Origin of the sequence: Methylobacterium bullatum (genome assembly GCF_014845095.1) — a bacterium.
In the GTDB taxonomy this organism is placed as follows: Bacteria; Pseudomonadota; Alphaproteobacteria; order Rhizobiales; family Beijerinckiaceae; genus Methylobacterium; species Methylobacterium bullatum.
In genome coordinates this window covers 1-57066 of sequence record NZ_NKUG01000047.1, presented here as the reverse complement: position 1 = coordinate 57066, position 57066 = coordinate 1, and the positions used below count along the sequence as shown (strand labels likewise).

Genomic DNA, 57066 nt, shown 5'->3' with positions numbered 1-57066 from the left:
ACTGACCGGCACGGTAGGGAAGCATGAAGGGCTCCCAATCCATGCAGATGTGGTTGATGCCCATGAAGAAGAGCTTGCGCTCGGGATCGTAGGAATCGTGGCCCTGGTTGTGGTAGCCCATCGCCGAGGGACAGATGTCCTTCGCGAGGTGGTCCATGCGGGTGCCGTATTCGGGATCGCGCACCGGCTGGCCGGTCTTCAGGTCGACCGACTTGAACACGTTGACGGTGTCGTCGATCTTGTTGGCCGAGACGAGCGAGCCGTCCGTCCGGTCGAGCGTGTAGACGATGCCGTTCCGGTCCGGATGGGTCAGGAGCTTGCGGTCCTTGCCGTCCTTGTCCTTCTGGTTCGACAGCATCATCACGTTGACGCCGGCGTAATCCCACTCGTCGTGCGGGGTCTTCTGATAGCCGAACTTGGCCTCACCCGTATCGGCGTCGCGACCGAAGATGGTCATCGTCCACTTGTTGTCGCCGGGACGCATGGTCTCGTTCCACGGCGCCGGGTTGCCGGTGCCGAAGTAGATCAGGTTGGTGCCCGGATCGTAGGCGTACCAGCCCCAGTTGGTGCCGCCGCCGATCTTCCAGGCATCGCCCTCCCAGGTGGAGGTGCCGAGGTTCTTCTGGCCGTAATGGGGGTTCTTGATGTTGAAGTCCGCACCCAGCAGCAGGTCCTTGTCCGGGCCGGTGGCGTAGGCGCGCCAGACCTGGGAACCGGTCTTCACGTCGTAGGCGGTGAGGTAGCCGCGCACGCCGAGCTCGGCGCCCGAGGAGCCGATGATGACCTTGTCCTTCACCACGTAGGGGGCGATGGTCAGGGTGGAGCCGACCTTGATGTCGGAATTCTCGACCTTCCACACCGTCTCGCCGGTCTCGGCGTTGAGCGCCATGACGTTGCCGTCGAGCAGGGTCTTGAGGATCAGCGCCGGGGTCTTTCCGTCGCCGGGCCAGTAGGCCAGACCGCGGTTCACGAGATCGCAGCAGGCGACGGCGCGGGCGGCCGGGTTCTGCTTGGGCTTGTCCTGCCAGAGGATCTTGCCCGGATCGTCGAGGGCGAGGGCGAACGTGTTGTTCGGGAAGGAGGTGTGGATGTACATCTTGTTGTCGACGACGACGGGCGCGCCCTCGTGGCCGTTGAGCAGGCCGGTCGAGAACGTCCAGGAGACCTTGAGGTCCTTCACGTTCGTCGTGTTGATCTGCTTGAGCTTGCTGTAGTTGTCCGAGTCGTAGTTCTTGCCCGGCATCACCCAGTTTTCATCGCTGTTCGACAGATCGATGAGCTTGTCGTTGGCTGAGGCGATCCCTGACAGTCCGATCGGTGCCAGGGCCAAGACGGCCAGCACCGAGACTGAATTCAGTAACCTGTTCATTCTGCGTCTCCTGCCCTTCTGCCGCGTGCTCGACCCCAGGGGATCGGCCGCAGCCATTGCTTTCGCCGGTTCAGCAAACAGTCAGTCGATCAATGTTATGAACGTATTTATAAGAATAACCTAACGCTGGCCGCTCTTATAAAAGACTTATTACTGATCCATCGGCTAGCTATATAATCATTTGCTTTGCCTGATGTCTTTAGCCACTTCAACCTTTTTTTACAGGACGATTTGGCAACTTGAACCATACCTTTGTGCAGCTGTTCCGGGTCGATCCGGAAGGCATCCGTCGATGCGCCACATGCGGGCGGGGCCGGTCTTTCCCTGCGGGTCGAAGGGCTTAGCCGGCTCGGCGATGGCGATCCGCGCGATGGGGCGATCCGGCGTCCGGCAGGGCATCATGCCTGCGCGCAGAGGCCCGGCGGTCATAATGCGCAAGATTTTTGCACCGTTCCGCGTCAGGAAAAGCGTCCTGTGCCCTCGAACCCACGCTTTACTCAATGTGGACCGGCGCTAAACTAAGCCCGGGTAGGAAACAAAAACGAGACATGCCGATGATCAGAAGAACAACTGCGCTGGTGATTTGCCTGATTGTCCTGCCATCCATTGCCAATGCGGCACGGTTGACCATGGATGACAAGGTGTCGCGCTGGCCCCGTGCCTCCACGGACGAGAAGATCGATTTCGCCACGCGCATGGGCAAGGCCTTCTCCAGCCTCAACGCCGAGCTCGACAAGAACTACTTCATCCGCTGCCTGGAAGAGACCGCGAACATCGGCAATCCGGGCGAGATCAAGCTGGAATCGGCGGTGAAGATGTGCGTGTCCGTGAAGAAGGACCCGCCGGAATAGGCGGCCTTGGCGCAGGCCCGTGTTCAAGGCGCGAGGCCACGGATTCCGAACCGCCCTCCTCCCCGGATCGAGCGGCGATGGCGCAGCATCAGCATCGGTTCACATCGCAGATGACCCATGTCGCAGCCGACAGCTCGATCCGCCGGAGGCACCGTGCCCGGTTCCGCCTGACACCCGGAGCGGCCCTGGCCGGCCTCGCGCTCATGGTGGCGGGGGCGGCGTCGGCGGAGGAAGGGCGCATGGCCGCTCTCTATCCGCATGACGGGCGCCGCGACCTGACCGGCGCCGACATCACACGCTATCCCGGCGCGGGCGTCCTCTTCTGCCATCGCCGGCCGGACGGCATCCCCCAGAAGGCGGCGGCGGCCTGGCTCGTGGGGTCGCCGCGTCTCGTGGTGATGAACGCGCACAATTTCCGCAACCGCCGCATGGAGGTGACGCGGGAGGTGGAGGATTGCTTCTTCCAGATCGGCGGGCGGAATTACGGCTTCGTGCCGGCGAGCCTGCGCCTCGGTGCGGCGCCCGACGCCAAGGCCCTGCACATCACCGACGATTGGGCCCTGCTCGATCTCACCGAGGCGGTGGTCGGCGCGCCGCCGCAGCCGGTCCCCGACGCTCCGACCCTCGCCACCGGCATCGCGGAGATCCCGGTGGTGATGGTCTCACCCGGCGGGCACGAGAATTATCGTGGGCCGAGCAGCACCGAGACCTGCGCGATCCACCAGATCGATCCGCCGACGGAGGACGACATCCGCCGCGCCCGGCACAATTGCAACGACGGGTTCGGCGGCTCGGGCTCCGGCCTGTTCGACCTGTCGGGCCGTCTCGTGGCGATGCAGAGCGCCTCGCTCTCGATGAATTCGCGCCGCCCCTTCGACCTCGAGTTCCATTACGGCTCCGCCCTGCTGTTCGAAGGCGCCCTCCTGGCGGCGATCCGGCAGGCCGTGACGGCGGAGGGCGAGGCCGCGAAGACCCGGTGAGGCGCGGGGGCGTCTCACCGCCTGAGTCCGTCGTTTTTCCAGGGCTTTACCTCATCCTGAGGTGCCGCGAAGCGGCCTCGAAGGAGGCTTCCAGGGATCGCTGTGGCGTCTGGAGGGCTCCTTCGAGGCCCGCTGACGCGGGCACCTCAGGATGAGGTGGTCCGCTGGGATGATCGGCTCCGGCATGAGCATCCGATTAAACCGGCGCTCAGTGCACGGTCGGCGCCGGCTCCTCCGGCGCGAGGGTGACGACTTCGGAGAACGGGAATTCGAGAACCGTTTCCCCGGCTTCGTCGGTGACCACCAGGATGGCTCCCATCAGGCGGGCCTGGGCCTCCGATTCGGCCATCGTCGCCTGGATCGTGTCGCGGGCGACCTCCCAGGCATGGTCGGCATCCCGCAATTCGGTGCCGGTGGGATCGGCGATGACCTCCCGGCCGATATGGGTGTGAAAGAAAAATCGGGGCATCGGCGCGTTCGATCCGCTCGAGGAACAGCTGCCATCACCTGTAAGCTGCGGCGCGGCGGCGCAAGGCCTGACGGCCCAACCTATAGGGCGAAACAATCGTCCGCGCCTCCTCAGCCCCGAGCCAATCGCGAATGACGCTGGGAATAGGCGGCATAGATCACCAGGGCGGCGCCGATCCAGATCGCGAAGAGCAGGTAGGTGTCCCGTGGCAGCGCCGCGATGAGCGCGAGGCAGCAGGCGAGGCTCGCGAGGGGCACGAGGGGGTAGAACGGCACGCGAAATCCCCGCGGCAGGTCGGGCCGCGTTCGGCGCAGGATGACGACGCCGAGGGAGACCGCCGAAAAGGCCACGAGGGTGCCCATGCTGGTGAGGTTGGCGAGCACGTCGAGGGGGACGAGGGCCGCCAGCGCGGCGACGAAGAGCGCCACCACCAGCGTGTTGGCGTTCGGGCTTCGGGTCCGCCGGTCCACCCGCTGGAACAGCGTCGGCAGCAGCCCGTCCCGGCTCATGGCGAAGAGGATGCGGGTCTGGCCGTACATCGTCACCAGGGTCACGGAGAAGATGGAGGCCACCGCCCCGATCGACAGGACGAGGGCCGGCCAGGCCGTCCCGGTAACATTGCGCAGGATCACCGCCAGCCCGGCATCCTGCCCGGCAAAGTGCGTCCAGGGCTGGGCTCCGATCCCCGCGAGGGCGACGAGGAGGTAGATCGCGGTGACGATGACCAGGGAGAGGAGGATGCCCAGGGGCAGCGTGCGGGCCGGGTCGCGCACCTCCTCGCTCGCCGTGGAGATCGTATCGAGGCCGATATAGGAGAAGAAGATCGTCGAGGCGGCGGTGCCGATGCCGGCAAGCCCCAGCGGCGCGAAGGGCGTGAGGTTCGCAGGCCGGAACGCCGTGAGGGCGACGACGGCGAAGAACACCAGCACGGCGAGCTTCAGGACCACGAGAACCGCGTTGATCGCGGTGGATTCGGCGGCACCCCGCAGGAGCAGCAGGGTGCACAGGCTGATGAGGACGATGGCCGGCAGGTTGACGTAGCCGCCCCGGCCGGGGGGCTGGCTGATGGCATCCGGCATGGTCCAGCCGATGAGCGCACCGAAGACCTCGTTGAGATACTGGCCCCATCCGACGGCGATGGCGGAGGCGGCGACCGCGTATTCGAGGAGGAGGCAGGCCCCGACGAGGAAGGCCGCGAGTTCGCCCAGCGTCGCATAGGCATAGGAATAGGACGAGCCCGAGAGCGGAAGCGCCGAGGCCAGTTCCGCGTAGCAGAGCGCCGTGAGTCCCGCCGTGACGGCGGCCAGCACGAACGAGACCAGGATGCCGGGGCCGGCCTCGGGCACCGCCGCGCTCAGGATCACGAAGATGCCGGTGCCCACCGTGGCGCCGACCCCGAGCATGACGAGGCGGAACAGGCCGATGGAGCGTTCGAGGGGCCGGGCTCCCGCGTCGGTATCCTGTGCCGTGGGCGAGACGGGTTTCCGCCGCAGCACCGCCCGGCGCCAGTCGCTTCGTCCCTCGTCCGATCCGATCACCGACCCCATCGCTACACGACCTCACAGCGACCGGGACGAGGGGTGCCGATCTTGTTTCTTTGCTAACGGCAGCAAGCGCCATGCCGCCTCCCACGACTCCGAGGGCGTGATCGAACGGATGCCGAGACTGGTCCCGATCCTGCCACGCGACCGTGACCCCTCCTCACACGAGTGTCGTGCGCGGCCCCTATGCTGTCGGCGGACCGGAGAATGAACCCATGGACGAGAAACGCTGCATCCTCATCGGCGTGCCGGTCCAGGAGGGGACGAGCCGGCTGGGCTGCGACATGGGCCCGAGCGCCTACCGGGCCGCCGGTTTGTGCGGCGCCCTCACCGCCCTCGGCCTGGTGGTGGAGGATCGCGGGAACATCGCCCCTCCCCCCGGCGAGGCCGTCGCCCATCCCAATCCGAGCGTGACCAACCTCTCCGACTTCGCGCGCTGGACGTCGGCGCTCAGCGAGGCCGCCTATCGGGCCGGGGGCGAGGGCCTGCCGATCTTCCTCGGCGGCGATCACAGCCTCTCGGCCGGTACGATCTCGGGCATGAGCCGGCGGGCGGCCGAGGAGGGAAGCGAGTTGCACGTGCTCTGGCTCGACGCGCATCCCGATCTCCACACCCTGGAGACGACGACGAGCGGCAATCTCCACGGCGTGCCCATGGCCTATGCTCTCGGCCTCAAGGGGTTCGGCCCCTACCTGCCGCCGCCCGTGGCGCCGGTGAAACCGCGCAACGTCTGCACGATCGGCCTGCGCAGCGTCGATCCGGCGGAGCGGCGGACGATCCGCGAGGCCGGGATCACCGTGCACGACATGCGCGCCATCGACGAGTTCGGCATCGGCATCCTGCTCAAAGCCTTCCTCGAACGGGTGGCCGCCGCCGGCGGATGGCTGCATGTGAGCCTCGACGTGGATTTTCTCGATCCCGGCATCGCGCCGGGCGTCGGCACCACGGTTCCGGGCGGGGCGACCTTCCGCGAGGCGCATCTCGCCATGGAGATGCTGCACGACAGCGGCCTCGTCCGCAGCCTCGACCTCGTGGAGCTCAACCCCTTCCTCGACGAGCGCGGCCGCACCGCGATCCTGATGACGGATCTCGCCGCCAGCCTGATGGGACGCAGCGTCCTCGACCGGCCGACGCGGAGTTTTTGACCGACGGGGTTCACACCACTCCTCGGACAGGCGGAGCGCGTCCCTCTCCCCCTTGTGGGCTACTCGCTCTATCCAACCGGGGTTCGACATGAGGCGCGACGGGCTTCCTCTCCTTCCAGGAGAGGGGACCCGAGGTGCCCGCCAGATGGGTGAATATCGGCGGCCGATTTGGATCGGCGTCGCGCAGGGCGAACGAAACGGCGTTCAGAGCCGGTCGCGGGCGCTGGTCAGGAATGCGCGCAGGTCCTGCGCGGTGGGGAAGTAGATGTCGGCGTCCGTCTCCTTCCACAGCTGCTTCAGCGTCTCGTCGGAGGCTTCGAGGAGGGCGCGGTCGATGAATTGCCGCAGGCGGACGCGCTCCTCGCCGCGGAAGAGGTTGAGAACGAAATCGTACATCTCGTCGAGCGTCGGCGCGCCGCCACCGATGTCCAGCATGAACCAACGGCCGAAGGCCAGGAATTCCGGGGACGCCTGCATGTCAATCTCCGTCGTTGCGCCGGTGTGTCGGTGACATCGCTGCTCCCTGAGATCCTCCATCGCCCGTTTTGGCAATTGCACGACCGGGCGGGCTAGCGCCTCCGGTCTCGATCACGTCCGCGAAGCGCGAACAATGCGCTCAGAGCCGGTCGCGGGCGCCGGTCAGGAATGCGCGCAGATCCTGCGCGGTGGGGAAGTAGATGTCGGCTTCCGTCTTGTTCCAAAGTTGCTCCAACGTCGCGTCGGACGCCTCGCGGAGGGCACGGTCGATGAATTGCCGCAGCCGGACGCGCTCCTCGCCTTGAAAACGTCTGAGACCGAAGTCGTACATCTCCTCAAGCGTCGGCGCGATGCGATCGATGTCCTGTATGTACCAGCGTGCAAAGGTCAGAAATTCCGGGGAGGCCTGCATGTCAATCTCCGTCGTTTCGCGGATAAGCAGTATGGATGCGATATCCGCGGGGACTGCCCGGATCGTGAACGATATACATTCCGACACCGTAGGTCGTACGCAGATACGGCTCGAGCTGCCCCGCCGTATAGGCTTCCCGCCCGGTTCTGTATCCGAAGCGGGATTTTATGAATGCATCGTCCCTTTTACCGGTCGCGACGTCGTCAACCTCCGAAGCATTCTGTTCCAAGGTGCGATTGACGAGATCGTTCGCAGTCTCAATGGATTCGAAAGAACCATCTCGCCGCAAGCCGTAGGTTACAACGGGGAATGTTCGTTTGCTGGCCTGGATGCGAGCTAGCAGTTGTGCATCTGTTTTACCGACATGCTCGCGAAGCGTATGGCCGCCGCGCACCTCTTCTTCGGAGATCTCGACCGTGTACCGACGGTTGAGGTCATCCGAGACGTAGACGATCCGCGCATCGTCACCGGAATCATATCCGTCGCCCGCACCGCCGTCCGTCCATTGGCCGCCGTCCGGATGTCCGGCCGGCACGCGGGGTTGATCGGCGTGCTACGCACGGAGCGACAGACGCAACCGCTGAAACGCGACCTGAACACGGCACGACGTGATCAGCCATCTCGCCCGCAGAAGGGCCGTTGCGCTCGACGACATCGGATTCACCCCCTAGATCAAGCTATTATACCTATAAGGGAATAATAGCTTGATCTTGATCACGAAACAGGGGCGCTGAGACGCGAAACGCCGGAGCCCCTGTCGAGGCCCCGGCGTCGCGCATTGTCCGAAAGGCCGGGCGAGCGCGCCCGGCCGGCCTGCTCTCAGAGCGAGTAGTACATCGTGAATTCGACCGGATGCGGGGTCATCTCGTAGCGCATCACTTCCGTCATCTTCAGTTCGATGAAGGAGTCGATCTGGTCGTCCGAGAACACGCCGCCGGCCTTGAGGAAGGCGCGGTCGCGGTCGAGGTTGGTGAGCGCCTCACGCAGGCTGCCGCAGACGGTGGGGATCTTCTTCAGCTCGCGCGGGGGCAGGTCGTAGAGATCCTTGTCCATGGCCGGGCCCGGATCGATCTTGTTGATGATGCCGTCCAGGCCGGCCATCAGCAGGGCCGAGAAGGCGAGGTAGGGGTTCGCCATCGGGTCGGGGAAGCGGACCTCGACGCGCTTGGCCTTCGGGTTCGTCGTCCACGGAATACGACAGGAGGCCGAGCGGTTGCGGGCCGAGTAGGCCAGCAGCACGGGGGCCTCGTAGCCGGGCACCAGGCGCTTGTAGGAGTTGGTGGACGGGTTGGTGAAGGCGTTCAGCGCCTTGGCGTGCTTGATGATGCCGCCGATGTACCAGAGGCATTCCTGGCTGAGATCGGCATACTTGTCGCCGGCGAAGATCGGCTTGCCGTCCTTCCAGATCGACTGGTGCACGTGCATGCCCGAGCCGTTGTCGCCGAAGACGGGCTTGGGCATGAAGGTCGCGGTCTTGCCGTAGCTCTGGGCCACGTTGTGGATCGCGTATTTGTAGATCTGCATATGGTCGGCGAGCAGGGTCAGCGTGTCGAACTTCATGCCGAGCTCGTGCTGGGCGCTCGCCACCTCGTGGTGGTGCTTCTCGACCTTGACGCCCATGGACTGCATGGCGGCCAGCATCTCGCCGCGCATGTCCTGCGCCGAATCCTGCGGCGGCACCGGGAAATAGCCGCCCTTGGTGGCGACGCGGTGGCCGAGGTTGCCGCCCTCGTAATCGGTGAAGCCGTTGGTGGGCAGTTCCACCGAATCGAGCTGGAAGCCGGTATGGTACGGGTCGGAGCCGAACTTCACGTCGTCGAACACGAAGAACTCGGCCTCGGGGCCGACATAGATCGTGTCGCCGATGCCGGTGGACTTGAGGAACGCCTCGGCGAGCTTGGCGGTGCTGCGCGGATCGCGCGAATACGGCAGGCCGGACGAGGGCTCGAGCACGTCGCAGACGATCGACATGGTGGAGGCCGAGAAGAACGGGTCCATGCAGGCGGTCGCCGGGTCGGGCATCAGCAGCATGTCGGATTCGTTGATCGCCTTCCAGCCGGCGATCGACGAGCCGTCGAACATCGTGCCTTCGGCAAAGATTTCCTCATCGACGAGGGACACGTCGAACGTGACGTGCTGCCACTTGCCCCGGGGATCGGTGAAGCGGAAATCGACGTACTTGACGTCGTTGTCCTTGATGTCCTTGAGGACCTGATCGGCGGTCTTTGCCATCCCTGTGTCTCCTTCGAGGCTCGGCCTGTTTCGGCCGTGGTTTTGCCGCACCACGCGGTGGCGTGCCGCGGATTGGGAAGGGGCGTGCGCGAAGGGACTTAGCTTCTGGTGCGGCGCGAGGCTAGAGCCGTGCGCCACCGTATCGTGACAGGTCGACGCCTTCGCACCCCGTCATGCCGTCGGATCCTTGCCGTCAGATCCTTGCCGCCCGACCATCGCCGCCGGCCGGCCGATGCCGTGCCGGGAGGACGCGTCAGATGGCGTCGGTGCCGGTCTCGCCGGTGCGGATGCGGATCGCTTCCTCGATGGTCGAGACGAAGATCTTGCCGTCGCCGATGCGTCCGGTCTGGGCCGACTTGCGGATGGCTTCCACGGCACCCTCCACCAGGGCGTCGGAGAGGACGATCTCGAGCTTCACCTTGGGCAGGAAGTCGACCACGTATTCGGCGCCGCGATAGAGCTCGGTATGGCCCTTCTGCCGGCCGAACCCCTTGGCTTCGATCACGGTGATGCCCTGAAGGCCGACCTCTTGCAGGGCCTCCTTCACCTCGTCCAGCTTGAATGGCTTGATGATCGCTTCGATCTTCTTCATGCCGAACGGGCCTGACCTGAATGCTGCTCCGGGTCCTTTTCCTACCATCGCGGCTCGGCCTTCGCCACGCCGTTTTCCCGGAGACGGGTGTTAAATTGCCTATTCGGTAGGCATTGAATGCAAATCGTTTCAGCCACGACCGCTTTGCGCCTGAAATAGCGGCGCGGCATGAGCGGTGCGCAGGCATGGTCACACGAGACAAGGCGAAAGTTCGCAATGCCGTCACACCGTCTCATCACCGTCGACGCGATGCGCAGGATGGACGCCGCCGCCATAGCGGCGGGCGTTCCGGGAATCGAGCTGATGCGCCGGGCGGGCGCCGCCGTGGCCGCCAGGGCCGCCGCGATGGTGGCCGCGCCCTCCCGCATCCTCGTCCTCTGCGGACCCGGCAACAACGGTGGGGACGGTCTCGTCGCCGCCCGTCTCCTCGAACGGAACGGCTACGCGGTCGACCTCGTCTGCACCGTGCCGGTGGACAGCCTGACGGGTGATGCCGCCCTGGCGGCGGCGGAATGGCAGGGGGTGGTGCTCACCGAGGCCGATCCGGCGGGCGCCGCCCTCGTCATCGACGCCCTGTTCGGGGCGGGCCTGTCCCGCGACCTCGACGGCGCGGCGAAGGCCATGGTCGAGCGGGTCGCCGCCACAGACGTCCCGGTCCTCGCCGTCGATATTCCGAGCGGGATCGACGGCGATACGGGCGCTTTACGCGGGGTGGCGCTCAGGGCGCGCGAGACGGTCACCTTCGTCGCGCTCAAGCCGGGCCACCTGCTGCAGCCGGGCCGCGCCCATTGCGGCCAACTCCATGTGGCCGATATCGGCATCGGCGATTCCGCCCTCGAACAAGGGCTGGCCGGCATGCCGAGGGTCTGGCGCAACGAGCCGGATCTCTGGGGGCACGACTTCCCGAGGCTCGACGCCGTCAGCCACAAATACACCAGGGGGCATGTGCTGGCCCTGTCCGGTCCCGCCTTCAAGACCGGGGCGATCCGCCTCGCCGCGCGGGCGGCGTTGCGGGTCGGGGCCGGCCTCGTCACCATCGCCTCCCCCACCGCCGCGATGCCCGAGAACGCCGCGCATCTCACCGCGATCATGCTGACCCCGTGCGAGACCGCCGACGACCTCGACGATCTCCTCGTGGACGAGCGCCTCAACGTCATCCTCGCCGGCCCCGGCCTGGGGAGCGGCGAGGCGACCCGCGAGCGTGTCGCCGTGGCGGCCGGAATCGGGCGAAGCCTCGTCCTCGATGCCGACGCGCTCACGAGCTTCAAGGGCCAAGTCGACGAATTGGCGAGCCTCATCGCGGATGGCGGGGGCCAAGCGGTGCTGACCCCGCATTCCGGTGAGTTCGGCCGCCTCTTCGCCGATACGGCCGCTATCGACCCGACGGCGAGCAAACTCGAACGTGCCCTGAGGGCGGCCTCCCTCGCCGGGGCGGTGGTGGTGCTGAAGGGCGCCGACACCATCGTCGCCGCGCCCGACGGACGCGCCGCCATCAACGATCACGCCACCCCCTATCTCGGCACCGCCGGCTCGGGCGACGTCCTCGCCGGCCTCGTCGCCGGCCTGCTGGCGCAGGGCATGCCGCCCTTCGAGGCCGCCTGCGCGGCGGTTTGGCTCCATGGCGATGCCGGGTTGCGGCACGGGCCGGGGCTCATCGCCGAGGATCTGCCGGAGATGATGCCGAGGGTCCTCGCCGGCCTGCTGTGACGGCGGAGCGACTTGGCAAGGGGGGCGATCCCGCTCGTCCGGATCGACGACCCCCTTTGTCCCTCTGCGGACGGACCGCTCGGGGGCGAAAGGGCTTTATCAATGAATCTAAAATAAATAGGGCGGGGGCGCAGCTCTTACCCTTTGGAAATGCCGCATGTCGACCTTTTATTTTACGTATAATGGCGATTATAATCCTCTAGATAAAGTAGATATACTGCAGGATGGGTCTTCCGCGACGGATGGACCAAGCGGCGTTCATGCTTTTGGACCCGAAGATGGATTCAACTTCATCTTCAATAATACTTCTAACCTTGTTAGCGGTGGAAATTTATTTATCGATGCTAACAGAATGAGTGGAGATAGCGTTGGATACGTGATGGGCGGGACCGAATACTCTGTCTCGGCCGATATGTCCAACAACACGGCGTCGGTCTATCTGGAGGGCGGTGATTTCGGCGATATCCTGCGGGCAGGCTCCGACGCCGACACCCTGAAGGGAGGAAATGGCAACGACGTGCTGGAAGGCGGCGCGGGCGCCGATACGATCCGAGGCGGCCTGGGTATCGATACGGCGAGCTACGAGCATGCCACCGGCAGGGTCTACGCCAGCCTGGAAGCGCAGATGGGTTATGAAGGCGATGCCAGCCAGGACACACTCATCGACATCGAAAACCTGACCGGGAGTACCTTCGACGATTCGCTGGTCGGAGACGACAACGACAACACCCTTCGCGGCAATGGCGGCGAGGACGACATCGCCGGTCGGGGTGGTGACGACCGGATCGTCCTGTCTTCGACGCCTCTCTCCATCAGCGGTGGCGACGACAAGGACGTGCTCATCGTAACGGGGGGCGGCACCGTCAGTCTCATCGAGAGAACGTTCTCCGGCATCGAGACCGTGTATGTCCGCAACGACACCCATCTCGATATGACCAACGTGCTGGCCGGGAACAAGATCGTCTCGCAATCGACCTCGGGCCACGCCGTCGAGATCGTCGGCACGTCGGGCAACGACACGATCAAGGGCGGCAAGGGTGGTGACACGATCGACGGCGGCCTAGGCAACGACACGATCAGGGCCGGCACGGGTGGGGACACGATCGACGGTGGTATCGGCAGCGATAAGCTCTTCGCGGGCACGGGTGCCGACAGCTTCCGGTTCCAGGCCGGCTTCGGCCGCGACAACCTCTACGGCCTGGACCTGAACGCCGATCACATCGTCGTCGACATCGCCGGTGTCGATGCCAGAGATATCGTGCTCAGCTCCATGAGCGGCGGCCGCCATACGCTGGTGACGTTCGAGGGCGTGGAGGCCGGCAACAAGATCATCCTGCACGACATGAACGTCGACGATGTCCGTGACGTTCAGAGCGAGCTGTTCATGTTCGGCGCCTGAGGGGCTGTGGATTGGATGTCTCGGCGCGCAGCCGCTCATCCCAGCAGACCACCTCCGGATGAGGTGACGTCTTGGGGAAACCACTCGGACGGGCTCCGAGCAGGTCGGCGGAGGCCGTAAAAAGGCGGCCCTTCGTCCCTCAGGTCACCTCGAAGCTCGTCCACAGCCCGGTGTCGAACCGCTCCAGCACCGTGGAGCCGATGACCCAGCGGCCGGGATTGTCCGCCTTGAAGGCGATCCGGGCCGTGCGTCCCTCGAGCAGCTGGAACGTGTCGAGCCAATAGGGCTCCCAGCCGTCGTCGAGGGGGTGAAGCAGCCGGAAGGCGTGGCCGTGAAGGTGCAGGGCCTGCGGGAAGGCGGTGTCGTTCCGGATGGCGAGCACCACCACCTGGCCGCGCTTCACCGTGAAGGAGGGAGCCACGCCGGAGGCGCCCGTGATGCCGTTGATGGCCCAGACCCGGTTCGGGTCACCCGAATAGGCCGGTTCGGCGTTGGGCTTGTCCTTGTCGAGCTTGGCGCCGCCGGTGATCGCGATGTCGCGGCGGACGGCGTTCTGCAGCTTGACCTCGGCGGGCAGGAGCTTGTTCTCGCCCACCGGCGCGATCGGCGCACGCTTCTCCGTCACCGGCTGGCCCTTGGCGGTGAGGGTCGCCAGGACGAGGCCGTTGCCCACCAGGGCATTGACGGTGACGCTGGCGCCGGCCTCCGCCGGCATGTCGAGCATCAGGTCGTAGCGGGTGCCGGGGGGGAAGGGCAGCGTCGCGCGCAGGGGCTCGAACGTGTCGGTGGGCTGGCCGTCCACCGCCACCACGTAGACCTTGCCGCCCTCGAACCGGATGCGGGTTCCGCGCGCGTTGCAGACATTGCCGAGCCGCAGGCGGATGCGCGATCCCGGACGGGCCTCGATCGCCTCGGGGACCGGCTTGCCGTTGATGGTGACGAGGTTGCCGAGGCGCCCGGAGGCCGCGGCGAAGGCGGCCTGCCCGAACGGCATCAGCGCACCGTTCTCCTCCAGCCGCCAATCCTGCATCAGCAGCGCGAGGTCCTGGTCGAGGGAGGGCGGCGCGGTCTCCTCGACGATCAATGCACCGGCGAGGCCCCGCCCCGAGGGTTCGCTCGAACCGCCCACGACGAGGGGCCGGATCAGGAACGTGCCCGCATCCGGCGGGACGAAGGAGTAGGTGAAGTCCGCCCCCGGAGCGATGGGCGGCTGGGTCACGCCGCCGACGCCGTCCATGGCGTTCTGGTTGCGGACCCCGTGCCAGTGGAGGGAGAGCGGCTTGTCCGTCTTGTTCTCGACGCGCAGGCGGACGGTCTCGCCGAGCTTCGCCCGGATGACGGGGAGGCTCGCCTTGCCGTCGAAGGTCCAGACCGGCGTCTCGGCGGCGGGCTCGGGCTTCAGGCGGTTCGCCCCCGGCCCGGCGACGAGCGCGCGCGGCTCTGCTAACGGTTCCATCGGCTTTGCCGGTGCGGGCGCCGGCTTGGGTGCGGCTTTCCCCGGCCCCGTCTGCGCCTCCGCGACCGTGATGAAAGCCGGTCCGGCAAGGCCGAGGGCCGCCGCCCGGCCGATCAGGGAACGGCGGGACAGGCCGCCGGTCTCCGAGGGGGAACGGCCATTCTTCGGGTCGGAACTCGGCATGTCACCTCGGACGGAAGTCGATGGACGGGCGGTCGCATCCGCCCCGCCGGCATGCTTGTAGACGGCGCTCCCGCGCGGCGCCAACCGCCGCCGCGCGCCCGATGGACGACGTCTTATTTTTTTGCTGCGGACTTGCGCGCGCATGCTATAGGACCGCGCTCTGGCGGCTGAAAAGGCGCGCCGGGCGTTGGCGCTTGCGGGCGTGGCGGAACTGGTAGACGCGCTGGATTTAGGTTCCAGTGTCGCAAGACGTGGGGGTTCGAGCCCCTCCGCCCGCACCAGCCTCCGCCGTCGGGAACGGATTGGCTCACAGCGATGGCCGGCCCGCTCTGCCGCTCGGAGTCGGCCTCCGGTCGGGCGCGCTTCGTCAAACGCCGCCTGTGGTGTCACGCCCTGACGGCGGTGCCACGCGAGAATTTTTGACCGATCACACGGACGACAGCGGGAAGACGACGATGCAGGTGACCGAGACACTCTCCCAGGGTCTGAAGCGCGAGTTCCAGGTGCTTCTGGCCGCCAAGGAGCTCGAAGAGCGCCTGACGACCGAGCTGTCCACCCTCAAGGACAAGGCCCAGATCAAGGGCTTCCGCCCCGGCAAGGTGCCGGTGGCCCATCTGCGCAAGCTCTACGGCCGCTCGGTGATGGCCGACGTGCTGCAGAACGCGGTCAACGAGGCCAACCAGAAGATCGTCACCGACAACAACCTGAAGCTCGCCCTCGAGCCGAAGATCGAATTCCCCGGCGAGGCCTCGATCGTCGACCGGGCGCTCGAAGCCAAGGACGACGTGTCCTTCAACGTCGCCCTCGAAGTGCTGCCGAGCTTCGAGCTCGCCGACCTGTCCGACGTCACCCTGACGAAGCAGGTGGCCAAGCCCAGCGACGAGGAAGTCGACGAGGCCATCACCCGCATGGCCTCCTCCAACCGCGCCTTCACCCCGAAGGACGAGGGCGCCGAGGCTGCCACCGGCGACCGCGTCACCATCGACTTCGTCGGCAAGATCGACGGCGTCGAGTTCGACGGCGGCAAGGGCGAGGGTGTCGATCTGGAACTCGGCTCGGGCTCGTTCATCCCCGGCTTCGAGGACCAGCTGGTCGGCGCCAAGGTCGGCCAGTCCCTGGTCGTGAAGTCCACCTTCCCCGAGGCCTACGGTGCCGAGCACCTGGCCGGCAAGGACGCCGAGTTCGACGTGACCGTCACGGCGATCCAGGCTCCGGGCGAGACCAAGATCGACGACGAGCTCGCCAAGGGCTTCGGCATGGAATCGCTGGAGAAGCTGAAGGAGGCCGTCGCCGGCGCCCTCGGCGGCGATTTCGAGGCCCAGTCGCGCCGCAAGCTCAAGAAGGAGCTCCTCGACGCCCTGGACGGCAAATACGCCTTCGAGCTGCCCCCGAGCCTCGTCCACCAGGAATTCGCCGCCGTGTGGGCACAGGTCGAGCAGGATCTGAAGACCCGCGGCAAGACCTTCGAGGACGAGGGAACCACCGAGGAAAAGGCCACCGCCGAGTACCGCAAGATCGCCGAGCGGCGCGTCCGTCTCGGCTTGGTGCTTGCGCAGGTGGGCGAGACCGCCGATATCAAGGTCAGCGACGACGAGGTGAACCAGGCCCTGATCGCCCGTGTCCGGCAGTATCCCGGGCAGGAGCAGCAGGTCTGGGACTTCTACCGGAAGAACGCACAGGCCCTGGCCGAGCTTCGCGCACCCCTGTTCGAGGAGAAGGTCGTCGACCATGTCCTCGCTCAGGTGAAGCTGGTCGAAGAGCCCGTCTCGAAGGATGCTTTGTTCGCCGATGAGGATGCCGATGCGGCCAGCGCCGAATCGACCGAGTCGAAGGCGGACGAATCCCAGGCTCCTTCGGGCGACGATCTGCCGGCCGTCGCCAAGGTCGATTGAGCTCGAGGCTCCCAAAAGGGCGGCGGGCTTGGATGTAAAGGCGGCGTTCACCGCCGCCGTAGTTCGCTGACACGTCCGGCCCGCGCCCTGATTCGCGCGGCCGGACCCCTTGAAGCCTGGGGCACGAGAATGATGAGAGATCCGGTCGACTATTATAACAGCGCACTCGTTCCCATGGTGGTCGAGCAGTCGAGCCGCGGCGAGCGCGCGTTCGACATCTATTCCCGCCTGCTGCGTGAGCGGATCATCTTCCTCACCGGCCCGGTCGAGGATTACGGCGCCTCGCTGATCGTGGCGCAGCTGCTGTTCCTCGAAGCCGAGAACCCGAAGAAGGAAATTTCCTTCTACATCAACTCGCCCGGTGGCGTGGTGACCTCGGGCCTGTCGATCTACGACACGATGCAGTTCATCCGCTGCCCGGTGACGACCCTCTGCGTCGGCCAGGCCGCCTCGATGGGATCGCTGCTGCTCACCGCCGGCGAGCCCGGCCATCGCTTCGCGCTGCCGAACGCCCGCATCATGGTCCACCAGCCCTCCGGCGGGTTCCAGGGCCAGGCGACGGACATCCTGATCCATGCCCGCGAGATCGAAGCGCTGAAGAAGCGCCTCAACGAGATCTACGTGAAGCATACCGGGCGCGACTACGACACCATCGTCCAGGCGCTCGAGCGCGACAATTTCATGACCGCCGACGCGGCCAAGGAATTCGGCCTGATCGACGAAGTGATCCAGAAGCGTCCCGAGCCGGCCGCCGCCTGATTTCGACCGCGCCGTGGCCGCCTGGCGGCCCCGGCGCGTCCTTTAGAGGCGGGCCGCGCGTGCGGCTTTGCCTTGATCCCGTCGCGGCAGCATGCTTGCATCGCGAGTCTGACCTACCGGCAGAAAGCGCGCAGGTGACTGTTTCTTTAGGCGGGCGCCCTTAGATCTTAAAAGATGCGCGTGCGCCCCGGGGCTGGCGTCGCACCCGCGAACGGAGACCGACATGAGCAAGACTGGCGGCAACGACTCGAAGAGCACGCTGTACTGCTCGTTTTGCGGCAAGAGCCAGCACGAGGTCCGCAAGCTGATCGCGGGCCCGACGGTGTTCATCTGCGACGAGTGTGTCGAACTGTGCATGGACATCATCCGCGAGGAATCGAAGTCCTCCCTGGTGAAATCGCGTGACGGCGTGCCCACGCCGAAGGAGATCCGCCGCGTTCTGGACGATTACGTTATCGGCCAGGATTTCGCGAAGAAGGTTCTCTCCGTCGCGGTCCACAACCATTACAAGCGCCTCGCCCACGCCTCGAAGCACAACGACGTCGAGCTGGCGAAGTCCAACATCATGCTGATCGGGCCGACCGGTTCGGGCAAGACCCTGCTCGCGCAGACCCTGGCCCGCATCCTCGACGTGCCCTTCACCATGGCCGACGCGACGACGCTGACCGAGGCCGGCTATGTCGGCGAGGACGTCGAGAACATCATCCTCAAGCTGCTCCAGGCCTCCGACTACAACGTCGAGCGGGCGCAGCGCGGCATCGTCTACATCGACGAGATCGACAAGATCTCTCGCAAGTCCGACAACCCGTCGATCACCCGCGACGTGTCGGGCGAAGGCGTGCAGCAGGCCCTCCTCAAGATCATGGAAGGCACCGTCGCCTCCGTGCCTCCGCAGGGCGGCCGCAAGCACCCGCAGCAGGAATTCCTGCAGGTCGACACCACCAACATCCTCTTCATCTGCGGCGGCGCCTTCGCCGGCCTGGAGCGGATCATCTCGGCGCGCGGCAAGGGCACCTCGATCGGCTTCGGCGCCACCGTCCAGGCTCCGGACGACCGCCGCACCGGCGAGATCTTCCGCAATGTCGAGCCCGAGGACCTGTTGAAGTTCGGCCTGATCCCGGAATTCGTCGGCCGTCTGCCCGTGCTGGCGACGCTGGAGGACCTCGACGAGACCGCGCTCAAGCGCATCCTGCAGGAGCCCAAGAACGCGCTCGTCAAGCAGTACCAGCGCCTGTTCGAGATGGAGAATGTCGACCTCACCTTCCAGGACGAGGCGCTCTCCATGGTGGCCCGCAAGGCCATCGAGCGGAAGACCGGCGCCCGTGGTCTGCGCTCGATCCTCGAGACCATCCTGCTCGAGACGATGTACGACCTGCCCGGCCTCGAATCCGTGGAGCAGGTGGTGATCGGTCCGGAAGTGGTGGAGGGCAAGTCGCGCCCCCTCTACATCCACGGCGACCGCAACAAGGACGTTCCGGCGAGCGTCAGCGCCTGAGGGTGCGACTCGGCGGCCGAGGTTAGCCGCCGAAACGGTCCGGGGAGAATTCTTGAAAAAGTCCTCCCCGGCTTCCATCTGAATTGTCAGACGCGACGGCCGCACGCTCACCTTCTGAGGTGCGGTGTCCGCCTCCAGCCTCACAGTTCAACGATGTCCCCGACCCCGCGATGCGGCCTGGTCGGCCCGTGGCAGGATGCTTGCTCATTTCGAGGAGCTAGAGCCCGGAGTCCATCAAGAGGAAGTCCGACATGTCCCAATCGAAATCTCGCCAGCCGGTCGTTCCGGGTTCGACGGGCTCCTACGCCGTTCTGCCCTTGCGCGACATCGTCGTCTTCCCGCACATGATCGTGCCGCTCTTCGTCGGCCGCGAGAAGTCGATCCGCGCCCTCGAAGAGGCCGTCCGCACCGACCGCCACATCCTGCTGGCCACCCAGATCAATGCCAGCGACGACGATCCGTCCACCGATGCGATCTACAAGATCGGCACGCTGGCCAGCGTCCTGCAACTGCTGAAGCTGCCCGACGGCACCGTGAAGGTGCTCGTCGAAGGCGCGGGTCGCGCCAGGATCACGAACTTCAACAAATCGGACTCGTTCTACGAGGCCGAGGTCGAGACGCTCACCGACGAGCTCGGAGACCCCGTCGAGGCCGAGGCGCTCGCCCGCTCGGTCATCTCCGAGTTCGAGAACTACGTGAAGCTCAACAAGAAGATCTCGCCCGAGGTCGTCTCCGCTGTCACCCAGATCGACGAGCCCTCGAAGCTCGCCGATACCGTCGGCTCGCATCTCGCGGTCAAGATCGCCGACAAGCAGGCGATCCTCGAAATCCCCACGGTGGCCGAGCGCCTCGAGCGCGTCCTGTCGCTGATGGAGAGCGAGATCTCCGTGCTCCAAGTGGAAAAGCGCATCCGGACCCGCGTGAAGCGGCAGATGGAGAAGACCCAGCGCGAGTACTACCTCAACGAGCAGATGAAGGCGATCCAGAAGGAACTGGGCGATTCCGAGGACGGCAAGGACGAGCTCGCCGAAATCGAGGAGAAGATCGAGAAGACCAAGTTCTCGAAGGAGGCCCGTGAGAAGGCGACGGCCGAGTTGAAGAAGCTCCGCCAGATGTCGCCGATGTCGGCCGAGGCCACCGTCGTGCGCAACTACCTCGACTGGATGCTCGGCATCCCGTGGTCGAAGCGGTCGCGGATCAAGAAGGATCTGCTGGGCGCCCAGACCATGCTCGACCAGGACCATTTCGGTCTTGAGAAGGTCAAGGAGCGCATCGTCGAGTATCTCGCCGTGCAGCAGCGCGCCAACAAGCTCACCGGCCCGATCCTGTGCCTTGTCGGACCTCCCGGCGTCGGCAAGACTTCGCTCGGCAAGTCCATCGCCAAGGCGACCGGCCGCGAATTCGTGCGGATGTCGCTGGGCGGCGTGCGTGACGAGGCCGAGATCCGCGGTCACCGTCGGACCTATATCGGTTCGATGCCCGGCAAGATCGTCCAGTCGATGCGCAAGGCCAAGACCTCGAACCCGCTCATCTTGCTCGACGAGATCGACAAGATGGGCCAGGATTTCCGCGGCGATCCGTCCGCGGCGCTCCTCGAGGTGCTCGACCCGGAGCAGAACGGCACGTTCAACGATCACTACCTCGAGGTCGATTACGACCTCTCGGACGTGATGTTCGTGACCACGGCGAACACGCTCAACATCCCTGCGCCCCTGATGGACCGCATGGAGGTGATCCGTATCGCCGGCTACACCGAGGAAGAGAAACTTCAGATCGCGCGCAAGCACCTCATCCCGGGGGCGGTGAAGAAGCACGGCCTCACGGTCAAGGAATGGGAGATCGACGATTCGGGCGTTCTCATGCTCATCCGCCGTTACACGCGGGAAGCGGGCGTGCGTAACCTGGAGCGCGAGATCTCGAACCTGATCCGTAAGGCGGTGAAGGAGATCCTCATCACCAAGGTGAAGGCCGTCGCCGTCACCGAGGAGAACCTGCCGAATTTCCTCGGTGCGCCGAAGTTCCGCTACGGCGAGATCGACGAGGAGGATCAGGTCGGTGTGGTGACGGGGCTCGCCTGGACCGAGGTCGGCGGCGAGTTGCTGACGATCGAAGGCGTCATGATGCCCGGCAAGGGCAAGATGACGGTCACGGGCAACCTGCGTGACGTGATGAAGGAGTCGATCTCGGCTGCGGCAAGCTATGTCCGCTCCCGGGCCGTCGACTTCGGCATCGAGCCTCCGCTGTTCGAGCGTCGCGACATCCACGTCCACGTTCCCGAAGGGGCGACCCCGAAGGACGGTCCGTCTGCCGGTATCGGCATGGCCACCGCCATCATCTCCACCCTCACCGGCATCCCGGTGAGGAAGGATGTGGCGATGACCGGAGAGGTCACCCTGCGTGGCCGCATCCTGCCAATCGGCGGCCTCAAGGAGAAGTTGCTCGCGGCTCTGCGCGGCGGGATCAAGACCGTCCTCATCCCCGAGGAAAACGCCAAGGACATCGCCGAGGTGCCCGACAGCGTGAAGAACGGGATGGAGATCATCCCGGTCTCGCGGATGGATCAGGTGCTGAAGCACGCCCTCGTGCGGCAGCCGGTGCCGATCGAGTGGGAGGAGCCCCTCCCCTCGCCGCGCCGTCCCGTCGTCGGCGAGGACGAGCCCGCCACCGTGATCGCCCATTAGGCGATAGGGTGCTTTGAAAATGGAAAGGCCCCGGAGTACGCTCCGGGGCCTTTTCTTTGTGGCCCGCTGAGGGTTGCCATCCCGACGATGCTTGGATTAACGATGCGGCGCGCATCGGGCGGTTAGCTCAGTTGGTAGAGCGTCTCCTTTACACGGAGAGGGTCGGCGGTTCGAGCCCGTCACCGCCCACCACGCCTCTTCCCGTTCCCTTGCCCCTCCCCGGCTACAGAGACCAGCGATGACCGCGCGCGGCTTCCCCACACCCTGGCTCGTCGTCGAGAAGGTCGAGAGTTTCTGTATCGAGGATGCGGACGGGGCCGCCGTGGCCTGGACCTACTTTTCCGACGAGGCGGAGAAGCGGGAGGCGACCGGCCTCATGACCCGCGAGGAGGCTTTGCGGATCGCCAGGGCCATCGCGATGATCCCCGAGATGCGCACGATCATCCGCAGCATCCAGGACGGGTTGACCGAGTCGGATCAGCTCACGGATTGAGCCGCGCTGCGAGGACGGATGCGCTTCAGTTTCCTGCGAGGACCAGGGCCCAGAAGCGCTTGTAGCGCGTACCCGGCGCATCGACGCGGGCGATGCCGATCCGCTTCAGCTGAGGCATCAGCATGTTCTTGTTGTGCTCGGACGAATTTTTCCAGCGAGCGAGCACCTCGTCGAAGGTGTTGGAGCCGGCGCTGAGGTTCTCGGCCGCGAAGGAGCGGCCGAATCCCGCCCGCGCCATGCGCGACTCGAAGGTGCCGCCGATCTCGTGGCTGAGCCTGCCGGCCTTGGCATTGGATTCCGCCTGGTAGGAGGCCGCCCTGATCAGGCTGGAATCCAGCACCACCGGGCCGAGGCCGTGCGACGCCCTGTAGCGGGAGATCGCCGCGGCGGCGGCACCCTCGTCCAGGATCACCGGGCTGGTGAGGTTGTCGGCCTCGGGCAGGATCGTCGGCCCGCCGCAGCCGCCGAGCGTCAGTAGGCTCCCCACGAGGACGACGGCGCATAGCCGCGACAGAATGGGAGACATGGAAAAGGGGATCATCGCTCGGTGCCGGTTCGCTGCGCTGCGGTGTCGTCGGCTCCGCCATCCCGGTCCGATGGGGCGAAATCGCGGCGGCGGGACGAACCGGGTCGTTGGACGGGCGGGTGTATCCGATCCGCCACGCGTGGTGTTTGTGCGGATGGATTCAGGCGAAGCTCGAACCCGGCGCCGATCCCGTCAGATCCGCGTTCCGAGCTCCCGGGGCGGCGAACCGCAGCGCCACGCTGTGATACGGTAGTCGGGATGGGTGTCGATCCACCGCGCCAACTGCGGCTGTGCCACGCGGATGCAGCCCCTCGCATCGGCGACATCGAGCGGCAGCCGCTTCGATTCGCAGGTTTCCGGCGCATTCGCCATGCAGGCGGTGAAATACAGGAAGAAGAAGCCTGCCATGGTTCGGACAGCCCATTTCGCGAGTTGCGCTCGGGAAAAGGCTAGGGCGCGAACGTCCCGTGTCGAGTGTATCCCCGGCGCGACCCGTATCGAGGCTGCACGTTCGGTGATTTGGGTTGTGTGAATGGCGCGGGCGACGGGACTCGAACCCGCGACCTCCGGCGTGACAGGCCGGCACTCTAACCAACTGAGCTACGCCCGCGTATCTGGGTAGCTTGGCATTCGGATCGTCCCACATGATGCGGGTCGATGATGGACGTGGCGCGGGCGACGGGACTCGAACCCGCGACCTCCGGCGTGACAGGCCGGCACTCTAACCAACTGAGCTACGCCCGCACGGCGTCCCGCCCCGTTTCCGGCGGTGTCGGGGGTCTAGTTTCCGCACCCCGGCCTGTCAAGCAACCGGACGCCGCATTTCCATGGAAAATCCGGTCACCGTCGTTTCGAGACGGGATCGTGCGGACGGGGAGACGGCTCGACGAGCACGGCCGCCATTGAAACCACGTCTCTTTTCTGTCATACGCCCCCTCGCGTTGAACCGCCCGGCCGATAGGGCTGCCGTGGCGGTTCGTGCTGCTCCATCAGAAGCATCAACCGAGCGCACGCCTTCGACCTGTCCCAGGGTCGGAGGGCATGCGCGTTCAGGAGAGCCAAATGCCCAAGCTGAAAACCAAGTCGGGCGCGAAGAAGCGCTTCAAGATCACCGGCACCGGCAAGGTTATGTATGCCCAGGCCGGCAAGCGCCACGGAATGATCAAGCGGACGACGAAGCAGATCCGCAACCTGCGCGGCACCACCACCCTGTTCGAGGGCGATGCTGCCAACGTGAAGAAGTATTTCCTGCCCAACAGCCGGTAATCCTTCGCCGCAGCCGATACTGTTTTCGTAATCCAGGAGAGAACCCATGGCCCGCGTCAAGCGCGGCGTGACCAGTCACGCAAAGCACAAGAAAGTCCTCAAGGCCGCCCGTGGCTATTACGGCCGGCGCAAGAATACGATCCGGATCGCCAAGCAGGCGGTCGAGAAGGGCATGCAGTATGCCTACCGCGATCGTAAGAACAAGAAGCGCACGTTCCGCGCTCTCTGGATCCAGCGCCTCAACGCCGCTGTCCGCGAGCACGGCCTGACCTATTCGCGCTTCATCAACGGTCTCGCGAAGTCCGGCATCGAGGTGGACCGCAAGGCCCTGTCCGAGCTCGCCATTCACGAGCCGGCCAGCTTCGCGGTGGTGGTGGAGAAGGCCAAGGCCGCTCTCCCGGACCTCGCCAAGGCTGCCTGATCCGTAAGGCTGCCTGAGGCGCGTTCACACGCCCTCTCATTCGTCGATGCGAAAGGCGCGGACCGAAAGGTGCCGCGCCTTCGTTTTTCGCAAAGGATCGTCGGCAGGCGCGCTTGCATTGGCGGCGCTTACCCGCAAAACCGCTCGCGGGGGCCGCACACGATCCGAAGGCCAGATGCCAACCGGTGGTTTGAACCGATGACCGATCTCGAAACCCTCGAAGGCGATCTGCTCGGACAGGTCGGGAGCGCGTCCGACGAGGCCTCCCTCGATGCCGTGCGCGTCGCGGCGCTCGGTAAGAAGGGCTCGATCTCCGACCTGCTGAAGACCCTCGGCAGCATGACGCCGGACGAGCGCAAGGAGCGCGGTCCGCTCATCAACGGCCTGCGCGACAGGGTCCAGGGCGCCATCGCCACGCGGCGCGAGGCACTGGCCGAAGCAGCCCTCGAAGCCCGCCTCGCGGCGGAGCGGATCGACGTGACCCTGCCGGTGCGCGAGGCGCCGGAAGCGCGCGGGCGCATCCATCCGATCAGCCAGGTCATGGACGAGATCACCGCGATCTTCGCCGATATGGGCTTCTCAGTGGCCGAAGGCCCGGACATCGAGACCGACGATTACAACTTCACCGCCCTCAACTTCCCGCCCGGCCATCCGGCGCGCGAGATGCACGACACGTTCTTCCTGGCGCCCGACCGCAACGGCCAGCGCAAGGTGCTGCGCACCCATACGTCTCCGGTCCAGATCCGCACCATGCGGTCCCAGGAGCCGCCGATCCGCGTGATCTGCCCCGGCCGCACCTATCGCCACGATTCCGACCAGACCCACACCCCGATGTTCCATCAGGTCGAGGGGCTGGTGATCGACAAGAGCGCCACCATCGCCAACCTGAAATGGGTGCTGGAGGAGTTCTGCCGCACCTTCTTCGAGGTCGATGCGGTGAAGATGCGGTTCCGGCCGTCCTTCTTCCCCTTCACCGAGCCGTCGGCGGAGGTCGATATCCAGTGTTCGCGCAAAGGCGGCGAGATCCGCTTCGGCGAGGGCACCGACTGGCTCGAAATTCTCGGCTGCGGCATGGTCCATCCGAACGTGCTCAGGAATTGCGGCTACGACCCGGATTTCGTCCAGGGCTTCGCCTTCGGCATGGGCATCGACCGGATCGCGATGCTGAAATACGGCACGCCCGACCTGCGCCCGTTCTTCGAGGCGGATGTGCGATGGCTGGAGCATTACGGCTTCCGCCCGTTGGACATCCCGAGCTTGGTGGCCGGGCTGACGAGTTGATGGGCATGGAGCGATCGATGACCGATCAGGAGATTACCAGACTGGTGTCCGAGGTTCTGCGCGAGCAGGTTCCCGAGGCCGGGTTCCTGGGGGCCGAAGCCGTCTCCAGTTCGGATTTTGACGGAGATCCGGTCATCAAGATCGTCGCTCGTTATCAACGTCGGCCAGATACGAAGCCCGATCCGCTGCTGAATGCCAGCCATATCTTGAGGTCTGCTCTCATCAGCCGAGGAGAGGATCGCTTCATCTTGTTGAAGAACGATGTCGCCAGCGAAAAGCAGACTGAGAGCGATATAGACTGATCCATGGCGTCGATGGTCGATCTCATGTTGGATCAGGCGGAAGCTCTGGTCGAACAGAACCCCCGTAGCGGTGCGGCGAAGCGGCGGGCCGTTAGCTCGGCCTACTATGCGGCTTTCCATGCCCTCATGTGGCTTTGTGCTTCCGAGATGCTGCCCGGCGGCGATACCAACTCCGCTGATTTCGAACGCGTCTATCGCGGCATCGATCATGGCCCGATGAAGAATGCATTCCAGACGAATGGCCCGTTGAAGCAGACGATCGCTCTACGGGACATCGGAACCGACCTGATCCAGCTTCAGGAGGCGCGCATGATTGCGGATTATTCGCCTCCCCGGAGCAACCTGTTCGAGCTGGCCGCGGTCAAGGAACATCTTGATCGGGCAAGAAGTGTCGTCTCGCGCTTAGAGGGTTTGACCGGCCCAGACCGTCAGACCCTAGCCGTTCACCTCCTCTTCCAGGCGAGAAGAAAATGAAATTCACCCTCTCCTGGCTCAAGGAGCACCTCGACACCGACTCGTCTCTGGAGAACATCTCCGAGACGCTGACGCGGATCGGCCTCGAAGTCGAAGGCATCGAGGACAAGGCGGCGGCGCTCGCGCCTTTTGTCGTCGCCCATGTGCTCACGGCCGAACAGCACCCCAACGCCGACCGTTTGCGTGTCTGCACCGTGGATGCCGGCGACGGGCAGCCCGTGCAGGTCGTCTGCGGTGCGCCGAATGCGCGCGCCGGGATGAAGACGGTGTTCGCGCCCCCCGGCACCTACGTGCCCGGTCTCGACAAGACCTTGGCGGTCGGCAACATCCGGGGCGTCGAGAGCCTCGGCATGCTGTGCTCGGGCGCCGAACTCGGCCTCGGCGAGGATTCCAGCGGCATCCTCGATCTTCCAGCGGACGCCCCGACCGGCCAGGCCTACGCGCTCTATGCCGGGCTCGACGATCCGGTCATCGAGATCAACCTCACCCCGAACCGCCCGGATTGTACCTCGATCCACGGCATCGCCCGCGATCTTTCGGCTGCCGGCATCGGCGTGTTGAAGCGCGAGCCGATGCCGCCTGTGCGTGGCGAGGGCGAGTGCCCCGTGCCGGTCGCCCTCGATTTCGAGCCCCTCGATAAGGGATTGTGCCCGTATTTCGCCCTGCGCCTCGTGCGCGGCGTGAAGAACGGCCCCTCCCCCGACTGGATGCAGGCCCGCCTGCGCGCCATCGGCCTCCGCCCGATCAACGCGCTCGTGGACATCACCAATTACCTCACCTTCGATCGCGGACGCCCGCTCCACGTCTTCGACGCGGCCAAGGTGAAGGGCGCTCTCACGGTCCGTCGCGCCCGCGACGGCGAGAGCCTGAAGGCCCTCGACGGCAAGACCTATGCGCTCGATGACGGCATCGTCGTCATCGCCGACGAGAACGGCCCCGAATCCATCGGCGGCATCATCGGCGGCGAGGCCTCCGGCTGCGACGACGGCACCGTGGACGTCATCATCGAATCCGCCCTGTGGGATTCGGCGAACATCGCCCAGAGCGGCCGGCGTCTCGGCATCATCACCGATGCCCGCTACCGCTTCGAGCGCGGCGTCGACCCCGTCTTCGCCCTGCCGGGGCTGGATCTGGCCACCCGCATGGTCGTCGAGATCTGTGGCGGCACGCCGAGCGAGGCGGTGATCGCCGGTGACTTGCCCGAGACCGAGCGTGTCATCGATTTTCCCTGGACCGAGACCCGCCGGCTCGCCGGGATCGAGCTGTCCCGCGCCGAGATGAAGGTGACGCTGGAGACCCTCGGGTTTCACGTGGCCGGCTCGGGCGAGCGGGTGAAGGTTCTCACCCCGTCCTGGCGCCCGGATGTGGAAGGCAAGGCCGATCTCGTGGAGGAGATCATCCGCATCGCCGGCCTCGACCGGATCGAGCCGAAGCCACTGACGCGCGGTGATGCCGCCATCGCCAAGGCGACGCTGACCCCCCTGCAGAAGCGCACGCGTCTCGCCAAGCGGGCGCTGGCCACGCGCGGCCTCGTGGAGGCGGTGACGTGGTCGTTCATCCCGCATGACGACGCCGTCCTGTTCGGCGGCGGCAAGGCGGATCTGGCGCTGGCCAACCCCATCGCCGCCGATCTCTCCGACATGCGCCCGAGCCTGGTGCCCGGCCTGCTCCGGGCGGCCCAGCGCAATGCCGACCGCGGCTACGGCGACGTCGCCCTGTTCGAGGTCGGCCAGTGTTTCGAGACCGACCAGCCCGAGGGCCAGTCGATCCGCGCCACGGCCATTCGCCGGGGAACGGCACGCCACGAGGGCGCCGGCCGCCATTGGGCGGGGGCCGCCGCCACCGTCGATGCGTTCGAGGCCAAGGCCGACGCCCTGGCGCTCCTCACGGCGCTGGGCGTGCCGACCGGCGGCCTCCAGATCGTGGCGGGTGGCCCCGGCTGGCTTCATCCCGGACGCTCCGGCACGATGCAGTTCGGGCCGAAGAACCAGATCGGCTATTTCGGCGAGATCCACCCCCGCGTGATGAAGGCTCTGGACCTGAAGGGCACGCTCGTGGCCTTCGAGATCACCCTGGATACGATCCCCCTGCCGAAATACCGCCCCACCAAGGTGAAGCCCGCGCTGGCCCTCTCCGACTTCCAGCCGATCTCGCGCGACTTCGCCTTCGTCGTCGGGCGCGACGTGGCGGCGGGCGACGTGGTGAAGGCGGCGCAAGCTGCCGAGCGCAAGCTCATCGCCGGGATCGACGTCTTCGACATCTACGAGGGGACGGGCATCCCCGAGGGCGCGAAATCCGTCGCCATCGCGGTGAGGCTCCAACCGGTGGAGCGGACCCTTACCGACACGGAGATCGAGGCCGTGACGGCCAAGATCGTCGCCGAGGTCGCCCGCAAGACCGGCGCGACTTTGAGGGGGTGAGAGCTTGTTTGAGGTGTTTTTCCAAGGCCTTACCTCATCCTGATATGCCGCGTAGCGGCCTCGAAGGAGGGCTCCAGATCACGCACCGGCCTCTGGAGGCCTGCTTCGAGGCCCTTCGCCGGGGCAAAGGCACCTCAGGCTGAGGTTGTCTGCTTCGATGATCGACTCGAGCATGAGCAGCCACCGAAAAATCCGATCAGACAGGCTTTGAAACGGCGCTCGGAACTCCAGACAAGGAAGCCGACCACATGGCGAACCAGGAACTGATCGACGTCTTGTCGGCCGCCAAGCATCTGCCGAAGGCGGCGATGCTTGAGGCCCTGGCGAGCCCCGCCGACATCGCCGAGCCGGTCCTCGCCGTTCTCGGCATGGCGGCGGAGGGCAAGGAGCTCGACGAGGCGCAGGGCAACCTGCTGTTCTGGGGAGTACACGTCCTGGCGGCGGCCGGCGAGACGCGGGCCTTCCTCCCGCTTCTCACCATCCTGCGGCGCGAGGATTCCGATGGGCTGGACGCGCTCCTCGGCGACGCCCTCACCATCACCATGGCGAAGATGCTCACCAGCCTCTTCGACGGCGACGTGGCGCCGATGCATGCGCTGCTGCTCGATTCGACGGTGGACGGCTTTGCCCGCTACGAAGTCTTCGCCGCCCTCGCCTACCTGACCCAGATCGGACGGATCGACCGGACCCAGACCCACGATCTCCTCGTGCGGTTCGACGACAAGCGCGCCGCCGTCGAGGGCGACATCGCCTGGGTCGGCTGGGAGGAGACCATCGCGCTTCTCGGTTTCGCCGACCTTGCCCTGCGGAGCACGGCGGCCAGGGCCGACGGGCGTCTGAGCGACGAGTTCAGCGATGCAGGGTGGTTTCACACCACCCTGCGCCGGGCGACCGCGAAGCCGAGCGACCTGCAGCGGTTCGACGGACAGAATTACGGCACGTTCGACGATCCCATCGGGGCCTTGGCCTGGACCGCCGAGGGGGCGGGCCTCCCGATCCGCAATCCGGTGAAGATCGGCCGCAACGATCCCTGCCCGTGCGGAAGCGGGAAGAAGTACAAGAAGTGCTGCCTCAACGCGGCCTGACGAAGGGTGAGGATCGGCCCGGACCGTAAAGGTCCGGCGGGTCCGGTCGCGAGGACGCGACAGCCTTCACCTGTGGCGTTACGATGAACCCACCGCATTCATCTTCGCCGGAGCAGCGCCATGTCCCTCGTGATCCCCGTCATCCTCGGCTCCGTCCGCAGCGAACGTCAGGGATTGCGCGCGGCGCGATTCCTCGTGGCGCGCCTGCAGGAGCGCGGCATCGAAGCTCCGCTGGTGGACCCGGCCGAGTTGAAGCTTCCGCTTCTCGACAAGATGTACAAGGAATATCCCAAGGGCGAGGCGCCTCCGGTGCTGGACGACCTTGCCACGCTCTACCGCCGGTCGGATGCGTTCGTGGTCGTCTCGGCCGAGTACAACCACTCGATCCCGCCGGCCCTCTCGAACACGCTCGATCATTTCCTCGAAGAGTATTTCTGGCGGCCCTCGGCCATCGTCTGTTACTCGGCCGGTCAATATGGTGGGGTACGGGCGGCGATGCAGCTCCGGGCGATGATGGCCGAGCTCGGCGCGCCGAGCATCGCGTCGCTGCTGCCGATCCCCCGCATCCACAAGGCGCTCGACGAAGAGGGCGTGCCGCAGGAGGAATGGCTCTCGAAGGCCGCCAAGCGGTTCCTCGACGAGCTCGTCTGGCACGCCGAGGCCCTGAAGGCGCAGCGCGCCAAGGGCACCCCGTATTGAAAGCCTGTTCGATTGGATTTCTCAGCGGATGCTCACGCCAGAGTCGAGCATCCCAGCAGACCGCCTCATCCTGAGGAGCCCGCGTCAGCGGGCTTTGGGGGAGCCCTCCAGTTGGCGCACGATGTCTGGAAGCCTCCTTCGAGGCCACTACGCGGCACTTCAGGATGAGTTAAAGCGTTGGAAAAGCGACTCAAACAGGCTCTGAGGGTAATGCTCCGTGCCGGGAAACCGCCGATGCGAGGCCCGGCGCGGGTCTTGCGCGTTGACCCTCCATGATGCCGGAGGCCGCAGCAATGACGACGATTCTTCAGACCCTTCTCGCCAGCCTCGTGAAGGCGGCGCTGATCTCCGACGACGCGGCGAGTCTTCGCTGGCGTGACGAGGCGAGGCGCGCCCATGCTGCGCTCGCTTCGGACCCGTCGGCGGTGGCGGGGTTGAAGATAGACGGGATCTGGACCTTGGCCGTCTGCGAGGCGGAGGCCCCCGAGCTTCGTGCCTCGGAGACCCGGGTCTCGTTCACGCTGCCGGTCGCCTGCCCGTTCAGCCTCGCCGACATCACCGATCCGGGTTTCGACATCGATGCCGGGGTGGAGCGGATCGTCGGTTCCGCGTCCACCGGTTGATGAACATCGGAAGAACATTGCCCCCGGCCTCGCGCGGTCCCATGTTGACGGATGTGGAAAGGCCCGAGCCTGAGGCCTTTCGACCTCTCGCCGCCAAGACATGAGCGGCGCGTTATACGAGTTCGAGCCCAGAGACATTTGGCCAGACGCATCAATCCCAACCCCGGGCAGAGCGCCCTTCCCTCCCGCGAGCAGATCCTCGCCTTCATCGCGCAGGCGACCGATAAGGTCGGCAAGCGCGAGATCGCCGCGGCCTTCGACATCAAGGGTGCCGACCGCATCGGCTTGAAGCGCATCCTCAAGGAGATCGAGGAGGAAGGGGAGATCGAGCGCGGGCGGGCCGGGTTGGTTCCGCCCGGCCGGCTGCCGCCGGTGACGTTGGCCGATATCAAGTCGCGGGATCGCGACGGCGATTTCTTCGCGGTTCCCGTGGAATGGGACCACGCCAAGGGTCCGCCCCCGAAGATCCTTGTCTCGTCACCGCGCAACGGCAAGAAACCCGGCCGTGCCGCGCCCGGTATCGGCGACCGCGCCCTTCTGCGCGTCGAACTCATTCCCGGCGAGAGCGGGCGCTATTCCGGCCGTGTCATCAAGGTGATCGGCAAGAACAAGGCGGAGGTGCTCGGCGTCTACCGCTCCGGCCCCGACGGCGGACGCATCGTGCCTGTTGAAAAGCGGGCGCAGGGCCGCGAGATCGCGATTCCTGCCGGCGAGGAAGGCGAGGCGCGGGACGGCGACCTTGTCAGCGTCAGCCTCGTCAGCGAGAGCCGGTTCGGCCTGCCGCGAGGGCGCGTCACCGAGCGCCTCGGGTCGCTCGGCTCCGAGCGCGCGGTGAGCCTGATCGCCCTGCATCTCCACCACATCCCCCACGTCTTCGCCGCCGACACCCTGGCCGAGGCCGACGCTGTGGAGCCAGTGGGGATGAAGGGACGCGAGGATTGGCGCGCCGAGCCGCTCCTGACCATCGACCCCCCCGACGCCAAGGACCATGACGACGCCGTGATGGCGGTGCCGGACCCGGACGAGGCCAATCAGGGCGGCTTCGTCGTAACCGTCGCCATCGCCGATGTGGCCGCCTATGTCCGCCCCGGCTCGGCCCTCGACCGCGAGGCGCTGCTGCGCGGCAACTCGGTCTATTTCCCCGACCGCGTCGTCCCGATGCTGCCGGAGCGCATCTCCAACGATCTCTGCTCGCTGAGGGAAAAGGAGGATCGCCCCGCCATCGCGGTGCGCATGGTGATCGGCCCCGACGGAGTGAAGAAGCGCCACAGCTTCCACCGGGTGATGATGCGCTCGCGCGCCAAGCTGTCCTACGCCCAGACGCAGGCGGCCATCGACGGATTCACCGACGAGACGACCGCGCCGCTGCTGGAGCCGATCCTGCGCCCGCTCTGGGCCGCCTACGCGGCTCTGACGGCGGCGCGCGAGGCCCGCGGCCCCCTCGCCCTCGACCTGCCCGAGCGGAAGGTGCTGCTGACGCCGGACGGGGCCGTGGACCGGGTGGTGGTGCCGGCCCGCCTCGACGCGCACCGGCTCATCGAGGAGTTCATGATCCAGGCCAACGTGGCCGCCGCCGAGACCCTGGAACAGGCCAAGCAGCCGCTGATCTACCGGGTCCATGACGAGCCGGCCCTGGAGAAGATGCGCGCGCTCGGCGAGGTTCTGGCCTCGATCGGCATCAAGATCCCCAAGGAAGGGGCACTCCGCCCCGCCCTGTTCAACCGCATCCTCGGCTCCGTGGCCGAGACCGAGCACGCGATCTTCATCAACGAGGTCGTGCTGCGCTCGCAGGCGCAAGCCGTCTATGCCGCGCAGAATCTCGGGCATTTCGGCCTGAATCTCCGGCGCTACGCCCATTTCACCTCGCCGATCCGGCGCTATGCCGACCTCATCGTTCACCGGGCGCTGATCGCCGCCTGCCGGCTGGGATCGGACGGCCTGTCCTCCGACGTGACGGTGGGCGCCCTGGACCAGATCGGGGAGCAGATCTCGGCCGCCGAGCGTCGCGCCATGGCGGCCGAGCGCGAGACCATCGACCGGCTCATCGCGCATCACCTCGCCGACCGGGTCGGGGCCACCTTCACCGGCCAGATCTCGGGCGTCACCCGCGCCGGGCTGTTCATCAAGCTCGACGAGACCGGTGCCGACGGCTTCGTGCCGATCTCCACCATCGGCAACGATTTCTACCACCACGACGAGGCCCGCCACGCCCTGGTCGGCTCGCGCAGCGGCGAGACCCATCGCCTCGGCGACCGGGTGGAGGTGAGGCTGGTGGAGGCGGCGGCCGTGGCCGGCGCCCTGCGCTTCGAACTGCTCTCCGAAGGCCAGACGAGGCCCGGGGCCGGGGGGGCAAGATCTCCGCGCTCGCCGAGTTTCCACAAGGCCGGACCGCCCGGCAGGCCCGCCGGCATCCGCAACTCCGGGTCGCGCCACCGCGGGTCGCGCCGCTAGGGCGGCTGGTGTAGGGTCACTGAACGTTGAGCGTTCATCTCTCCCTACCGCTCCCCTCATCCTGAGGTGCCGCGTCAGCGGCTTCGAAGGAGGGCTCCAGCTGGCTCAGTGGTGGCTGGAGGGCTCCTTCGAGGCCCGCTTCGCGGGCACCTCGGGAAGAGGTTGCGGCGTTCGAGATTTGAAGCAGAAAGTAGGGAAGCCATGACAGCGAGCGTCGAGTCCCTGCCCGGTGAGCGCATCGGCCTCGTCAAATCCATGGCGCGTGGCTTCGTGTGCCGCTGCCCGCATTGCGGCGAGGGCAAGCTCTTCGGCAAGTTCCTGAAGGTCCGCCCGGCCTGCGACGCGTGCGGGCTTGAATTCCACCACCACCGGGCGGATGACCTTCCTCCCTATGTTGTGATCTTCATCATCGGACACATCGTCGGGTATTTCATCCTCGAGCTCGAGACGAATTACGACGTGCCGTTGTGGTTTCAGCTCTCGTTCTGGCCGATCGTCACCCTCGGATCGGCCCTTGCCCTGCTGCAGCCGGTGAAGGGCGCGGTGGTCGGATTGCAGTACGCCCTTGGCATGGGGGGCTTTGCCACGCTACCGACTGGCCCAAGCGTGGCAATTGCCCGCTCCGAGGAGGTTCAGCTTGGACCAAGCGACAATCCTACCCCCGGCCTCGGCCGCGCCTGAATCCCCCAGGCGCGCCGCCGCTCTGCGGCCCCGCAACGCGGCGACCCTCATCATCATCGACCGCACGGCGCGGCATCCCAAGTTCCTGATGGGCAAGCGGCATGAGGGCCTCGCCTTCATGCCCGGAAAGTTCGTCTTCCCCGGCGGGCGGATCGAGCCCGGCGACCGGCGCATGAGCGTGGCCGGTGCCCTCTCGTCCCGGGCCGAGGACGCCCTGGTGAAACGCGTGCCCCGCGCTTCGCACTCCCTCGGGCGGGCGCTCGCCCTGGCGGCGATCCGCGAGACCCATGAGGAGACCGGCCTCTTCCTCGGCACCACCGAATACGGCCCGCCCGAGACCGTGCCGGAGGGAAGCTGGCAGGCGTTCAAGCAGTTCGGTGTGATGCCCGACCTCGAAGCGCTCCACCTCGTGGCGCGGGCGATCACGCCGCCGGGCCGGCCGCGCCGGTTCGACACGCGCTTCTTCACCATCGACCGCAAGGCCGTGGCCGCCGAACAGCCGGGGATCGTCACGCCGACATCCGAACTCGTGGAACTCGCCTGGGTGAGCTTCGCCGAGGCGCGGGAACTCGACCTGCCGCGAATCACCCGCGTGGTCCTCGACGAGCTGGAGGTGCAGATCGCCGGCGGGTTCGCGCCTTACCTGCCGATCCCGTTCTTCTACGAGCGCAACGGCCGGAACGTCCGCGAGGTTCTGTAGACGATCCAGGAACCGGACCCGCTCACATTCCGTTGAACAAACGAGGATAGAGTTGGAGTACGACCATGATGAAGGGCGGTTTGCTGTGGTTGATCGGCATCCCATTGCCGATCATTCTGCTGATCTACTTCTTCACGCCCTGGCTGCACTGAGCCGCATTGGGACGAGGCCATCCGCCGGCGCGATGGCGTCGCGGCGGATATGGCATGGAAAAGCCCTCTGTCCCTTGCCGGGAGAGAGGGCTTCTTTCGTATGCGGGCCTTGGTTCGACGTTATTCGGCGGCGTCGAGGCGCGGGCGGACGATCTCGGCGCGCTCGCGCTTCACCAGTTCGGCCGTGAGGAACGCGACTTCCAGGGCCTGCTCCGCATTCAGGCGGGGATCGCAATAGGTGTGGTAGCGATCCTGCAGGTCGTCGGCCGTCAGCGCGCGGGCGCCGCCGGTGCATTCCGTCACGTTCTTGCCGGTCATCTCGAGATGGATGCCGCCGGCGATGGTCTGCTCCGCCCGGTGGACGCCGAAGAAGCCCTCGATCTCCGTCATCACCCGCTCGAACGGACGCGTTTTGTAGCGGCCGGCCGAGATGGTGTTGCCGTGCATCGGGTCGCAGACCCACACGACCTTGCGGCCCTCGCGCTCCACCGTCCGGATCAGACCGGGCAGATGCTCGCCGACCTTGTCCGCGCCGAAGCGGCAGATCAGGGTCAGGCGGCCCGCTTCGTTCTCCGGGTTGAGCTGATCGATCAGCTTGATCAGCCCTTCCGAGGTCATCGACGGCCCGCATTTCAGCCCGATCGGGTTCTTGATGCCGCGCGCATACTCGATATGCGCATGGTCGGCCTGGCGGGTGCGGTCGCCGACCCAGAGCATGTGGCCCGACGTGGCGTACCAGTCGCCGCTGGTGGAATCGACGCGGGTCAGCGCCTCCTCGTAGCCCAGCAGCAGCGCCTCGTGGCTCGTGAAGAAATCCGTGGTGCGGACCTCCTGGTGCGTCTCGGGGTTGATGCCGATGGCGCGCATGAAGTCGAGGGCGTCGCTCATCCGCTCCGCCACGTCCTGGTAGCGCGAGGATTGCGGGCTGTCCTTGACGAAGCCGAGCATCCAGCGGTGCGCGTTCTCGAGATTGGCATAGCCGCCGGTCGCGAAGGCACGCAGCAGGTTGAGCGTCGCCGCCGACTGGCGGTACGCCTCCAACTGCCGGCGCGGATCGGGGATGCGCGCCTCCTCCGAGAAGGTGATGCCGTTGACGATGTCGCCCCGGTAGCTCGGCAGGCTCACGCCATCCATCGTCTCGGTGGGCGAGGAGCGCGGCTTGGCGAACTGCCCGGCGATGCGCCCGACCTTCACCACCGGCGACCCGCCCGCGAAGGTGAGCACCAGCGCCATCTGCAGGAAGACGCGGAAGAAATCGCGGATGTTGTCGGCCGAATGCTCGTCGAAGCTCTCGGCGCAATCGCCGCCCTGCAGCAGGAAGGCTTCCCCGGTGGAGACGCGGGCGAGCGCGGATTTCAGCTTGCGCGCCTCACCTGCAAAAACCAGGGGCGGAAAGCTGGCGAGCTGGGTCTCGACCGTCTGGAGCGCAGCGGCATCCGGATAGGCCGGTACCTGCTGGATCGGCAGGTTGCGCCAGGATGTCGGCGTCCAACCGGTCTTCGATGTCCAACGCTCGCCCATGATGATCTCCCGTCCACCTCTCGGCCGGCTTCACGAAAGGGGGAATCCTTTGCGAAGAGCGCGGCTTATAGAGCGGTTCTCGGAGAGAAGCGAGCGCTTCGGATCGACGGGCTGCCCCGCGCGCGAGGTCATCGCCACGGCGAGACGGCGGAACGGCGAGCGGGTTCCTCGCCCGTGACATCGAGGGGGCGAGACCGAAGGCGGCCGGGTTCCTCGGGCCTCACGCCATGGCGGGGACCGCCGGAGCGGATCGACCTGGGCGCGAGGCCTTGGGTGAGAGGCAGAGCGCGGCGCGAATGAAGATGCCTGTCAGCGCCAACTCGATGGCGATCCTCGCGGCGAGGACGTCGGTGACGTGGATCCTGACGAGATGGAGCATTTCGCTCACCGCCACGGCTGCGACGGCTCCGACGGTGAAGACGAGAAGGGAATTCCGGCCGAGGCGACTGAGAGGGTGATCGGGCCCCATCCGATACAACAGGCGGATGAGCGGCGCTCGCGGCGCGGCGGCGACGACATAGGCCAGGGCCATCACATGCAGGAAACGCAGCGGCGATTGGTAGGTTTTGCTGGCGCCGAACCAGAACGACGCGTTGCGATGCTCCGCCCATTCGAGGGCGTCCGGCGAGACGCGGATCACGATCGCGGCGAGCATCGGGTATGTGGCGAGGTAGGCCAGGGATAGGGCAAGCGCCGAGCCGCTATGGGGCAACGGGACGTCCAGCGTCATCGCCCGGCCGAGGGCGATCCCTGTCGCGAACAGGAGGGTCCAGGGCAGGATGGTCAGGGCGAAGGGTTGGCCGGACAGACTGTTGGGCAAGACGAGATCGAAATGGCCGGCGATGGCCCAGGTGATCAGCGCGGGCGGGATCGGGGCCCACCAGCGCCACGCGGCCAGGCGCAGCAGGACGGGTGCGATCAGCATCAGCACTACGTACAGGCGCAGGACGCTGGAATAGCCGACGGTCTGACGGAACGTCACCGCATGCCAGAACATCGTCCAGGGGCCGTGGTCGCGCAGCAAGGCCGCGTCGCCCGTGACCTCGCCGATCGGCCCGCGGATTTCCAGAATGAGCGCGAGCAGGGCGAGGGTGGCGAGAATCAGGGCAATATTGAACGTGTGCAGCCGCATGGCCCGCACCCACAGGGGTCTGACGAGCCCGGCGACGTCCACCGGATGCGGGCGCTTCGAGAAAGCGAGCGACGTCGAGATCCCGCTGAGCAGGACGAACACCTCCGAACTGTCGGAGAAGCCGAGGCGGGACGGCGAGAGGTGGAAGAGATAGCCGCCATCGAGATGATTGACGAAAATGTTGACGAGGCAGAGACCACGGATGGCATCGATCGTCGTGCGCCGCTCGATCACGGAAGAGTCGTCCAGAAATTGGTCTACAACCAAGTTTGGACGAGTTCCCGTTAAGACTGCGTTTCTCCGGACTCGTCGAGGACGGCACGCTCGCTCCTTACGCGGGAGCGGCTGCCTCGCCCTACTCCCCTTCCCCGTCCTCCACGGCGATGCCGTGTTCCGACAGGATCCAGAAGATCGCCTCGAGATCCTCGGCCGTCACGTCGCGCGGCGGCAGGGCCTCCTCCAGATCCTCGTAGGTCAGGCGGCGCGCCCGCTGCGCTTCGGCCTTGGCGAGCAGGCGATCCACCGTCTCGCGCATGTCCTCCGGCAGGGCGTCGTGACTCGGCAGGCGACGATCGACATCCGGAAACAGCGCCTGTTCCAGCATTCGGTCGATGATCGCCTGGCGCCGGTCGTGCGCGTCGTCGTTCTTTGCCATGCCCCGTTATGGAGCGCGAAAGCCGCTCGAAACAAGAGAGCCCCGCATCGCCGACTTCATCGCGCCGGAGGACGCGGCGGCCTCAGCCCTGAAGGGTCGAGGCCGAGCGGGCGATGGTCACCGGGATCGCCTTGGCGGCCGGCGTCTTCGATTGCTCGTCGTGGTGCCAGAGCGGGATCAGCGGATTGAGCTCCGGGTAGTAGCCCGCGCAATTCCCTGGCGGGATGTTGTAGGCGACGATGCGAAGCCCCTTCACCGAACGGACCCTATCGTCGGAGACCGTCGTCACGTCGACGATCTCGGCATCGGCAAAGCCCAGGCGAGCGATGTCGTCGGCATTCATGAACAGGATCGTCCGCGTGCCCTTCACGCCACGGAAGCGGTCGTCGTAGCCGTAGACCGTGGTGTTGAACTGGTCGTTCGAGCGCAACGTGATGAGGTCGAGGGCGTCGGCGCCCCTGAGCGGCATGTCGGGATCGGCTTCGATTCCCTCCGGAACCGTGAAATTGGCCTTTCCCGTCTCCGTCTCCCAGCGGCGGTCGCGGGCGGCCAGCGGCTTGTGGATGCCGCCCGGCTCGAACATCCGGCCTTCGAGGTTGTGGAACACCGAGGGGTAGGTCGCCTCCATGGCCCCGCGAATGCGGGAATAGTCACCGACCCATGAGTCCCAGGGAACGTTCGGATTCGGCTCCAGCGTCGCCTTGGCGATCTCGGCGACGATCCAGGGCTCGGAGCGGACCTGGTCGCTCACCGGATTGGTCTTGCCCCGCGAGCCATGGAAGCACGAGGTCGAGCTTTCCATCGAGACCGCCTGCGGTCCGCTTGCCTGGGTGTCGATCTCGATCCGGCCGAGGCAGGGCAGGATATAGGCGACCTCACCGTTGATGAGGTGCGAGCGGTTGAGCTTGGTCGAGATCTGCACGGTGAGGCGCATGGTCCGCCATGCCTCCTCCATCCGCACCGTCTCGGGGATGGCGCGGACGAAGTTGCCGCCGAGGCTGATGAAGGCCTTCACGTCCCCGGACACGATACCTTCGCAGGCCTCCACCGTGTTGAGGCCCTTCTCGCGGGGCGGCTCGAAACCGTATTGCTCCTTCAGGACATCGAGGGGCGCGAGTTCCGGCTTCTCGGTGATCCCCACCGTGCGCTGGCCCTGAACGTTGGAATGGCCGCGCACCGGACAGGGGCCGGCGCCTTTCCGCCCGATATTTCCGCGCAGGAGCAGGAGGTTCACCAGCATCTGCACGGATTCCGTGCCCTTGCGATGCTGGGTCAACCCCATGCCGTAGACTCCGATGACGGCACGCGCGCGGGCATAGACGGTGGCCGCCGCCTCGATGGCGGTGCGGGTGAGACCCGACCGGCCTTCGAGGGCCGCCCAATCCTGTGACTCGCAATAGGCCGCGAAGGCGTCGAACCCGTGGGTGTGCTCGTCGATGAAGCTCCGGTCGAGGATGCCCGGACGTCCGACGCCCAGCGCCTCCCGGTCGGCGGCGATGAGCGCCTTGCACATCCCGGTGATCGCCGCGAGATCGCCGCCCGCCTTGACCTGATGGTACTGCGTCGAAATCTCGGTGGCGTGGCGCGTCGCCATCTCCACCACCGATTGTGGGTTGGTGAAGCGCTCGAGCCCGCGCTCGCGCAGCGGGTTGAAGGTGACGATCGGAACCCGGCGTTTGCGGGCCTCCTGCAGCTGGTGCAGCATCCGGGGCGCGTTCGAGCCGACATTCTGGCCGAAGAACAGGATCAGGTCGGTGGTGTCGAAATCCTCCAGCACCACCGTTCCCACGGGGACGCCGATCGACGCCTTGAGGCCGACGGAGGTCGGCTCGTGGCACATGTTGGACGAGTCGGGCAGATTGTTGTTGCCGTACATCCGGGCAAGGAGCCCGTACATATAGGACGTCTCCAGCGACGCCCTTCCCGATGCGTAGAACACCGCCGATTTCGGATCGAGGGCACGCAATTCCCGACCGATCGCCGCCGTGGCCTCGTCCCACGACACCGGCACGTAACGATCGCTGCCCGCATCGTAGCGCATCGGATGCGTGAGCCGGCCCTGCTCTTCCAGGGCGTAATCCGTCCAGTCGCGGAGTTCCGTCACCGTGTGCCTGGCGAAGAAGTCGGGGCCGCAGCGCTTGGCGGTCTGCTCCCAGGCCGTCGCCTTCGCGCCGTTCTCGCAATATTCGAACGTCAGCGGCTTGGCGGGCTTGGCCCAGGCGCACGACACGCACATGAACCCGTCCGGCTTGTTCTGCTTCATCAGCAGCGCCGCGCCCGACACCGGGATCCCCTCCCGCAGAAGGATCTCGGTGAGGGACTGCGCCGAGCCCCAGCCGCCGGCCGGCCCGTCATAGGCCTCGATCTTCGGCTCCGCCATCTTGTCGGTCATTCGCTGGGCCTCTGACACTGGGTCGGTTGGCAAGCCAACGGCAGCGCCGAGTCCCTGTTCCGGGGTGCGGCTCTAACCCACTCCCTCCGGCCGTTTGGTCACGGCGGGCACCCGCATGGTGACGAGTTCCTCGCCCGCGGTGGGATGGACCGCGATGGTCCGGTCGAAATCGGCCTTCGTCGCGCCCATCGTCACGGCGATGGCCACCGCCTGGATGATCTCGCCGGCATCGTGGCCGACGATATGGACGCCGAGCACCCGGTCGCTGGCGCAATCCACGATGATCTTCATCAGGACACGCTCGGCGCTGTTGGAGAGCGTCGCTTTCATCGAGCGGAAGCTCGACTTGTAGATATCGACCGCCTCGAACCGCTCGCGCGCCTGATCCTCGGTGAGGCCGACGGTGCCGATTTCGGGCGTCGAGAACACGGCGGTGGCGATGAGGTCGTGGTTCACCGCCCAAGGCTTGCCGCCGAAGACGGTGTCGGCGAAGGCATGGCCCTCCCGGATGGCGATGGGCGTCAGGGCGGCACGGTTGGTGACGTCGCCCACCGCGTAGATCGAGGGCACGCTGGTCTGCGAGAAGGCGTCCACCGGGATCGCGCCGCTCTCGTCGGTCTCGATGCCCACATTCTCCAGGCCGAGGCCGCTCACCGCCGGCTTGCGCCCCGTGGCGACGAGGACCTGGTCGACCTCGATGACGCTGCCATCGCCCAGGGTCGCGGAGATGCCGCTGTCGCGCCGTTCGAGGCGCTCCACCGTCTGGTCGAGCCGGAGATCCAGGCGCTTGTCGAAGGCGAGGCCGAGGGCGTCGCGGACCTCGTCGTCGAACCCGCGCAGCAGGCGGTCGCCCCGGTGCAGCAGGGTCGTGCGCGACCCGAGATGCGCGAAGACGCTGGCGAATTCCACCGCGATGTAGCCGCCGCCGATGATGAGGATACGCTCGGGCAAGGTCTCCAGCTCGAAGACTTCGTTGGAGGTGATGCCGAGATCGCCGCCGGGAATGACCGGCACCTTCACCGGATACGCGCCCACCGCCACGAGGATGTATTTCGCCCGCACGCGGCGCCCCGAGGCGACGAGGCGGATCGTATGCGCGTCCTCGATGACGGCCCGCTCCGCGATGACGGTGACGCCCGCCCGTTCGAGATTGGTGTCGTAGATCGATTCGAGGCGCGAGACCTCGGCGTCCCGGCGGGTTTTCAGGACGCTCCAGTCGAAGCGCGGCTCGCCCACCGACCAGCCGAATCCGGCCGCGTCCTCGAACTCGTCGGCGAAGCGCCCGGCATAGACCATGAGCTTCTTCGGAACGCAGCCGCGGATCACGCAGGTGCCGCCGATCCGGTACTCTTCGGCAAGACTGACCCTGGCGCCGTAGCCGGCCGCGATGCGTGCCGCCCGCACGCCCCCGGAGCCGCCACCGATGACGAACAGATCGACGTCGAACTCGTCGGTCATGGCAGATTCCTCACAGTGACGGATGCGGGTTCGGCGATCCTGGCGGAACGCGGGGCTGGTTCCGTCCGCTCTATCGCAGGAACACGATGCCCGTCATCGCCGAACGCCGAGAATCCATCGTCGCAGATGGTTATGCCGTGCCGGGATGGCTGCCCGGCCGCGGGCTCGACGTCCGAACGACGTGCCGGCTACAGGAGGAAGTCACTCGCGTGCAGGCTCTCCACCACGTTCTTGAGGGAGATCTGGAAGTCGGCCTTGCCGTCGCCGGTCACGTCGCCCTCCACGATCGTCGCACTGCCTGAGACGAGGGCGTGGAGCTGGCCCGCCTGCTTGCTGAAGGCGGCGTCGCCGATGAAGCTGAAAGGCTGATCGCCCGTCGCACCCGTCACGGCTTGGATCAGGTGCAGATCGATATGGTCGGCACCGATGGTGAAATCCGAGATCTGGTCCCGGTGCTCGGCGCCCACCGCGCTGTCCCTGACGGACTTGAACTGGAAGGTGTCGTCGCCCGCCCCGCCGAGGAGGACGTCGCGGCCGCGTCCGCCGATCAGCGCATCGTCCCCCGCGCCGCCCTTCAGCGTGTTCGCGGCGGCGTTGCCGGTGAGAACGTTGTCCCCGGTGTTGCCGGTGCCGTCGATCGCCGACGTGCCGGTGAGCGTGAGGTTCTCGATGAACTGGCCGCCGATGGAGAAGGACACGGAGGATTTGACGAGGTCGACGCCGTTCAAGCTCCGCTCGATGACGCGATCGCCGGAATTATCGACGATGTAGACGTCGTCACCATCGCCGCCCTTCATCGTATCGGCGCCGGTATAGCCATCGATGTAGTCGGAATACCGCGATCCGTTGATCGTGTCGTTCCCGGCGAAGATGTCCTTCAGCACGTATTGCGTGTCGTTGTGATCGAAGAATGTCTTCTCGTGGGCGACCGTCACGTCGATGCCGCGCAGCGTGCTGTAGAGGCCCGCGCCGTCGTCGTAATCGAGTGCCGTCGTCGTCCCCGATGTCGGGTCTCCGTTCCTCGCGTAAGTCAGATCGTGGCCTTGGACCAGGATGGCCGTGCGATCGTTGAAATCGAGCTCGTATCCGTTCGGGCCAGTATCGTAATAAAGTCCACCCGTCTTATCGAGGTGCCAGATATCCAGCGTTCGAAAATCGACCTTGTCGTAGACGCTGTACGTCGCCATCGTTTCCACCCGTGTTCGAGCAGCGATGTCTGGGCCTGACAGTGCCTATGGCCGGATCATCGCGTGGGGCGCTCGGTATCCGGGCCTAAGAGCGTTGTACATTCACACAATTGCGACGTGCCGGACCGGGACGAAGCCTCCTTCGACGTGGTCGCTCCGGTAAGATCGCAGGTAGGAGCCTGGCGATATCGACATGCATCTGAGCCATGGGTGGCGGCCTGAAGCATGGTTGCAATGGTAACGCTAAATATTTTTCGAGACGGCCGCGATCCCAGCTACGCTTAGCGGCCGTGTATCGGGTGATATCTACGGAACGCTTTGGCTTCCCTCGGAATTGAATGGGTCCGATGAGGGAGATTATCATGCGACATCAGCTGGCTACACTCGCCTTTGTGGCGATTCTTGGTTCGAGCGCGGCCTACGCGCAGACCACCGTGACCGGCAAGCCCGCCACCGACGCCGAGACGAGCGCCAAGTCCGGCGGCCAGGAATCCGTGACGCGGCCCAACACCGACAAGCCCGACGCGAACCGCCCCGCCACCACACAGGCGACAGCGGCCAACGCCAAGCTCGAAGAAGGCGCCAACAGCTTCACCGAGGGCCAGACCCGCAGCCGGCTCGAGCAGGCGGGCTACAAGGACGTCAAGGAACTCAAGAAGGACGACAAGGGCATCTGGCGCGGGGCGGCGACGCTCAACGGCAAGCCGGTCACCGTCGGCGTCGACTTCAAGGGCAACGTCGCGGCCAACTAGCCGCGTCCCTGAATCCGCCGGCCTGTCGATACAGTGAGAGGAACGATCCCATGGCATACCAGACCATTACGGCACTCTACGATTCCTACGACGATGCCGGTAAGGCTGTCGCCAAGCTCGAAGCGTCGGGCATCAGCCACAGCGACATCAGCATCGTCAGCAGCAACGAGAACGACCGGCATGCCGGACGCGTGACCACCGCCGATCATACTCGCACCGACACCGCCGAGACGGCATCGACGGGTGCCGGCACCGGAGCGGGCGTCGGTACGTTGCTGGGCGGCGCGGCCGGCCTCCTGACCGGGCTCGGCCTCCTCGCCATCCCGGGCGTCGGTCCCGTCGTCGCCGCCGGCTGGCTCGTCACCACCCTGGCCGGTGCCGGCATCGGTGCCGCGGCCGGTGGCCTCGTCGGCGGCCTGACCGGCGCGGGCTTGAGCGAAGCCGATGCCCATACCTACAGCGAGGGCGTGCGCCGGGGCGGTACCCTCGTGACCGTCAAGGCCGACGATGCCCGCGCGTCGCAGGTGATGGACGTGCTGGAAGAGCACGGTTCGGTGAACGTCACCGAGCGTGCCGAAGGTTGGAAGGCCGATGGCTGGACCGCGCCGACCACGACGCCCTCCGATGCCACCACGGTCCCCGGCGCCCGCCCTGGCGTGCGCTCCTACCCCACCGCGCCGCTGTAATTCCAGCACCGATCCCAAACGGAAAAAGCCGCCCGAAAGGGCGGCTTTTTTGTGCAGTCTCGATGAGGAGACTAGGCTTACTTGATCTTGGTTTCCTTGAAGTCGACATGCTTGCGCACGACGGGGTCGTACTTCTTCATGGACAGCTTCTCGGTCTGCGTCCGGGAGTTCTTCTTCGTGACGTAGAAGTAGCCGGTGTCGGCGGTCGAGATCAGCTTGACTTTAACGGTGACGGCCTTGGCCATGGCGCGGTGCTCCTGAAGGTGGCGGCATTCCGCTTGAGCGAAACGCAAAATGGCCGGCACGGACCGGCTGAATTCCGCGCGGTCATTGCCTCATCGGGCTCACTTCGTCAAGGCCGGGGCGGTTCTCCGAAGCCGCCACAGGACGAGGCCGGCATAGGCGACGAGCACGCCGCACATGGCATGGGCGAAGCCCTGGGGGGGCATCAGGTCCATGCCGCCGCCGATGATCGGCGGCCCGACCATCAGGCCGACATTGTAGAAGATCAGGAAAGCGGCATTCGCGCCGGCGAGCTCGGCCCCGCGCACGCTGGCCCCCAGATGGGCCAGGCCGACCGTGTAGAGCGTGCCGGTCAGGCCGCCCCAGATCAGCAGAAGGACGGCGAGCCAGAAAGGGGATGCCGACGCCGCCGGGATCAAGGCCGCGCCGATCGCACCGCCAAGGGCCGAGGCGAGGAGGAGGTGGCGGCGGTCGAACCGGTCGGCCAGGAGGCCGAACGGGATCTGGAACAGGACGTGGCCCAGCGCGAGCATGCTGACGAGCCCGGCCGCACTCTCCGCGTCGAGCCCGATCCGCAGGCCGTAGAGCGGCAGGATGGCGAATCCCCCGGTCTCGACGGCGCCGTAGACCAGGGCCGCGAAGATGGCGGCGGGCGCCAGCCGGACATAGCCGAGGACGCCTCGGCTGCTCTTTCCCTCGATCACCGGCGCCAGGCCGCGCGCCAGGGCGATGGGCACGGTCCCGAGGAGGAAGAGAGCCGCACCGGCGCAATACGGTGCGTAACCCTGGGTGCCGATGACGACGAGGAGGGTCGGACCCACCGCGAAGCCCAGCGCCAGCACCGTCGCGTAGATGCCCATGACGAGGCCGCGCCGGGCCGGGGGCGCGACCTCGTTGATCCAGAACTCGGACAGGACGAAGAGCACGCCCAGCGTCGCCGAGAAGACGAAGCGGAGGGGGAACCACCAGCGGATATCGTGGAGCAGCTTGAACCCGACGAGGGAGGCGGCGCCGACGCAGATCGCCACGATGAGAAAGCGCACGACGCCGATCCGGGCGGCCAGACGCGGTACGAACGGCACGGTGACGATGCTGGCGAGACCCGCCAGAGCCGTATTGATGCCGATGACCGTGCTCGTCACGCCCATACGCTCCATCTCGAGGGAGAGGAGCGGGATCGACAGGCTGAGGCCGATGCCGACCACCGCCACGCAGGTGATCGCGGCGCTCATCGCCGCCACATGCGCGCGATCGAGGGTGTCCGAGGCGGGGCGATCGAGCATGATCCAGGGCCGTTCCGAGGGATGCGCGAGAGGGCGCATGGAGGGTGAGGCTCTACGCCATCATCCCCCTTCCACGGAACCTGCCGGACGGCTGGGCCGGGCTGCGCACCCGGCCAGCCGGCGCTATCGTGCCGCCGATTTCAGGGGCTTCCCATCCTGCTTGGGTGCCTGGCGCTCCATCCTCTGGCCATCGCGCAGGTCGACGGGCGGGCTCAGGACGATCTGCTCGCCCCCGTCCAATCCCTGGTCGATCTCGATGGTGGTGCCGAGATCGCGCTGGATATGGACGCCGCGCCATTCCACCGTGCCGTCGTCGCGGGAGATCGCGACCTGGGTGCCGCGCTGATTGAACACCAGGCCCTCGGCCGGGATGACCGTGTTCCTTCCCGTCCGCGGCACCTTCAGCGTCACGTAGACGTAGAGGCCGGGCCGCAGGCTGCCGTCGCCATTAGGAACGTCCACCTGCGTGGTCAGGGTCCGGGACGAGGTCAGCAGGGCGACCGAGCTGCGCTCGACCTTGCCGGAGAAGGTCCGGTCCGGGATCTGCGGCACCTTGATCGTCGCGGCGACGCCCGGGCTTACCCCGACGGCGAGATTCTGGGGCACGTTGACGACCACGCGCAGGACGTCGTCCCGGTCCATGGACAGCAGGGCGGTGCCGGTGCCGTCGGCCTGGACGAGATCGCCGATATCGACGCTGCGGGCGGTCACGACACCGTCGAACGGGGCGATCACGTCCTTGAAGCCGGTCAGTGCCTTCAGGCGGTCCACGGTGGCGCGCTGCGCCTTGATGTTGGCCTCGGCCACCTTCACTCCCGCTTCCGCCGAGGCGAGGCTCGCGCCCTGGCTCAGGACGCTGGCCTGGGAATTGTCCGCGTTCTGCTTCGAGGCCCAGCCCTGCACGGCGAGGGTCGAGGTACGGCTGTTGGTGGCGGTGGCGAGATTCACGTTGGCTTTCGCCTGATCGACCATGGCCCTCGCCTGGAGCAGCTGGGCTTCGAGTTGGCCCACCTGCGCCTGGGCCTGCGCCAGCTGCTGGTCGAGATCGGGGGCGGCGATGCGGATGAGGATGTCGCCCTGCTTCACCCGCGTGCCGATATCGACCCGGCGCTCGGCGATGTAGCCCGTGGCACGGGCGAAGAGGGAGGCCCTGGCGAAGGCGTCGGTCTGTCCGGGCAGGGTGATGTCGATGGGCTGGTCGGCCCGCTCCACCGCGATGGTCCGCAGCTTCGGCACGAACTCCCTGGCCTTGCGCTGCGTCTCTTGCGCCGCGGCGGCCTTCTGCCAATGGCCGTAACCGCCCCAGCCGAGCAGGCCGACGGCGATGAGCCCGGCGATGAGGAACGGCCCCTTCCCCGGCGGCGGCGGGATCTCCGCCGGGCCTCGCCCGGACCCATCACTCGAACCATGAGCCGTCACCGTGCCGGACTTCTCATCGATCGCGTCACCAGGGCTGTTCCCGCTCATGCGTAATCCTGAAGCGGCTTGACCTCGCCCCGCCTGAGGAGGGTGTAGAGGAAGGGCACGAAGAGCAAGGTCGAGGGCGTGCCGATGGCGATGCCGCCCATCACGGCGCGGGCCAGCGCCGCGTTCTGCTCGCCGCCCTCCCCGGTGCCCAGCGCCATGGGGATAAGGCCAAGGAACATCGCGCCCGCCGTCATCAGCACCGGCCGCAGTCTCGTTTCACCCGCCAGCAACGCCGCTTCCGCCGCGCTGCATCCCGTCGCCTCCCGGTGCTCCTTGGCGAAGGTGACGAGGAGGATGGAATTGGCCGACGCGATCCCCACCGACATGATCGCCCCGAACAGCGACGGGATCGAGAAGGTCGTGCCGGTGATGAACAGGCTCGCGACGATCCCGCAGAAGGCGAGCGGGAGCGCCGCAAGCACCACGAGTGGGTCGCCCCAAGACTGGAAGTTCACGGCCATGAGCAGATAGACCGCCACCAGGGCGATGGAGAGGCCGATTCCCATGCGGAAGAAGGCCGATTGCATGTTCTCGATCTGCCCGCGCACGGTGATCTTGTCCGGAGCCGGCAGGGCCTTCTGCTCTTCCTCGACGATCCGGCGGATGTCTTTGGCCACCGAACCGAGATCGGAATCCTGCACCGCCGCGTAGATGTTGAAGGTCGGCTGCGTGTTGACGTGGTTGATCACGGTCTGCGACCCCTCGCGGCGCATGGTCGAGACGCTGGAGAGCAGCGTCAGCACGCCCGGCGCATCGGAATTGCCGCTGACGAGGAGCGGGGTGTTCTGGATCGCCGTGAGGCTGTCGTTGCGGTATTCCGGGGTCTGCACCCAGAGTTGGTAGGGGATGCCGGTCTTCGGGTCGGTCCAGAAGTTCGGCGTCACCTGGAAGGAGCCGGACAGGGAGACGTTGAGCCCTTGCGCGATCTGCTGCTCGGTGAGGCCGAGCTCGGAGGCGAGGCGCCGGTCGACATCGACGAAGAATTGCGGCGTGCCGACGATCTGGTGGAGATGGACGTCCACCGCCCCGCGCGTCTCCTTGAGGCGACGGACGATGTTCTGCGCGGCGGCGAGGTCCTTGGCGGTGTTGCGGCCCGAGACCTGGATGTCGATCTGCGCCAGCGTTCCGAAATTGAGGATCTGCGTGATGATGTCGGATGGCTGGAAATAGAAGATCAGGTCGGGGAAGCGCTCGCGCAGCACCTCGCGCAGGCGCTTGGTGTAGCCGGCGACCGAGCCGTGGCCCTCTTTCAGGTTGATGAGCATCTGTCCGTCGTTGTTGGCGACGAACGACCCGTCCGAGAAGGCGAAATTGTAGTTGTTCGCGGGCAGGCCGAGATTGTCGAGAACCTGGTCGATCTCGCCCTCGGGGATGACCTCGCGGACGACGGCCTGGACTTCGGCGAAGGTCTGCACCGCCGTCTCGATGCGCATGCCCGGCCGGGTGCGCAGATGCAGCGTCATCTGGCTCGATTCGACCTGCGGGAAGTAATCCTGGCCGACGAAGCCGAACAGGCCCGCCGTGCCCGCGAAGATCACCGCCACGGTGGCCAGCGTGACGACGCGGCGGCGCAGGACCACATGGAGCAGTCCGAGATAGCTACGGTGGAAGCGGGCGAACCGGGCTTCGAATCCCCGCCGGAACCAGCCCGCGAGGCGGAAGAGCGGCCCGAACAGCCATCCCAGCGCACGGGCGACGCGGCCCCTTCGCGGAGCCTGCCCGCCCTTGCCGTGATGCGCTTCGTATTCCCGTGCCACGAGCACGTCGATCAGCACCGGCACCAGGGTGCGGGACAGGACGTAGGAGGTCAGCATCGCGAAGACGACGGCGAGCGCCTGGGGCGTGAACAGGTATTTCGGCGTGTCCGTTAGGGCGAAGACCGAGACGAAGGCGGCACAGATCGAGAGTGTCGAGATCAGCGCGGGTTTGGCGATGCCGGCCGCGCCCTCCACCACGGATTTGCGGAACGGCTCCCCCTCCTCGAACAGCCGGTAGGTGTTCTCGATGGCCACCGTGGCGTCGTCCACGAGGATGCCCACCGCCAAGGCGAGTCCGCCCAGCGTCATGACGTTGATGGTCTCGCCCAGCGCCGTGAGGATCGCGAGCGAGGTCAGGATCGACAGCGGGATCGAGACGAGCACCACGATGGTGGAGCGCCAGGAGCCGAGGAACAGCAGGATGGTCAGGCCGGTGAGCGCGGCGGCGATGACCGCCTCGTGGATCACGCCCTCGATGGCGGCGGAGACGAAGACCGACTGATCGAACAATTCGCGTAGCGCCATGCCCTCGGGGGCGGCGGCGCGGATGTCCGGCAGGGCCTTCTTCACGTTGTTGACGACGTCGAGGGTCGAGGCGGTGCCGTTCTTGAAGATGCGCATCAGCACAGAGTTCAGGCCGTCGGCCCGCACGATGTTCACCTGCGGCGGGCCGCCGTCGCGGACATTGGCCACGTCGCGCACCAGCACCGGCTGTCCGCCGACCACCCGGATCGGCACCTGATTGAGCGCCTCGATGGCGTCCGGCGTGGCGTTGAGCTGGATCGGGTATTGCTGCTCGCCGATCTTGGCGAGGCCCGAGGGCACGGTGAGGTTCTGCGCCGTCATGGCGTTGGTGACGTCCAGCGCCGTCAGGCCCAGTGCGCGCAGGGCCTGGAGGTCGAGATCGACCATGATCTGGCGCGGCGTGCCGCCGAAGGGCGAGGGCAGCGTGGAGCCCGGCACCTGGGTCAGGCGCTGGCGGATGCGGTACTGCGCGTAATCGTAGACCTTGGTCAGGCTCTCGCTGGTGGAGGAGAGCGAGAGCTGGATCACCGGGACGGAGGAAGCCGAGAACCGCAGGACGATGGGCGGCTGCACGCCCGGCGGCATGGTCGAGCGGATCGAGTTCATCGCCGAGACGGTCTGGGCGATGGCGAGATCGATGCTCACCGACTGGTCGAAATAGACCTTCTGAATCGCCGTGCCCTGCAGCGTCGTCGATTCCATCCGGGCGATGTTGTTGACGTTGTTCGAGAGCGAGAACTCCGCATAGGTCGTGATGCGACGCTCCATTTCGGAGGTCGAAAGGCCGGTATAGGTCCACACCACCACGACCACCGGGATGTCCACGGTGGGCAGCACGTCCTTGGGCGCCACGATCACCGAGGCCGCTCCCCCGAGCATCATCAGCACGGCCAGCACGTAGATCGTGATGCGAAACTTCAGAGCATACTGGACGAGGCCCATACGGTATCCGCGCAAACCTGTTCGGGCTGGTGTACCACGTTCGTCGCATGCGACGAGGTGATCTGTAGCCGTGACGCCGCGACGCAAGCGGCGGACCGGGCCGGGATATTTGTTTCCGGATGTAACCGGTACGCGGAGACGCTCCGCCCAGGACCGCGCCTATTTCGCGGGTTTGGCCGGCACGTTGCGGCAGATGCCCTTGAGCGTCGTCCAGTCCGTCTCATCGAGAATGCGGCGGCCCACCGTCTCCGAGCCCGCCATCGCGCGGATGCGGTTGGCGCGTTCCACCGTGAAGGGATGGCTGCGGAGCAGGCCCGCGAACTCGGGCTTCTCGTCGTCCTTGGCGATGCGTTCGAGGATCGTCGCCAGCGCCGTCGCATCCCCGCCCGACCGGCGCATGACCTCCACCGAATAGGAATCCGCCGCGTTCTCGGCCTCACGCGAATAGCCGGCCGAGATGGCGGCCTGTCCCACCGCGACGACGATCGTGGAGCCGGTCAGGTCGCCCAGCACGAGACTGAGGAGGAACGAGCTTCCGCTCGCCGCCAGCAGAGCGCGCATGGGATCGTGCGCGGCGACATGGCCGAATTCGTGGGCCAGCACGCCGGCGAATTCGTCGGGCGTCCGGGACTGATCGATGAGGTCCGACAGGACGACGACCCGCCCACCGGGCAAGGTCAGGGCATTGGCGATGGCGTGCCGGCGGACGCTGATCGCCGGATCGACCGGCAGGCCGCCATTCGCCGTCATCCGCTCGATCAGCCGGTCGAGGACGGCCCGCGCCGGGGCATCGCCGCAGACCGGCGGGTCGCCCAGGATCTTGCCGATCTGCCCGTCCACCGCGCCGCCGAGCCGCGCTTCGATCGCCGCCGGGATGACGGGTGCCAGACGCACGGCAATGGCCGGGACACCGTAGATCGCCAGACCGATCACCGAGATCCCGGCCGCGATCGACCACAGGACGAGGCGCAGGCGACCGCCCGAGGCGGAGGAGTCGGTTCGGTACAGGTCCGGACAGCGATCCTTCAGCGCGGCGGCCAGAGTCTCGTCGGTGAAATCGACCCGCTCGGCACGTCCCGCCGGGCCGACCCGCATGAGCGGGGCGGCCGTGTCGCCCGCCGCGAGGTCGGCGAGTGTCCAGGCGAGGCGGAGGTCCCGCCCGGTGATCTCCAGGCTGTCCTCGAGGACCAGGGTCACGGGATGGGCCCTGGCGCTCAAGCCATCGTAGTACGTGCCGTGGACCGCTTGTGCCGGCACTAGAACCCCACTTCGAGGGCGCCGCCGACATCCAGCGCGTCGGCGAGGCCCTCGTTGAGGCCGCTGCCCACGCGCCGGCTCGACGCGAGCACGGCATCGAGGCCGCCGGCATTCTCGACCACCGTCGTGGTGGCGACCGCGGCCCAGAGCCGCGCCGTGATGACCCGGACATAGAGGACCGCGAAGAACAGCGCGCCGCCGAGATAGCCGAATGCCATGCCGAACAAGAGCGCCCAATGAAATCCGCTTTCCATGCCCTGCGCCTGGAGGAGCAGGCCGCCGCCGCCGATGACGAGGCCGAGGATCAGCACGAAGCCGATCACGGAGAGAAGGTAGACGAGATAGGGCCAGTAGAACTGGCGGGCCTTCAGGGTGGACGAAAGGCGCACGGGGCCGAGGCTGGCCGCGTTCATGAAGAGCCGTGTCTCCCGCGCCCGGTAGAAGGGGATAAGCAGCAGCCCGAGAGGAATGGTAATCCCCAGCGTCGTGAGGAAGAGCTCCCCGAACGTTGCGATGGGGGTGCCCTCGTAATCGCTGTTGAACTCCGTCTCGCCGGGTTTGCCCCCCTCCTTGGGGATGAACAGGTCGTCGGGGATGGTGAAATCGGCGGCCACGAGGAAGGCGATCAGCGCGGCGGCGATGGGCAGGAGCACCACCACGTAGAAGGCCAGCCAGGGCAGCAGCAGCGAGCGCCCGCGCGCGGTGGATTCCATCCGGCTCGACCCGATCAGGGTGTGATTGATCCGGTACCGCTCCAGGCTCGCGCGCATGAAGGGGAAGGCGAGGCCGAGGGTCAGAAGCGTCAGCAGCGACCAGCCGATAGCCATCAGCGCGTAGGTGATCGCCGATCCGTCCTGCCCGAGGCGGATGCCGCGCCACAGGGTGCGCGAGGCACGGTAGCGCCGGCCGCGATAGATCGCGAACTGGCCGAGGACGTAAAGGACGAGGAAGGACAGCACGCTGCCGAAGGCCGCGAGCCAGGGCGCGGAGATCGTCGCGATGAAGATCAGCACGTAGACGGGGATCAGGATGGCGACGGCGACGAGGAAGCCGAGGAACAGCTCCTTGCCGGTTCCGGTATATTCGCCCGGGCTGCCGTCGACGATTGTCCGGTTCCAGAAGTAGCGCCGCAACTCGGTGATGTACCAGAACCGGTAGATGCCGAAGGTGACGAGGGACAGGAGGAAGCCACGGACGGCGATGCCGGTGAGGCCCTTGAGTGTCCTGTCGAAGGTGATCGGGCCGGAGCGGTCCATCCCGGATCGCGTGTCGGTCATTGGCGGCTGCGACATGATACCTCCTCTCTCGGGAGGCGACATATAAGCCTATCGTCTCAGACGAGGCTACCCGCCGACGTGACTTTAGATCGGCCTGCTCTTGCCCGGATGAAGTACGGGGCCGCCGCCATTGTCACAAAGCCCCCGTCCGGTCTTCGAATGTCTGCCCGGAGACCTGTATTAAAAGCGTTTTCATCGCGTGATCGCGATGGAGGGGGAGATCTGTCTCACCGACTGTCGAATGATCGAAGGAGATCGCTCCGATCAGCAGCAGCGGAAACCATTCCGGTTACCGACACCGAACCGGGCATTCTCCCGGTTGCGGTAGAATTCCCGCTCGGTCATCGGCTCCTGGTCGGAATGGGTCCGGCGGATATGGGCGGCATAGGCTTCGTAATCGCCCTGCCCCACCATGAGGCGGGCGCCGTCACAGACGCATTTCGAGAAGGTCTTGAGCCGGTCCCGCAATTCCGTCGACGACAGCGCCATGGTTCTTACTCCGCCGGGACGGGGGACGGGCCGCCGCTCTCGAGCGCCGTCCAGCGGTCGGCCCTGTAGGCCTTCAGGCAGGCCTGGACGCCGAAGACGGCGATGGCCACCACGAGGCCGACGAACATGACGGCCAGCGCCGCGTCGATCCGGTCGTTGAAGACGATCTTGTGCATGTCGGCCATGTTCTTGGCCGGACCCAGCACCTTGCCCTCGGCGATCGCCGCCGAGAACCGGTCCGCATGGGACAGGAAGCCGATCTTGGGATCGGCCGAGAAGATCTTCTGCCAGCCCGCCGTGAGCGTGCAGATCAACAGCCAGACGGTGGGGATGACCGTGACGAAGGCGTAGCGCTCGCGCTTCATCTTGAAGATCACCACGGTGGCCAGCGTCAGCGCCACGGCCGCCAGCATCTGGTTCGAGATGCCGAACAGCGGCCACAGGGTGTAGATGCCGCCGAGCGGGTCGGTGACGCCCTGGTAGAGGAAGTAGCCCCAGGCCGAGACGCAGAGGGCCGTGGCCAGAATGCTGGGCGCCCAGGCCGAGGTGTCCTTGAAGGTCGGCGAGATCAGGCCGAGCAGGTCCTGCAGCATGAAGCGTCCCGCCCGCGTGCCGGCATCCACGGCGGTGAGGATGAACAGGGCCTCGAACAGGATCGCGAAGTGGTACCAGAAGGCCATCATCGTCTTGCCGCCGATGGCGGACGAGATGATGTGGGCCATGCCGACGGCGAGCGTCGGGGCGCCGCCGGTGCGCGAGATGATCGAGTGCTCGCCGACATCCTTGGCGGTCTGGGTGATCACATCGGCGGAGATCGGGAAGCCGAGATTGGTCACGGCGGCGGCCGCCGTCTCGGCGGAGGTGCCGAGCAGGGCGCCCGGGGAGTTCATGGTGAAGTAGATGCCCGGATCGATCACGCTCGCGGCGACCAGCGCCATGATCGCGACGAAGCTCTCCATGAGCATGCCGCCGTAGCCGATGAAGCGGGTGTCGGCTTCGTTGTCGATGAGTTTCGGGGTCGTTCCCGACGAAATCAGCGCGTGGAAGCCGGAGACGGCACCGCAGGCGATGGTGATGAACAGGAACGGGAAGAGGGAGCCCGCCCAGACCGGGCCGGTGCCGTCGACGAACTTCGTCATGGCCGGCATCTGCAGATGCGGTGCGACCACGACGATGCCGAGAGCGAGGCCGATGATGGTGCCGATCTTGAGGAAGGTCGAGAGGTAGTCGCGCGGGGCGAGCAGGAGCCAGACCGGCAGGATCGAGGCGACGAAGCCGTAGCCGATCAGCATCCAGGTGAGCTGTGTGCCGGTGAAGGTGAAGGCCGGGCCCCAGACCGGGTGTTCGTTGATCTGGCCGCCGCCGATGATGGCGGCCATGAGCAGGATGAAGCCGAGGATCGACACTTCGCCGATCTTGCCCGGCCGGATGAAGCGCGCGTAGAGGCCCATCAGGATCGCGATCGGGATCGTGGCCGCCACCGTGAAGGTGCCCCAGGGGCTCTCGGCCAGCGCCTTGACCACGATCATCGCCAGCACTGCGAGCAGGATCACCATGATCATGAAGGTGCCGAACAGCGCGATCACGCCGGGGATCACGCCGAGCTCGGCCCGGATCAGCTCACCGAGGGAGCGCCCGTCGCGGCGCATGGAGATGAACAGGATCATGAAGTCCTGCACCGCGCCCGCGAGCACGACGCCCGCCAGGATCCAGAGCATGCCGGGCAGGTAGCCCATCTGCGCGGCCAGGACCGGGCCGACGAGGGGACCCGCGCCCGCGATCGCCGCGAAATGGTGGCCGAACAGGACGGTCTTGTTGGTGGGGACGTAGTCGAGCCCGTCGTTGTGACGGTGGGCCGGGGTCTTGCGGCTCGGATCGAGCTGCATCACCTTGTCGGAGATGTAGAGCGAGTAATAGCGGTAGGCGATGAGATAGACGCAGACCGCGGCCACGACGATCCACAGGGCGTTGATCGATTCGCCGCGGCTGGTGGCGACGATCGCCAGGGCCGCCGCGCCCAACGCACCCACAAGGGCCCACGGCCCGTGCTTCTGTATAGCACCCATCGACGTCTCGCTCCCGCGACCCGTCCTTGATGGCGGATCGTCAGGTTTCTTCTCGCTCAAAAATTCTTTCGGGGCCAGAGAGAAAAATACAAAGGCGCGGACGATGTCAGTCCGTGACGATCACACGGTTGGGCAACTCGTCGATATCCCCCGCCCGACGCGGCAAATGCTTGGTGAGGACCGCGCCGATCCCCTCCACGGCGGAGACGAGACCGTCGGCCGCCGCGCCCCGTCGAAGGGACGACAGCAGCGCGTCGATGGCCGACGACCACGCCGCCGGGGAAATCCGGGAGGCGATGCCCGAATCGGCGACGATCTCCGCATGGCCCTCGGCGACGGCGAGGTAGATCAGGATGCCCGTGCGTCCGCGCGTCCGGGCCAATCCGCGGGCGGTGAACTCCCGCGATGCCGCTTCGTGCGCCCGTGCCCGTCGGATCGAGCGTGGAACGAGGAGAAGGCGGGCTCGCGGATGGGCGGCCGCGGCGAGCGCCGCGAGGACGATGGCGGCCTGCGCCAGGGCGATCGAGGCGGCGCTCCACGGGGTGAGCAGGATCAGCGGCCAGGGCGCCGCGAGCCCGAGGGCCAAAGCCGGCACCAAAGCGGCGGACCGGTAGAGGCCGGCGCGGGCGGCCACGAGAACGACGATTTCCGCCGACGTGGTCGATTCCGCCGTGGCGATCGCGTCGGCGATGCGCGTCCTGTCGGTGTCGCTCAGCATCCTACCAATCCCCGGAGGCTCCGCCCCCTCCCGATGAGCCGCCAC

50 protein-coding genes and 4 tRNA genes (1 of these 54 only partly in view) are annotated in these 57066 nt (G+C 66.4%); 26 read left to right on the top strand and 28 right to left on the bottom strand.

What is annotated here, in order from left to right:
• Nucleotides 1-1369 carry the 5' portion of a methanol/ethanol family PQQ-dependent dehydrogenase gene (locus MBTS_RS07115; RefSeq protein ID WP_056146245.1) on the bottom strand. 512 nt of this gene lie to the left of the window's left edge, so the window shows 1369 of its 1881 coding nt (coding positions 1-1369); it begins with the start codon at nt 1367-1369; its stop codon lies off the left edge, out of view.
• A gap of 548 nt (nt 1370-1917) precedes the next feature.
• Here MBTS_RS07115 and MBTS_RS07110 point away from each other — a divergent pair.
• Together MBTS_RS07110 and MBTS_RS07105 are read left to right on the top strand one after the other, a co-directional pair.
• Nucleotides 1918-2220: a hypothetical protein gene (locus MBTS_RS07110; RefSeq protein WP_238253793.1), complete on the top strand. Its 303-nt coding sequence runs from the start codon at nt 1918-1920 to the stop codon at nt 2218-2220.
• 77 nt (nt 2221-2297) lie between these two features.
• On the top strand, nt 2298-3200 hold the full coding sequence (locus tag MBTS_RS07105) for a trypsin-like peptidase domain-containing protein (RefSeq protein ID WP_192215305.1): 903 nt from the start codon (nt 2298-2300) through the stop codon (nt 3198-3200).
• 208 nt (nt 3201-3408) lie between these two features.
• Here MBTS_RS07105 and MBTS_RS07100 read toward each other — a convergent pair whose 3' ends face one another.
• Both MBTS_RS07100 and MBTS_RS07095 read right to left on the bottom strand, forming a co-directional pair.
• Nucleotides 3409-3669, bottom strand: a complete 261-nt coding sequence (locus tag MBTS_RS07100; protein WP_018044538.1) for a DUF6894 family protein — start codon at nt 3667-3669, stop codon at nt 3409-3411.
• A gap of 110 nt (nt 3670-3779) precedes the next feature.
• Nucleotides 3780-5216 (bottom strand): amino acid permease, encoded by a 1437-nt coding sequence (locus MBTS_RS07095; RefSeq protein WP_192215304.1) that lies wholly within the window; start codon nt 5214-5216, stop codon nt 3780-3782.
• Between the two features lie 209 nt (nt 5217-5425).
• On the opposite strand from MBTS_RS07095, the gene rocF reads away from it, so the two are divergent.
• Nucleotides 5426-6355 carry an arginase gene (gene rocF, locus MBTS_RS07090; protein ID WP_192215303.1) on the top strand — a complete coding sequence of 310 codons (930 nt, stop codon included), beginning with the start codon at nt 5426-5428 and terminating at the stop codon, nt 6353-6355.
• A 204-nt stretch (nt 6356-6559) separates the two neighbouring features.
• On the opposite strand, the gene MBTS_RS07085 is transcribed toward rocF, so the two are convergent.
• From MBTS_RS07085 to MBTS_RS07065, 5 genes are all read right to left on the bottom strand, one after another.
• The gene (locus MBTS_RS07085; protein ID WP_192215302.1) at nt 6560-6832 is read right to left on the bottom strand and encodes a hypothetical protein; all 273 of its coding nucleotides are present in this window, start codon (nt 6830-6832) and stop codon (nt 6560-6562) included.
• 139 nt (nt 6833-6971) lie between these two features.
• A complete protein-coding gene (locus MBTS_RS07080; protein WP_056146232.1) occupies nt 6972-7244 on the bottom strand; it encodes a hypothetical protein in 273 nt (90 codons plus the stop codon).
• A 1-nt stretch (nt 7245) separates the two neighbouring features.
• A complete protein-coding gene (locus tag MBTS_RS07075; protein ID WP_238253795.1) occupies nt 7246-7779 on the bottom strand; it encodes an RNase A-like domain-containing protein in 534 nt (177 codons plus the stop codon).
• Between the two features lie 284 nt (nt 7780-8063).
• The gene (gene glnA, locus MBTS_RS07070) at nt 8064-9476 is read right to left on the bottom strand and encodes a type I glutamate--ammonia ligase (protein ID WP_147829587.1); all 1413 of its coding nucleotides are present in this window, start codon (nt 9474-9476) and stop codon (nt 8064-8066) included.
• A 253-nt stretch (nt 9477-9729) separates the two neighbouring features.
• Nucleotides 9730-10068, bottom strand: coding sequence for a P-II family nitrogen regulator (locus tag MBTS_RS07065; RefSeq protein WP_003600526.1), 339 nt, complete (start codon nt 10066-10068; stop codon nt 9730-9732).
• Nucleotides 10069-10284: 216 nt separating this feature from the next.
• Between MBTS_RS07065 and MBTS_RS07060 the strand changes: the two genes are divergently transcribed.
• Entirely contained in the window at nt 10285-11775 is a 1491-nt protein-coding gene (locus MBTS_RS07060; protein WP_192215301.1) for an NAD(P)H-hydrate dehydratase, read from the top strand.
• A 157-nt stretch (nt 11776-11932) separates the two neighbouring features.
• The gene (locus tag MBTS_RS23985) at nt 11933-13174 is read left to right on the top strand and encodes a calcium-binding protein (RefSeq protein WP_192215300.1); all 1242 of its coding nucleotides are present in this window, start codon (nt 11933-11935) and stop codon (nt 13172-13174) included.
• Nucleotides 13175-13313: 139 nt separating this feature from the next.
• On the opposite strand, the gene MBTS_RS07050 is transcribed toward MBTS_RS23985, so the two are convergent.
• Nucleotides 13314-14813 (bottom strand): multicopper oxidase family protein, encoded by a 1500-nt coding sequence (locus MBTS_RS07050; RefSeq protein WP_192215299.1) that lies wholly within the window; start codon nt 14811-14813, stop codon nt 13314-13316.
• Between the two features lie 196 nt (nt 14814-15009).
• Here MBTS_RS07050 and MBTS_RS07045 point away from each other — a divergent pair.
• From MBTS_RS07045 to MBTS_RS07015, 7 genes are all read left to right on the top strand, one after another.
• Nucleotides 15010-15094 (top strand) — tRNA-Leu (locus MBTS_RS07045).
• A gap of 174 nt (nt 15095-15268) precedes the next feature.
• Nucleotides 15269-16705: a trigger factor gene (tig, locus tag MBTS_RS07040; protein WP_056146585.1), complete on the top strand. Its 1437-nt coding sequence runs from the start codon at nt 15269-15271 to the stop codon at nt 16703-16705.
• Nucleotides 16706-16837: 132 nt separating this feature from the next.
• Nucleotides 16838-17464 carry an ATP-dependent Clp protease proteolytic subunit gene (locus MBTS_RS07035; protein WP_026176059.1) on the top strand — a complete coding sequence of 209 codons (627 nt, stop codon included), beginning with the start codon at nt 16838-16840 and terminating at the stop codon, nt 17462-17464.
• A 223-nt stretch (nt 17465-17687) separates the two neighbouring features.
• On the top strand, nt 17688-18959 hold the full coding sequence (gene clpX, locus MBTS_RS07030) for an ATP-dependent Clp protease ATP-binding subunit ClpX (protein ID WP_018044550.1): 1272 nt from the start codon (nt 17688-17690) through the stop codon (nt 18957-18959).
• A 251-nt stretch (nt 18960-19210) separates the two neighbouring features.
• On the top strand, nt 19211-21640 hold the full coding sequence (gene lon, locus MBTS_RS07025; protein ID WP_018044551.1) for an endopeptidase La: 2430 nt from the start codon (nt 19211-19213) through the stop codon (nt 21638-21640).
• Nucleotides 21641-21756: 116 nt separating this feature from the next.
• A tRNA-Val gene (locus tag MBTS_RS07020) sits at nt 21757-21832 on the top strand.
• 46 nt (nt 21833-21878) lie between these two features.
• The gene (locus MBTS_RS07015; protein WP_056146214.1) at nt 21879-22133 is read left to right on the top strand and encodes a hypothetical protein; all 255 of its coding nucleotides are present in this window, start codon (nt 21879-21881) and stop codon (nt 22131-22133) included.
• Nucleotides 22134-22158: 25 nt separating this feature from the next.
• Here MBTS_RS07015 and MBTS_RS07010 read toward each other — a convergent pair whose 3' ends face one another.
• From MBTS_RS07010 to MBTS_RS06995, 4 genes are all read right to left on the bottom strand, one after another.
• A complete protein-coding gene (locus tag MBTS_RS07010; protein ID WP_056146582.1) occupies nt 22159-22659 on the bottom strand; it encodes a CAP domain-containing protein in 501 nt (166 codons plus the stop codon).
• A gap of 192 nt (nt 22660-22851) precedes the next feature.
• A complete protein-coding gene (locus MBTS_RS07005; protein ID WP_056146211.1) occupies nt 22852-23067 on the bottom strand; it encodes a hypothetical protein in 216 nt (71 codons plus the stop codon).
• A 125-nt stretch (nt 23068-23192) separates the two neighbouring features.
• Nucleotides 23193-23269 (bottom strand) — tRNA-Asp (locus MBTS_RS07000).
• 57 nt (nt 23270-23326) lie between these two features.
• Nucleotides 23327-23403 (bottom strand) — tRNA-Asp (locus tag MBTS_RS06995).
• Nucleotides 23404-23721: 318 nt separating this feature from the next.
• On the opposite strand from MBTS_RS06995, the gene rpmI reads away from it, so the two are divergent.
• The 12 genes from rpmI (at nt 23722) to MBTS_RS06935 (ending at nt 35062) form a co-directional block, all read left to right on the top strand.
• Nucleotides 23722-23925: a 50S ribosomal protein L35 gene (gene rpmI, locus MBTS_RS06990; protein WP_018044555.1), complete on the top strand. Its 204-nt coding sequence runs from the start codon at nt 23722-23724 to the stop codon at nt 23923-23925.
• Between the two features lie 46 nt (nt 23926-23971).
• Nucleotides 23972-24346, top strand: coding sequence for a 50S ribosomal protein L20 (gene rplT, locus MBTS_RS06985; protein WP_018044556.1), 375 nt, complete (start codon nt 23972-23974; stop codon nt 24344-24346).
• Nucleotides 24347-24544: 198 nt separating this feature from the next.
• Entirely contained in the window at nt 24545-25627 is a 1083-nt protein-coding gene (pheS, locus tag MBTS_RS06980; RefSeq protein ID WP_018044557.1) for a phenylalanine--tRNA ligase subunit alpha, read from the top strand.
• A gap of 17 nt (nt 25628-25644) precedes the next feature.
• The gene (locus MBTS_RS06975; protein ID WP_147829579.1) at nt 25645-25929 is read left to right on the top strand and encodes a hypothetical protein; all 285 of its coding nucleotides are present in this window, start codon (nt 25645-25647) and stop codon (nt 25927-25929) included.
• 3 nt (nt 25930-25932) lie between these two features.
• The gene (locus MBTS_RS06970) at nt 25933-26403 is read left to right on the top strand and encodes a hypothetical protein (protein ID WP_147829577.1); all 471 of its coding nucleotides are present in this window, start codon (nt 25933-25935) and stop codon (nt 26401-26403) included.
• Nucleotides 26400-28823: a phenylalanine--tRNA ligase subunit beta gene (pheT, locus tag MBTS_RS06965; protein WP_192215298.1), complete on the top strand. Its 2424-nt coding sequence runs from the start codon at nt 26400-26402 to the stop codon at nt 28821-28823. The genes MBTS_RS06970 and pheT overlap by 4 nt, the downstream gene beginning before the upstream one ends.
• Before the next feature lie 248 nt (nt 28824-29071).
• On the top strand, nt 29072-29908 hold the full coding sequence (locus MBTS_RS06960) for a DUF1186 domain-containing protein (RefSeq protein WP_018044561.1): 837 nt from the start codon (nt 29072-29074) through the stop codon (nt 29906-29908).
• A gap of 120 nt (nt 29909-30028) precedes the next feature.
• Nucleotides 30029-30607 (top strand): NADPH-dependent FMN reductase, encoded by a 579-nt coding sequence (locus tag MBTS_RS06955; protein WP_147829573.1) that lies wholly within the window; start codon nt 30029-30031, stop codon nt 30605-30607.
• Between the two features lie 293 nt (nt 30608-30900).
• Complete coding sequence (locus MBTS_RS06950; RefSeq protein ID WP_192215297.1) at nt 30901-31230, top strand: hypothetical protein; 330 nt, start codon at nt 30901-30903, stop codon at nt 31228-31230.
• A gap of 138 nt (nt 31231-31368) precedes the next feature.
• The gene (gene rnr / locus MBTS_RS06945; protein ID WP_192215296.1) at nt 31369-33681 is read left to right on the top strand and encodes a ribonuclease R; all 2313 of its coding nucleotides are present in this window, start codon (nt 31369-31371) and stop codon (nt 33679-33681) included.
• Between the two features lie 201 nt (nt 33682-33882).
• Nucleotides 33883-34362 carry a DUF983 domain-containing protein gene (locus MBTS_RS06940; RefSeq protein ID WP_147829566.1) on the top strand — a complete coding sequence of 160 codons (480 nt, stop codon included), beginning with the start codon at nt 33883-33885 and terminating at the stop codon, nt 34360-34362.
• The gene (locus tag MBTS_RS06935) at nt 34319-35062 is read left to right on the top strand and encodes an NUDIX hydrolase (protein ID WP_147829564.1); all 744 of its coding nucleotides are present in this window, start codon (nt 34319-34321) and stop codon (nt 35060-35062) included. Before MBTS_RS06940 ends, MBTS_RS06935 begins: the two co-directional genes overlap by 44 nt.
• 272 nt (nt 35063-35334) lie before the next feature.
• On the opposite strand, the gene MBTS_RS06930 is transcribed toward MBTS_RS06935, so the two are convergent.
• From MBTS_RS06930 to MBTS_RS06905, 6 genes are all read right to left on the bottom strand, one after another.
• Nucleotides 35335-36735 (bottom strand): class II 3-deoxy-7-phosphoheptulonate synthase, encoded by a 1401-nt coding sequence (locus tag MBTS_RS06930; RefSeq protein ID WP_147829562.1) that lies wholly within the window; start codon nt 36733-36735, stop codon nt 35335-35337.
• Nucleotides 36736-36955: 220 nt separating this feature from the next.
• Nucleotides 36956-38101, bottom strand: a complete 1146-nt coding sequence (gene opgC / locus MBTS_RS06925) for an OpgC domain-containing protein (protein WP_056146177.1) — start codon at nt 38099-38101, stop codon at nt 36956-36958.
• Between the two features lie 121 nt (nt 38102-38222).
• Nucleotides 38223-38522, bottom strand: a complete 300-nt coding sequence (locus tag MBTS_RS06920) for an RNA polymerase sigma factor region1.1 domain-containing protein (protein ID WP_018044569.1) — start codon at nt 38520-38522, stop codon at nt 38223-38225.
• Nucleotides 38523-38604: 82 nt separating this feature from the next.
• On the bottom strand, nt 38605-40902 hold the full coding sequence (locus MBTS_RS06915; RefSeq protein ID WP_192215307.1) for an FdhF/YdeP family oxidoreductase: 2298 nt from the start codon (nt 40900-40902) through the stop codon (nt 38605-38607).
• Nucleotides 40903-40986: 84 nt separating this feature from the next.
• Nucleotides 40987-42372: a glutathione-disulfide reductase gene (gene gor, locus MBTS_RS06910; RefSeq protein ID WP_147829558.1), complete on the bottom strand. Its 1386-nt coding sequence runs from the start codon at nt 42370-42372 to the stop codon at nt 40987-40989.
• Nucleotides 42373-42560: 188 nt separating this feature from the next.
• Nucleotides 42561-43559, bottom strand: a complete 999-nt coding sequence (locus MBTS_RS06905) for a M10 family metallopeptidase C-terminal domain-containing protein (RefSeq protein WP_056146171.1) — start codon at nt 43557-43559, stop codon at nt 42561-42563.
• A 362-nt stretch (nt 43560-43921) separates the two neighbouring features.
• On the opposite strand from MBTS_RS06905, the gene MBTS_RS06900 reads away from it, so the two are divergent.
• Together MBTS_RS06900 and MBTS_RS06895 are read left to right on the top strand one after the other, a co-directional pair.
• Nucleotides 43922-44311 carry a hypothetical protein gene (locus MBTS_RS06900; RefSeq protein WP_018044573.1) on the top strand — a complete coding sequence of 130 codons (390 nt, stop codon included), beginning with the start codon at nt 43922-43924 and terminating at the stop codon, nt 44309-44311.
• A gap of 50 nt (nt 44312-44361) precedes the next feature.
• On the top strand, nt 44362-44997 hold the full coding sequence (locus MBTS_RS06895; RefSeq protein WP_192215295.1) for a general stress protein: 636 nt from the start codon (nt 44362-44364) through the stop codon (nt 44995-44997).
• Between the two features lie 77 nt (nt 44998-45074).
• Here MBTS_RS06895 and rpmG read toward each other — a convergent pair whose 3' ends face one another.
• From rpmG to MBTS_RS06850, 9 genes are all read right to left on the bottom strand, one after another.
• Nucleotides 45075-45242, bottom strand: a complete 168-nt coding sequence (gene rpmG, locus MBTS_RS06890) for a 50S ribosomal protein L33 (RefSeq protein WP_018044575.1) — start codon at nt 45240-45242, stop codon at nt 45075-45077.
• Between the two features lie 99 nt (nt 45243-45341).
• Nucleotides 45342-46523, bottom strand: coding sequence for an MFS transporter (locus MBTS_RS06885; RefSeq protein WP_147829554.1), 1182 nt, complete (start codon nt 46521-46523; stop codon nt 45342-45344).
• A 123-nt stretch (nt 46524-46646) separates the two neighbouring features.
• Entirely contained in the window at nt 46647-47990 is a 1344-nt protein-coding gene (locus tag MBTS_RS06880; RefSeq protein WP_187273309.1) for an efflux RND transporter periplasmic adaptor subunit, read from the bottom strand.
• Nucleotides 47987-51214, bottom strand: a complete 3228-nt coding sequence (locus tag MBTS_RS06875; RefSeq protein WP_192215294.1) for an efflux RND transporter permease subunit — start codon at nt 51212-51214, stop codon at nt 47987-47989. The genes MBTS_RS06880 and MBTS_RS06875 overlap by 4 nt, the downstream gene beginning before the upstream one ends.
• 159 nt (nt 51215-51373) lie before the next feature.
• Complete coding sequence (locus MBTS_RS06870; protein ID WP_056146160.1) at nt 51374-52471, bottom strand: M48 family metallopeptidase; 1098 nt, start codon at nt 52469-52471, stop codon at nt 51374-51376.
• Nucleotides 52471-53763: a YjgN family protein gene (locus MBTS_RS06865; RefSeq protein WP_238253797.1), complete on the bottom strand. Its 1293-nt coding sequence runs from the start codon at nt 53761-53763 to the stop codon at nt 52471-52473. Before MBTS_RS06865 ends, MBTS_RS06870 begins: the two co-directional genes overlap by 1 nt.
• A gap of 249 nt (nt 53764-54012) precedes the next feature.
• On the bottom strand, nt 54013-54237 hold the full coding sequence (locus MBTS_RS06860) for a YbdD/YjiX family protein (RefSeq protein WP_147829550.1): 225 nt from the start codon (nt 54235-54237) through the stop codon (nt 54013-54015).
• Nucleotides 54238-54242: 5 nt separating this feature from the next.
• Nucleotides 54243-56303, bottom strand: a complete 2061-nt coding sequence (locus MBTS_RS06855) for a carbon starvation CstA family protein (protein ID WP_056146156.1) — start codon at nt 56301-56303, stop codon at nt 54243-54245.
• Between the two features lie 106 nt (nt 56304-56409).
• Complete coding sequence (locus tag MBTS_RS06850; RefSeq protein ID WP_147829548.1) at nt 56410-57021, bottom strand: TPM domain-containing protein; 612 nt, start codon at nt 57019-57021, stop codon at nt 56410-56412.
• Nucleotides 57022-57066 lie beyond the last annotated feature (45 nt).

What these genes read in the sequence shown, in the direction of transcription:
- MBTS_RS07110 (WP_238253793.1), top strand. Translation starts at nt 1,918, where the DNA reads ATGCCGATGATCAGAAGAACAACTGCGCTGGTGATTTGCCTGATTGTC.
- MBTS_RS07105 (WP_192215305.1), top strand. Translation starts at nt 2,298, where the DNA reads ATGGCGCAGCATCAGCATCGGTTCACATCGCAGATGACCCATGTCGCA.
- MBTS_RS07100 (WP_018044538.1), bottom strand. Translation starts at nt 3,669, where the DNA reads ATGCCCCGATTTTTCTTTCACACCCATATCGGCCGGGAGGTCATCGCC.
- MBTS_RS07095 (WP_192215304.1), bottom strand. Translation starts at nt 5,216, where the DNA reads ATGGGGTCGGTGATCGGATCGGACGAGGGACGAAGCGACTGGCGCCGG.
- rocF (WP_192215303.1), top strand. Translation starts at nt 5,426, where the DNA reads ATGGACGAGAAACGCTGCATCCTCATCGGCGTGCCGGTCCAGGAGGGG.
- MBTS_RS07085 (WP_192215302.1), bottom strand. Translation starts at nt 6,832, where the DNA reads ATGCAGGCGTCCCCGGAATTCCTGGCCTTCGGCCGTTGGTTCATGCTG.
- MBTS_RS07080 (WP_056146232.1), bottom strand. Translation starts at nt 7,244, where the DNA reads ATGCAGGCCTCCCCGGAATTTCTGACCTTTGCACGCTGGTACATACAG.
- glnA (WP_147829587.1), bottom strand. Translation starts at nt 9,476, where the DNA reads ATGGCAAAGACCGCCGATCAGGTCCTCAAGGACATCAAGGACAACGAC.
- MBTS_RS07065 (WP_003600526.1), bottom strand. Translation starts at nt 10,068, where the DNA reads ATGAAGAAGATCGAAGCGATCATCAAGCCATTCAAGCTGGACGAGGTG.
- MBTS_RS07060 (WP_192215301.1), top strand. Translation starts at nt 10,285, where the DNA reads ATGCCGTCACACCGTCTCATCACCGTCGACGCGATGCGCAGGATGGAC.
- MBTS_RS23985 (WP_192215300.1), top strand. Translation starts at nt 11,933, where the DNA reads ATGTCGACCTTTTATTTTACGTATAATGGCGATTATAATCCTCTAGAT.
- MBTS_RS07050 (WP_192215299.1), bottom strand. Translation starts at nt 14,813, where the DNA reads ATGCCGAGTTCCGACCCGAAGAATGGCCGTTCCCCCTCGGAGACCGGC.
- tig (WP_056146585.1), top strand. Translation starts at nt 15,269, where the DNA reads ATGCAGGTGACCGAGACACTCTCCCAGGGTCTGAAGCGCGAGTTCCAG.
- MBTS_RS07035 (WP_026176059.1), top strand. Translation starts at nt 16,838, where the DNA reads ATGAGAGATCCGGTCGACTATTATAACAGCGCACTCGTTCCCATGGTG.
- clpX (WP_018044550.1), top strand. Translation starts at nt 17,688, where the DNA reads ATGAGCAAGACTGGCGGCAACGACTCGAAGAGCACGCTGTACTGCTCG.
- lon (WP_018044551.1), top strand. Translation starts at nt 19,211, where the DNA reads ATGTCCCAATCGAAATCTCGCCAGCCGGTCGTTCCGGGTTCGACGGGC.
- MBTS_RS07015 (WP_056146214.1), top strand. Translation starts at nt 21,879, where the DNA reads ATGACCGCGCGCGGCTTCCCCACACCCTGGCTCGTCGTCGAGAAGGTC.
- MBTS_RS07010 (WP_056146582.1), bottom strand. Translation starts at nt 22,659, where the DNA reads ATGTCTCCCATTCTGTCGCGGCTATGCGCCGTCGTCCTCGTGGGGAGC.
- MBTS_RS07005 (WP_056146211.1), bottom strand. Translation starts at nt 23,067, where the DNA reads ATGGCAGGCTTCTTCTTCCTGTATTTCACCGCCTGCATGGCGAATGCG.
- rpmI (WP_018044555.1), top strand. Translation starts at nt 23,722, where the DNA reads ATGCCCAAGCTGAAAACCAAGTCGGGCGCGAAGAAGCGCTTCAAGATC.
- rplT (WP_018044556.1), top strand. Translation starts at nt 23,972, where the DNA reads ATGGCCCGCGTCAAGCGCGGCGTGACCAGTCACGCAAAGCACAAGAAA.
- pheS (WP_018044557.1), top strand. Translation starts at nt 24,545, where the DNA reads ATGACCGATCTCGAAACCCTCGAAGGCGATCTGCTCGGACAGGTCGGG.
- MBTS_RS06975 (WP_147829579.1), top strand. Translation starts at nt 25,645, where the DNA reads ATGACCGATCAGGAGATTACCAGACTGGTGTCCGAGGTTCTGCGCGAG.
- MBTS_RS06970 (WP_147829577.1), top strand. Translation starts at nt 25,933, where the DNA reads ATGGCGTCGATGGTCGATCTCATGTTGGATCAGGCGGAAGCTCTGGTC.
- pheT (WP_192215298.1), top strand. Translation starts at nt 26,400, where the DNA reads ATGAAATTCACCCTCTCCTGGCTCAAGGAGCACCTCGACACCGACTCG.
- MBTS_RS06960 (WP_018044561.1), top strand. Translation starts at nt 29,072, where the DNA reads ATGGCGAACCAGGAACTGATCGACGTCTTGTCGGCCGCCAAGCATCTG.
- MBTS_RS06955 (WP_147829573.1), top strand. Translation starts at nt 30,029, where the DNA reads ATGTCCCTCGTGATCCCCGTCATCCTCGGCTCCGTCCGCAGCGAACGT.
- MBTS_RS06950 (WP_192215297.1), top strand. Translation starts at nt 30,901, where the DNA reads ATGACGACGATTCTTCAGACCCTTCTCGCCAGCCTCGTGAAGGCGGCG.
- MBTS_RS06940 (WP_147829566.1), top strand. Translation starts at nt 33,883, where the DNA reads ATGACAGCGAGCGTCGAGTCCCTGCCCGGTGAGCGCATCGGCCTCGTC.
- MBTS_RS06930 (WP_147829562.1), bottom strand. Translation starts at nt 36,735, where the DNA reads ATGGGCGAGCGTTGGACATCGAAGACCGGTTGGACGCCGACATCCTGG.
- MBTS_RS06920 (WP_018044569.1), bottom strand. Translation starts at nt 38,522, where the DNA reads ATGGCAAAGAACGACGACGCGCACGACCGGCGCCAGGCGATCATCGAC.
- MBTS_RS06915 (WP_192215307.1), bottom strand. Translation starts at nt 40,902, where the DNA reads ATGGCGGAGCCGAAGATCGAGGCCTATGACGGGCCGGCCGGCGGCTGG.
- gor (WP_147829558.1), bottom strand. Translation starts at nt 42,372, where the DNA reads ATGACCGACGAGTTCGACGTCGATCTGTTCGTCATCGGTGGCGGCTCC.
- MBTS_RS06905 (WP_056146171.1), bottom strand. Translation starts at nt 43,559, where the DNA reads ATGGCGACGTACAGCGTCTACGACAAGGTCGATTTTCGAACGCTGGAT.
- MBTS_RS06900 (WP_018044573.1), top strand. Translation starts at nt 43,922, where the DNA reads ATGCGACATCAGCTGGCTACACTCGCCTTTGTGGCGATTCTTGGTTCG.
- MBTS_RS06895 (WP_192215295.1), top strand. Translation starts at nt 44,362, where the DNA reads ATGGCATACCAGACCATTACGGCACTCTACGATTCCTACGACGATGCC.
- rpmG (WP_018044575.1), bottom strand. Translation starts at nt 45,242, where the DNA reads ATGGCCAAGGCCGTCACCGTTAAAGTCAAGCTGATCTCGACCGCCGAC.
- MBTS_RS06885 (WP_147829554.1), bottom strand. Translation starts at nt 46,523, where the DNA reads ATGCTCGATCGCCCCGCCTCGGACACCCTCGATCGCGCGCATGTGGCG.
- MBTS_RS06880 (WP_187273309.1), bottom strand. Translation starts at nt 47,990, where the DNA reads ATGAGCGGGAACAGCCCTGGTGACGCGATCGATGAGAAGTCCGGCACG.
- MBTS_RS06875 (WP_192215294.1), bottom strand. Translation starts at nt 51,214, where the DNA reads ATGGGCCTCGTCCAGTATGCTCTGAAGTTTCGCATCACGATCTACGTG.
- MBTS_RS06865 (WP_238253797.1), bottom strand. Translation starts at nt 53,763, where the DNA reads ATGTCGCAGCCGCCAATGACCGACACGCGATCCGGGATGGACCGCTCC.
- MBTS_RS06860 (WP_147829550.1), bottom strand. Translation starts at nt 54,237, where the DNA reads ATGGCGCTGTCGTCGACGGAATTGCGGGACCGGCTCAAGACCTTCTCG.
- MBTS_RS06855 (WP_056146156.1), bottom strand. Translation starts at nt 56,303, where the DNA reads ATGGGTGCTATACAGAAGCACGGGCCGTGGGCCCTTGTGGGTGCGTTG.
- MBTS_RS06850 (WP_147829548.1), bottom strand. Translation starts at nt 57,021, where the DNA reads ATGCTGAGCGACACCGACAGGACGCGCATCGCCGACGCGATCGCCACG.